We start from the raw sequence: 57,339 nt of genomic DNA, 5'->3' as shown, positions 1-57,339 counted from the left end.
GCTTAATTGATGCGCAAATTCCAGGAATCGGAGAACCGTTATTAATGGCGTTTGGAATTCAGGGCGATCGCCTCGATCCGACAGGATTACTTGCAGTTGGTAGTCGTTATGAAACCGAAATTGCCGCAGCAGCTTATATTGCTGAAACAGGGCGGGGGTGGTTAGACTCACGCGCGATCGCGCACAATGCGTTTATGGAAGCCGATCAAGTGATTGGGACAACACCTTCACCCTTATTTGTCGGTTCGTTGGAAGTCTTACAGGATCTATCGCAAGCAGGTTTGAAACTAGGAATTCTTTCAGCAGCTTCTACACAGCGCGTAAAAGCTTTTGTCGAACGCCATCAGTTGCAAGACTACGTACAATTGCAAATGGGAGTTGAGGAATTTGGACCTAGTAAACCCGATCCGGCGTTGTTTATTCAAGCTTGCCAAAAGCTAGAAGTCGCACCCCAAAATACCTTAATGGTAGGAGATTCGGTAGGTGATATCGAAATGGCGCGTAACGCTGGTGCAGCAGGGTGTATTGGTATTTCCTGGAGAAGTGCGGCTGCACATTTACATTCAGCCGATGTGGCGATCGCGCAACTCAATGAAATTCAGATCTGCCAATCCAACTAAATTTTCCCCGACTTTTGGGATCATCCTTTATTCTTAACTTATCCGTATATTGGAAATGTTGCTATGATGGCAGACTAACATCATACAACCATCAACACTTATACATTATGAGTTAAGGAGATGCCCTTGTCTCGTCGTTATTTTTTTACTTCTGAATCAGTCACAGAAGGACATCCAGACAAAATCTGCGATCAAATTTCTGATACCATTTTAGATACGTTGCTAGCACAAGATCCTGCTAGCCGCGTTGCCGCAGAAGTTGTCGTCAATACTGGGTTAGTCCTGATTACCGGAGAAATCAGCACCAAAGCCCATGTTAACTACGTTGATATTGCGCGCAAGAAAATTGCTGATATTGGCTATACCGATGCGAATAATGGCTTTTCTGACAATAGTTGTGCGGTTTTAGTTGCTTTAGACGAACAATCGCCCGATATTGCCCAAGGTGTGAATACAGCGCACGAAAGTCGCGAACAAGATAGCGAAGAACAATTCGATGCGATCGGTGCTGGCGACCAAGGTATCATGTTTGGCTTTGCTTGCAACGAAACACCCGAGTTGATGCCATTACCAATCAGTTTGGCACACCGAATTTCCCGCCGCTTAGCTGCTGTACGCAAAACAGGAGATTTACCTTACCTTCGTCCTGATGGTAAAACTCAAGTCACCGTTGCTTACGAAGATGGACGTCCAGTCGGAATTGACACCATCCTCATTTCCACTCAGCATACAGCAACAATTGGTGATATTACCAATACCGAAGCGGTACAAGCCAAAATCAAAGCGGATTTATGGACAGCAGTAGTTGAACCTGTGTTTGCCGATATTGCGATTAAACCAGATGATAGTACGCGCTTTTTAGTAAATCCTACTGGTAAGTTTGTCATTGGTGGTCCGCAAGGAGATTCAGGACTCACTGGACGTAAGATCATTGTGGATACCTACGGTGGTTATTCGCGCCACGGTGGTGGGGCTTTTTCTGGTAAAGATCCCACAAAAGTAGACCGCAGTGCGGCTTATGCGTGTCGTTATGTCGCTAAAAATATTGTTGCTGCTGGGTTGGCAGAAAAGTGTGAAGTACAACTGAGTTATGCGATCGGTGTCGCGCGACCTGTCAGTATCTTAGTGGAAACCTTTGGTACGGGCAAAGTTGAAGAAGATCGCTTACTAGAGTTAGTCAAACAGCACTTTGAACTTCGTCCTGCGGGCATTATCCATGCTTTTAATTTGCAAAAGCTGCCATCTGAACGAGGCGGACGTTTTTATCAGGACGTCGCGGCTTACGGTCATTTTGGTCGCACTGATTTGGATTTGCCATGGGAACGTACCGATAAAGCCGATGCGTTGAAAGCAGCGTCTCAACCACTTTCAGCAACTGTTGGATAAGTAAAACTGATGAGTGGCTGGCGTGTAGTAACTAGAATAAAGCCAGCCACTTACCGCTGTACAGAGTTGTGAATGATGACTTGGTAATTTGCAGTTACGACAAAATTCCAACTACACCGTAATAAACGCAAACACCAGCACCAACTAAATACACGAACCAAGTCAGAAAAAATCTAACAGCACGACCTGGGGACAGTCCATACGTTGTAATTAATCCCCAAGCATGGGTAATTCGTTTTATAATTAATGCGCTTCCCAGCAGCCATACTAACACAGTCGGCAATTTCATTAACTCCAACGCCACAAGAAACAGTAATCCCACCGGTACATACTCGCTAAAATTGCCAAAAGCACGAACTTTTCGCTGCAATACTCCGTCCATCATCACTCGTTTTGGTTGCAACTCACTTTTGCGTGTAGTTCTCGACAAAGGCTGCCCATTTACTAGGCTTATCGAGGTAATTAGGCTGCGTTGCTACCTCTTCTTTCGATCCGCCATGCCAAACCCTAGTACTAATTCGCTCCATATAAGACAGCGCAAAAGCGATGAAACCACTAAGTCCGATAAACAGCGTTGAAATGGGAATAGGATTAGTCATTGATACTTGCTTTGCAACTTCTGCCCTTCATTGTGCCAGCTTAATAATTAGAAAGTATCTCGGCTGTTTGTTGCGGTGTGACTAAAGTATTGGCACACAAAATGCCCGAAGCTGCAACCGCAGGAACGCCAATTCCTGGCATCGTGCTATCGCCAACGCGGTATAATCCTGGTATCGGTGTCGTAGTTCCAAGGAACATCCCTTGACCTGCGGCGATCGCAGGTCCGTATGTACCTTGATATCGTCGGAGATAATAGGCATGGGTTAATGGCGTACCAATAAGTTCTATGACAACTCGTTGCCTAATATCAGGAATTATGCATTCTAAAGCTTTGTATAAGGATTGCGATCGCGCTTTTTTCTTCTCTTCATACCGATCATCGCGCTGCCAATTGCTGTAAGGTTCTAATGTATAAGCATGAACGACATGATGACCCGATGGTGCAAGCGTCGCATCCCATACGGAAGGAATTGAAATCATGCACGTGTTACCTGGTTCGGTAATATCCTGTTGTGTATCATGAACGACAACATGATGACCTGTCAAATGCTCTAAACCCTCAGCTTTGATACCGAGATGAAGATGCATAAAGCTATCTACCGCTGGTGTCTTTAATGAGGCTTGGCGATAGGATGCGGGTAAGTTTTCAGGACGCAACAAATTATTACATGTATCCCAAATTGAAGCATTGGAAATCACTACAGGGGCTTTGAGGATTTCACCGTTGCGTAAGCGCACCCCAGCGACTTTACTAGACTCTACCAAGATTTGCTCGACATGAGTTCCCAAGCGCAACTCACCACCCCAACGTTTTAAACCGCGTACTAAAGCATCAACGATCACACCACTACCACCAATAGGATAATCGACTCCGATGTGCGATCGCTCACCTAACATAAACGCAACTTCTGGAGCAATTGTGCCATGTGCCTTTAAGCCTGATAAGAGAAAACACTCTAAATCAATTAATCGTCGTACCCAAGGGTCTTGTACTTCCCGATCCATTACTTGCCCTACAGAACTTTGGATCGTTCCTAAATGAGGTAGCATTTTGAGCAATGATGGTAAGTATTTTAATAGAGTCGGAATAAGTTGCCAATCTGCTCTTAAAGCGAGTGTGGGAATTCCTTGTAAAGATTCATACAGTGGAAGCAATCGTTGGATAAATCGCTGTAGTTCCCTTGCACCTAGGGGAGTAATTTTGGCTACTGTCTCAAGATACTGCTCAATTGAGCTATAAACTGCAAAAGTACCTTCAGGAAAGTGGTAGTGTCCTGGCGGGTCATAAGAGATCGATTTTATTGATTCTCCTAACACTTCTAGAACTTGCCGTAAGGGGTTATAACTATGTGGGTTACTCAAACCACAGTAAAACGAAGGACCCGAATCAAAGATAAATCTGCGTCGCGTGAAACTGTGTGCTGCACCACCAGCAATGTTGTGACTTTCACAAACAATAACTCGTTTGCCATAACGCGATAATAAACCACCAGCGGTTAAACCACCGATACCACTACCAATGATGATGACATCGCTATCTTGCATGGATATACTGACATAAAATTTGAAGATCAATAGCCTGGCGACTGAAGTCGCGGCTTAACAAACGAAGTCCACCTCCGTGGACTAATGCAAAACTCTATCTTACAGAAAGCTACGAAGAACGGTTGTATGATTACATTTGCGGGGGTCATGCGCTAAGCTTTTATTCTATTATCAATACAACCAGCTACGATATTCTGCGTTGGTGTCTTTCATGTCTTCGTACAGCCAAACTATACGATCTATAAACCACAGTTTACCAAGATAAACAACGACATTGCCTAGAAGTGTAGACCAAACATTAACAGCAACCAATGTTGTGTATCAATATTCATCTCCCGCCAGAATTATTTCAGTCATATATTGTAGAATCACCCGAAGATATTCCCCCAGAGTTACTTCATCTATTTAAGCAACCGCATCAGCAATACTTTTTTCCTTTTTTTTACTCAGAGGAAGTTCAACAAAAACATCCCGCGACATTTCTGCACCGTAGCCGATACAAGCAAGCACGTCTTCTCGTTCTATGCTTGGATAAGCTTCAAGAACGTTCTCAATTGTTGCACTACCTGCTAAGTAGTCCAAAATCAGGGAAACCCATATACGATGTCCGCGAATGCAAGGTTTGCCAACACAGATATTTGGGTCGATAGAAATTATCGACAGTAAATCGTCCTGGGTCATAACAGTTGACCTGTTGTAGGTGATGGGATGGTTTTTCATTCGGGTTTTTTAGAATCGGTGCAGATGCGTGTTCATTTTGCATTTAGATCCTCAATTACCCGCTAATATATTTACATTAGCTCTTTATTTCAAGTTTTGTCAATATTGTAATTACAAAGTAGGATGCCAAGAAAAAAAGAGACAATTACACTGTCAATTCCACCAGGAACGAAAGAACAACTCGAAGCGATCGCCTGCCGATTCAACATTTTGTGGGGCAAAGACCCTAGTATTTCTGGGTTAATCGTGGCGATCGCCCAACACGCCCTAGAGCTAGGAAAGCCCTTTGAGCTTGATTCCAATCAAATTAATGCCTTGCAGCAAGCAATTAAAGCTTTAAATGATGCAGGTCGTATTGGGGAAGCTCAAACTATACTTACACTTTTGTTAGATAGAGGCAATCTAGAAACTCCCTTGCGGCAATCGTTGCTTAAACAACTCAGCCAACCCGCTCAAGCATGGCGGATTTTAGTCGATGAATATCGGGAGAAAAAACAACCTTTTTACATCCTCTATCATGACTCGCAAGACAAAGACCGAGAATACACCGTTCGCCACGCTGAGATTAAATTCTTCGATAAACGCTTTTATCTTCTTGTTTGGTGTGAAGAAACCGCAGATGTAGAAGACGATTCGCAGCAATTACCCGAACTTTGGCACAATCGCTGTTTGCGGTTAGAGCGAATCAGGTCAATTGTACCAATTAATGGTGATTGGCGAGGTGAATTAGATTACATCGAAGTGCAATTACACTTCTTGGGCTGGATGGTAAAAGCCTATGAACGTAAAAATGACGATATCGAAGATATAACGATTAGAGATGTCCGTAAAGTAGTGCGGCGAGTTGCGCTACCTTTTTGGTTAATCCGAGAAGTGCTGCGGTATGAGGAAAATTGCGTAATTGTGTCTCCTGAAGCAATGCGCGATCTCCTCGCTGCAAAGCTACGTACTTTGTGCCAGTTGTACGATATTCAAACCAATAGTTAGATCATAAAGCAGACTTTTCACCAATTCCCAATTACCACTTATTAGTATGAGCTAGCTCAAAGACGAAACCATAAATTCCTGACAAATTGAGGATAGTTGAGTTGAGAGGGTCAATCGAGATGACCAAGGCTACCCTCATGCAAACCGCACCTGGACACGAAGTGCTTGCAGCCGCAGGTAAAAAATATCTACGTCCTGGCGGGAGAATAGCGACAGAACAACTACTTGAGTGGGCGAATTTTCAACCAGGTGAAACAGTTTTAGAACTCGCTGCGAGTTTTGGCTATAGTGCTATATCGCTTGCACAACGCTATGGTGTCAAAGTTGTTGGTGTCGAGAAAAAACCTGAAAGTGTCCGCCAAGCGCGTGACAATATTCGGGCTGCAAACTTAGAAAATCAAATTGAAATCATCGAGGGTGACATTTTCCATCTCGACGCGATACCAGGACAGTTTGATTATGTTTTAGCCGAAGCCATCCTGACAATGCAATCTCCACCAGGGAAGGCTAAGATTTTGCAAGGAATTCGCGATTGCCTCAAACCTGGCGGTAAGTTTCTCTCGCATGAATTATTAGCCCGTGACAACGAAGAACAAATTCGCGCTCTCTTGAAAACTCCCCTCAACGCGGGGAACCCGCGCACGGGGGTTTTCGCTGAACTTGCACAAGTTATTCGCGTTAATGCAACACCACTTTCCGAAGCGAACTGGATTAACATCTATGAAGCCGCAGGATTACACATCGAAAAAGTTCAAACTGGAGCAATGAGTCTCTTAAATTTTAGACAGATGTTTCAGGATGAAGGTATTGTTAATACGCTGCGAATTTTAGGAAATATTCTAACTCGCGAACCGATCCGTAAACGAGTTTTAGAGATGCGACGTGTTTTTAATAAATACCATGAAGAATTAGGTTATATCCTCATCTGTGCCACTACTCAGTAATTTGTAATGCCAACGACACTTTCAAGTAGAAATCATGACTTCTACCATAAATACTAATGTGTCTTCAAAAATCCAACTGCGAGAACAAATTGAATATCCTAGTGCTGGAGTTCTCAGTAAAGTATTAATTAAAGACAACGCTTGTCAACATGTGCTATTTTGTCTTGCAGCTAACACAGAAATAACCGAACACACTTCTACTTACAACGCCACAATTAATGTGATTGAAGGTGAAGGAATATTAACCCTTCAAGGGCAAGAAATCTCTTTGCAGCCAGGTATTTTTGTTTTTATGCCTGCTCATGCACCTCATGCACTAAAAGCAACAGAGAATTTAGCATTTCTTCTCACGCTATCTGAAAAGATCGCACAAAGCTAGGAATAATTTTGTTTGAAGTTACATTTTTTCAGCCAATTATTGATGATTTGAGGCAAAAATATGCAATCAGCAACATTGTACGAGAAACTCGGCGGAGAACAGGCTATTAAACAGGTTGTCGATGATTTTTACACTCGTGTTTTAGCAGACAATACTGTTAATTCTTTTTTTGCACATACAGATATGGGAAAACAGCGTCGTCACCAAACTGCTTTCATCTCATTTGCACTTGGTAGCCCTACTCCTTACAAAGGACGCTCGATGGAAAAAGCACACGCAGGTTTAAATTTACAACCAGAACACTTTGATGCAATTGTTAAACACCTAAGTGAAGCGCTTGAGGTGCATCATGTACCATCAGATGAAATTAATATAATTCTCGAGCACATCGCAAATTTAAAAGAAGCTGTCTTGTACAAGTGACAACGGTGGTTCTAAGGCATCTATGAGCTAGCTCATAAAAGTAGTTAAGAATTTTTGTCAGGCTAGAGATAGTACAGATGCAACTCAAATAGTCTGACACTTCAGGAGGTGACTTTGATGGCACCTAAAACCGAAAAACTTGCCAAAATCTATCTAGAAAGTTCTCCTGCTGAGATTTCTGAAGAGACTACAGATGAGCTTATTGACTTCATCATGAGTCAATTTAAAGCGCTTCCTTTTGCAGTTCAAGCCTCAGAGTATATGTGCTATGACACGGTAGAAGAACTGTACGCAGACATTGAAAAAGGACATCTATGGGTATCAATGGAAACCTACGGCGCAGATTTCTACCCTAATCCCTTTTACGGATTTGCATTTCTAGCGATTCATGACTACGATCACTACCAGACGCATTCTGACTTTAGTCTTGAGGGTGAGATTACAGCATATCGAGCGATCGCAAAGCGTTCTCCTAGCTTAGAAATTCAAAAGATTCTTTACTCTGAGATTGTTCTCAAGTCTGCTGCACATATTTATCTCGGACACGCGCCAGAACCGAAACTTGTTTTTGCTTAATTATCAGAGGTATTCGATACGATGGATAACTTTGATTATGACGTAGTCATTGTAGGCGGCGGTCCCGCAGGTTGTACTTGTGCCCTCTATACTTCCTTCCCGCTATCAGTTAAAAACAGTGATTTTAGACAAAAATCCCTCAGCAGGTGCGCTTGCGATTACGCATAAAATTGCTAACTATCCAGGAGTACGCGGTGAAGTCACAGGAAGTGAATTACTCGAGGTGATGCGTCAGCAAGCGATGGAATTTGGCACTGACTACAAACGCGCTCAAGTTTTTGGGATTGATGCTAAAGATCCTCAGAAAAAAGTTTACACACCCGAAGGGACTTTTATTGGAAGAGCACACTAGTACTAGCAACTGGCGCAATGGGACGTACGCCTTCAATCCCTGGTGAAGCTGAGTTTTTAGGTCGAGGTGTAAGCTACTGTGCAACGTGTGATGCCGCTTTTTATCATAACCGCGAGGTTGTTGTTGTAGGAATGAGCCATGAGGCGATCGCCGAAGCGCAAGTGTTGACAAAATTTGCGGCAACTGTTCATTGGGTAACTGCTAAAGAGCCTGCCAGAAGCAACGAATACGCGCAAGAACTACTATCGCATCCTCAAGTTAAACTTTGGAAAAAAGCCCGCTTATCCGCGATTGAAGGTGACGACAGTGGCGTTACAGGCGCTAATTTGTACTTGATGAGTGATAAGAAAACTCAACATATTTCTGCCGAGGGCGTCTTTGTTTACTTACAAGGAGCCAAGCCCATTGTTGATTTTGTTGGCGATCAGATTGAACTCAAACCTGATGGCGGCGTTAAAGTTGGTGAAATGATGCAAACCAGTATTCCAGGAGTTTGGGCGATCGGAGACATTCGTAACACGCCATTTAAGCAAGCAGTTGTAGCCGCTGGAGATGGTTGCATCGCCGCGATGGATATTGATCGCTATCTCAAGCAGCGCAAGAACGTCAAACCTGATTGGGGTTAACAGCAATGAATGCTAGCAACATTGAGTGTCGTTATTTAGGTTGGGGTGACTTACAGAAATTTCGTCAAACCTCTCTAGCTGATAACGAAGCTTTAATTTACACTCCTCCTACAGGAGATATTCCAGTGTTAATTCGTGGTTTTCTCAATTGCATTCGCTCGAATGAACTCAAAGCAAAATTACCTGCACAACTTTCTGAAAATGATCTTGTAGGAGCAATTGTAGCAATGGTAAGAAATTTGCCAGACAATCTATTAGCAGAATTTGATGAGTGGCTACGTAGTACACAAACGAAATCTACAAATACAGTTGTATATGCTGCCTTAAGTTAGTAACTAAAATAGCATTCTTAGTCAGTGCGTTCAATTAAAGATATACCATCAGTCAAAGCAATCCACAATTCATTTACGCTCATCTTTCTAAATTGCTATTAGCAACTCTAAATTGCTATAAAAAAAGCCCTCACAATCTCTCCTCAGTGTCCTCTGTGGTTCGTTTCAAAAAATATTGACCCCTCAGAGCAAATTCATATAAAACTTGAAGCTTCAGACTACACCATTATTAGTCTTGCAAAAAATTGACCTAATCTCAATCTATCCACACATTTTTGAGATTTTACTATGGCATCAACACTGGTAGATTCACACTCTAAAACGCCACATAAAACACGTCAACTCAGCTTACCTGTGTGGCTAGTTTTAATCTGCATTATTGCCTTCTCTGTTTTATTAGGAACTGGGGCAATTATTTGGAAAAATGCTCCGCCCGTACCAGCAACAATTCGTTCTCCTCAGCAAGAAATCTTACTCACCCAACCAGAAATTCAAGCTGGACAAGAAATTTATCTAGCGCGTGGTGGACAACATATTGGTAGCATCTGGGGACACGGAAGCTATTTAGCACCCGATTGGACAGCCGATGTTCTTCATCGTTGGGGTTTAGCCACTGCGGGAGTTCTATTCAACGAAAATCCTGAGTTCTCGCAAGCTGATTTAGAAGTTTTACCAGTACCAGAACGTGCTAGCTTACAAGCACAAGTCAGCGAGCACTTTAAAACTAATCGATACGATCCGCAAACGCATGAATTAATTCTCACAAATGCTCAAACCGAAGGGTTGAAACAGGTTTTTCAAGATTACCAAAAACTGTTAGCACACGGTTCTGCAATTCACTCAATTCCTGATGGATGGTTTAAGGACGATACGCAAATTCATAATGTTACCGCCTTCTTTTCTTGGACTGCATGGGCTGCTGCAGCAAATCGACCAAATGCACCATTTTCTTACACAGCAAATTGGCCGCATGACGACTTAATTGGTAATCAACCACCAGGACAATTTCTGATTTGGTCAATCGTGTCAATTGTCGTACTTATTGCAGGAATTGGTATATTTTTATTAGTTTATTTGGCTCAAGAAGAATCTGACGAAATACAGCCAGTACCAGCCCGCCCCGCAGTCCGAATTCCTACTCCCAGCCAAAAAGTTACCTCGCTATATTTTGGTGTAGCTATGGTGTTGTTTTTGGTGCAAATTCTCATGGGAATGTTTACTGCACACTACGCTGTAGAAGGAGAAGGTTTTTATGGAATTCCGTTAAATCAATTTCTTCCTTATGCTGCATCTCGCACTTGGCACTTGCAATTAGCTATATTTTGGATTGCAACGTGTTGGCTAGCAGCAGGATTATACTTTGCTCCGCGTTTTGGTGGTTTTGAGCCTAAATATCAAGCACTGGGTAACACAATTCTTCTGATTGCACTTACTGTCATTGTCGGTGGTTCGATGATTGGTACTTGGGAAGCCGTAACAGGAGTTTTGGATGTAAAAAGTAGCTTTTTATGGGGACACCAAGGCTATGAATACATCGAATTGGGAAGAGTTTGGCAAGTGCTACTAATTGGTGGTATGACCTTTTGGTTGTGGTTAATGTACCGTGCATTTAAACCTGCTTTGCAAAAAGAGAAAAACCCCACTGGTTTAAGTCACTTTTTCCTTTATAGTGCAATTACAATTCCTTTATTTTATTCGGTTGGTTTGATGTATACCAATCATACGCCTTTAAGTATTGCTGAGTATTGGCGGTGGTGGGTGATTCACCTTTGGGTCGAGGGATTTTTTGAAGTATTTGCTACAGTTGTTATCGCCTATCTTTGTAGTGAATTAGGTTTTTTGAAGCGTTCTTCGGCTTTAAGAGCAACTTATCTAACGACAATTTTGTATCTAGGTAGCGGCGTCATTGGAACTTTACATCACTTATATTTTTCTGGGACGCCATCGTTTATTGCGGCAATGGGAGCAGTCTTTTCTGCGTTAGAAGTTGTCCCGTTATCGTTGATTGGTTTTGAGGTATTGAAAACACTAAAACTTTCGCAAGAAGCTGAAGGATTTTATCGTTGGCCTTTGTGCTTTTTTATTGCTACTTGTTTTTGGAATTTAGTCGGTGCAGGTGTGTTTGGTTTCTTAATTAATCCTCCCATTATTCTTTACTATTCTCAAGGATTAAATACAACTCCAATTCATGCTCATGCTGCTTTATTTGGTGTTTACGGTTGTCTTGCTTTGGCACTCATGCTATTTGCTTTTCGCGAATTTGTACCAGAAGATGCTTGGAATGAAAAGTTGCTGCGTTTTGCATTTTGGGCAATTAATGGTGGTTTGGTTGTGATGTTAGTTTTTGGTTTAATTCCCAATGGATTTTATCAACTTGTTGAATCGGTAAATCATGGTACTTGGTTTGCGCGGAGTGCAGAAGTCATTACTAGCCCGTGGATGCGATGGACGGTTTGGCTGCGAATTCCAGGGGATATTATTTTTGCGGTGGGTACACTGGCAATGTTTGCGTTTACTGTAAGAGCAATTTTTGCGGTCTTCCGCTTTCCAGTACAGACTAGTATTGCAGAATTAAAGGCTACCGAAGGTTAATTGATTGTTGAATAATTTTTAGTCTCCAAGTTTGATCTTGGAGATTTTTTTGTGCTAAAGCGATCGCTACTTTATCTTGACATTAATCGCATTCTATGCTCCTAGAACTTGTGGGATTTCCGTTACCTTCTGAAAAAAATAGCCCGTACCTCGGTCTGTATGAATAAATTCTGGGTTTTTGGGGTCTTCTTTCAGCTTGACTCGTAGCCGCGAGATGTGAACATCGACAACTCGGACATCGGCTTGCTGGCGCGGGCCATAGCCCCAAATCTGTTGCAATATTTCAGCACGAGATATGACTTCTCCAGCACGCAGAACCAGTAGTTTTAGTAAGTTAAATTCTAAATTAGTTAACCGAATTCGCTCTTCACTAAGCGTGACTTGTCGCTTATTAAAATCAATTTGCAACCTACCTGCGCATACGACTCCCGAACCGGATACGTTAGCGCGATCGACTCGGCGTAAAATTGCTTCAATTCTGACTTCCAATTCCTTAGGAGAAAAAGGCTTGACAAGATAGTCATCCGCACCTAGCTTCAGTCCCGTAATGCGATCTGCAACGTCACCCAAGGCAGTTAGCATGATAATCGGAATATCAGAAGTCTCACGAATTTCTTGACAAACACCATATCCATCTAGCTTTGGTAACATCACATCCAAGACTACGAGATCAGGGTCTTCGGCTGTGAAGACCTCTAAAGCTTCTTTTCCGTCAGCAGCTGCTACAACTTTGTACCCCACCATAGAAAGCCTTGTGGTGAGAATGCGACGGATCATTGCTTCATCGTCTACCACCAAAATTTTCTTCTTATCGCTCGCCACTATCGAGTACTCCTTGCTTGTGTTCAGCAACTCGCTAGCAATTCTTGTCATGGCTAAATTGACCCATCATTAAGATTGCCTCGCGTTTCGAACCTGAAGCGTTTTGAGATGAGTTATTACGGTCTTGATAACAAATGATAACAAATGTTTTCATAAAACGGTGGGCTTAGCCGAAGCGAAGCTGTTTCAAAGAAATGTTTTTTAGCTTGAGGCGTATGTTCATGCCGGTTAAGGGTTGAGTAAGATAGATAGCGATCTAGCAGTTGAGATATCACAATGTTACACAAGCGTGAGTGACTACTTCAAGCTCTTATAATTCATCGTTACAACTTCTGTGACTCACTGGCAAACTGTTATCATCAAAGGTCAAAGCTTACACTCACAAGACTGACATGGCAAATCCCTTCCTTGGTGTTAGGATTCCTCCTGAGTTAGAACAGGCGATTCTTGCCAGGATGAAAGAAACAGGGCAGTCTAAATCAGAAATCGTGATTAGCGCCCTTAGGTCTTATTTGGGCATGATGTCTTGCCATGAAAGGCTAGATAATGTCGATCAAAGGTTGTCAGCACTAGAAAAAGGCGTTAAAGAAGCTCTAGAATTGATGGTTTTGTATAGGCAAAAGCATAGCGTTTATCCTACAAACCATAGTTTTGATCGTCATTCAGATGTATAATTTAATAGCAGTAGTGCAGAAGTACGGTGAATTTACTCGGTACTTTCTAATTCTCCACGCGCGATCGCTTCTAACTTTTCCATATCCAAAATCGCGATCTTTCCACCTCGACTATAAGCAAGGCAGTTAAGACTTTTAATTAATCTTACGCATTCTTCATAAGTAATACCAATACTCCGTGCAATGCGATAGTAAGGTAACTTAACCTGTAAAAAATCGCCATCTTTAGTACTTTTAGTGCCGTATTCTATCGCAGAATAATGAATTACTCTTGCTAAGCGCACGATCGCGCGTTCGGAAACTAAACCATGAACTGTTTCATGCAGTTGTTGCAGGCGCGAATTAAACACCATTAGCATCTGTAAGGCAACATCAGGATTTTGCTGAATTGCGCTGAGTAATGCATCGCGCTCGACAGTTAGAATTTGACAATCCGTTTCTGCTGTTACAGTTGCTGGGGCAATTCCGTTACCCAAAAGTGCTGGCGCGGCAAAAATTTCTCCTGCACGTAATGCCCGTAAAATCGTTTCTTTGCCTGTAGTTGCGGTTTTAGTAACTTGTAATGCTCCATCGATGAGAGCATACAATTTAGCTGGCAAGCGATCGCCTTCATGAAATACAATTTCTCCTTGCAAATATTGGCGGACTTGCGTATGAGGTTGTAACTTCAACTTGTCTGGGGTTTCTAACCCTACCAATATGTTTACTTGCGAAATTTGCTCAATAGTTGCCTGCATATATTTATCATGCAATACGATTTGAGCAACTAGGGAAAAATAAATTTAACTTCAAAGTTGGTAATTGGTAATTAACAAGAATATCTAACTATTACTCATTCCTCTTATGACAATTTTAGTGATGAGGTTCTAGCAATTTCCATAATCTTGAGTCGGTATAATCAGAGATCACTAAGGCTGCACCTAGTTCATACAGTTCACCAGGTTCTTGAGTCGTAGCAATACCGACAGTTTTAATACCGGCTGCAACAGCTGATCGCATTCCTGACGGTGAATCTTCAAACGCTAAAGCTTCGCCTGGCGTGATGCCAAACTCCTTAAGAATATACTCATAAGGCGCGGGGTCAGGCTTAGGGATACCAACCTCAGCAGAGATGACAACGCGGTCAAATGCAGTGGAAAGTTGTAACACCTCTAGCATATATTCCGCATTCGCACGCGGCGCGTTTGTAACTAATGCTTGTTTAAGTCCGCGTTCGGTTCCCCAGGTGATCGCATCATAAACACCAGGAAGTGGCTTGAGATGACCCGCAACTTCGCGGAAACGGGCTTCTTTGCGATCGCTAAACTCATAAATAGCTTCGGTTGACCACTCTGGCATAAAATCGCGCACGATTTGGGGATTGAGTCGCCCACTCATGTGATTTTTGTAGAACTCTTCATCAATCTCAATACCGTATTTCTGCAACATTTCGCGCCAAACTTGGTAATGGAGAGGATCGGTGTTGACGATAGTTCCATCAAGGTCGTACAAAATTGCTGCCAGCATGATTCCTCAAGGTAAAAGCTTATTGCTGACATTAACATAATTAACTGCTGCACCTGCGCGTATTGGTTTGTGTTGTTTTTCACCCTAGTGCTGATTTATCAGTGTCAGGGTAGATGCGTTGGACGGAGGTAATCGGGAAAATACGAACCACAGAAGAGGACACATGGAAGGTGGGTGTAGAGGTGTCCTCTGTTGAGCACAAAGTGTCCGTCCGTACACAGAGTTCGCACAGAAGACTGTATTAGATGGTGTTATGGCCACAGTTATTTGCAGGAAAATAATAATGTTTGTACAAGATAAATTTCTTTGGGGTGTTGCGAGTGCTGCTTATCAGGTTGAAGGCGGTTATCAAGCTGATGGTAAAGGTAGGTCAAATTGGGATGCTTATACGAATGACTATCAGGTAACTAAGGCGTTTATTGACAAACAGCATACAGGTAATGTTGCGATTAATTTTTACGAGCGATCGCAGTATTTGCGAGATATGGCATTGATGAAACAACTGGGTGTCAATGCTTATCGCTTCTCAATTACCTGGTCGCGTATTCTTCCTAATGGGACGGGTGAAGTCAACTCGCAGGGTATGGCTTATTACAATCAGTTAATCGACGATCTTTTAGCCAATGACATTGAACCTGTCATCACTAATTTTCATTGGGATTTGCCATATAAATTACAAGAAAGAGGTGGTTGGAGTCATTCTGATTCGGTTCATTGGTATGTAGAATATACTAACGTTCTGTTTACAAATTACGGCGATCGCGTTAAGAAATTTATCACATTTAACGAACCTTTTATTTATCTATTTTTCATTGAACTTTTAGCACACAATGCGATCGCGAAAAAGGCAAATCCTTATGCGATCAGTAATGAAACTTACGGCAAACAAGCGGAAGCGGTACATCATTTGTTATTAGCCAGTGCGATCGCCACTCAAAATTATTATCAGTTAAATTTAGGTGGAGTCATTGGCATTACTTTAAGCTTTACGCCGACTATTCCGCTGGATGCAAATAATATAAAAGACGTCCAAGCAGCTACGGTGTTTGATGGTTTGCATAATCGCTGGTTTTTGGATGCAATATATAAAGGTAAATATCCAGATGATATTGTGAAATTGCACCAGAAATATAATCCTGCTTTTCAAGTATCAGCAAAGGATATGCAGTTAATCGCTGCGCATAAACCAGATTTTATTGGTGTTAATTTCTATGCGCCAGCCTATATCAAAGCTGATGCTTCCGCACCTTACGGGGCAGAGTGGTTCTCAACGAACCCAGATGAGGTGAAAATGTTTAATGGTCCTGTTCGACCAGAGCATCTTTATCAGCTGCTTGTGTGGATCAAAAATGAGTATGGCAATCCGACGATATATATTACCGAAAACGGTGCAGGTTTTGGAGCGGCTGACGAACAGCTAAACGGAAATATTGTTAAAGATCCTTTACGTACTGACTACATCAAACGTCATATTGATAGTGCTTTACAAGCAAAACGCGATGGTGTAGATTTGCGCGGATATTTTCTATGGAGTTTTTGCGATAACTTTGAGTGGCTGTTTGGGTACGACAAGCGCTTTGGCATTGTGTACGTTGATTTTGATTCGCAGCAAAGAACGCCGAAACAAAGTTTTTACGCATATCAGCAGATTATTAATGAATCGCCTGGCGAATGAATTCGCGGCTGCATAAACAACGTTCACCTGCGTGGACTTTTGAATCAAAATAGTATGCGCAGACACGCTTGGTTTCGTTAGCCTCGACTGCAACCGGAGGCTTCATCACATCGCGATCGCTGGACGATGTTGACTCAATCCTACAACGGCTTCGAGTTGCGCGGCTAATGCGATTAAAGTCGATTCTGCGGCAGGACGACCGACAAGTTGTATACCAATTGGTAAGCCATTATTATCAAAACCCGTGGGAAGTGCGATCGCGGGTTGACCGCTAGCATTAAATGGCGGACATGGTGCAATCCAGTTAACCATTTTTTGCAATGTTGCTTCTGGATTTAAATTAGCCCATTCACCAACAGTAATTGGCGGGTGCATATACGTTGGCGTAACTAGCACATCTACAGAATCAAAGAAGGCGACAATTCGACGGGCGATCACTTGCATTTGTGATACAGCCCTTAAATAATCTCCCGCAGTTCCGCTTTGTGCGAGTAGCCACTGGTTGAGTGGTTGCAAAACTTCTTGCGGAATCCCGCTAGCACCTACTGCGGATTGCCAAATGCGCGTAAAAGGTTCAATTAAGCCGCTAAAATCAGGGCAACCTGGTTCGACAATATGTCCCATGGTTTGTAGTTTTTTGACGGTATCGTGTACCGTTTGTTGACACACCGCATCAGCTTCCCCGATTGGTGGTATTGCTGTTGTAAATGCAATGCGTAAACGTCCTAATTGTTGCGTCGTTGCTGCCAGAAAACTTGGTTCGGGATCGGGTAGCCAATACGGATCGCCCGTGGTATAACCAGACATGACATCAAGTAACGCTGCTGCATCTGTAACTGTACGCGCAATCGGACCATTAGAAGAAAGACCACTCAAGCGATCGCCGACAGGTGCCCATGATACTCTACCGCGTGAGGGCTTAATTCCAACTAAACCACAACAAAATGCAGGACCGCGAATTGAACCGCCGGCGTCCGAACCTTGCGCGATCGCACACAACCCAGCAGCGACGGCTGCGGCTGCACCTCCACTCGAACCTCCTGCGGTATGATTTAAGTTCCAAGGATTGCGCGTTGGTGGAAATCCTGTGGGTTCGGTATAGGGAAAAGAACCGAGTTCGGATGTTGCGGTTTTTCCTAAGATTGTGAATCCTGCATGGCGAAGGCGGGTAACGACTCCATCATCGTAAGTGGCGATTTCGTTTTTTAAGACTGGAACGCCATAAGTACAGGGAAAACCCGCAACAGGATTAAGATCTTTAATTGCGATCGGTACGCCAAAAAATGGTGGGAATTTGTCGCTTCTAGTCAATAACTCTGCTTTGGCTTTCGCATCGGCGATCGCACTTTCTGCCATTACAGTAAAATAACTACCGATTTGACCATCGAGTTGCTGAATGCGTTCTAAGTAAAGTTCGACTAATTCGACGGGCGATACTTCACCGCTGCGGATTAACTGCGCTTGTTCAAGCGCGGAGGTAAAGGCTAAATCAGTTTTATTCATATTCGCTAGCTAGCACATTGCAGGCGAGTCTAGCAAGAAATTCTTCTGTTTTATCTTCTTTCCCTAAAATTAGATTCTCACTTAGGAGTAAATCGATTGACTCAATATGGACCCGATCCCAACCAACCTTATCCGATGGTCGATCATCGTCGTGTTTGCTTGATCAAAAATTTTATTAAAGCGGCAAATATCATTGTTGGTGATTATTCATACTACGACGATCCTGTCGATCCTGAAGGGTTTGAGAGAAATGTATTGTACAACTACGGTAGCGATCGCTTAATTATTGGCAAGTTCTGTGCCATTGCAACGAATGTCAAATTCATCATGAATGGCGCGAATCACAAACTTGATGGAGTATCTACGTATCCTTTTCCGATGTTTGGACACGGTTGGGAAACTGCGATTGATCAGGTGATGAATTTACCCAGCAAGGGCGATACTATCATTGGTAACGATGTTTGGATTGGCTACGAATCGCTGATTATGCCAGGAGTGACAATTGGTGACGGTGCGATCGTTGCTGCAAGATCTGTCGTCGTTAAAGATGTTCCTCCTTACACTGTTGCTGGCGGTAATCCTGCACAATTACTCAAACAGCGATTTAGCGATTCGGTGGTGGAATTGGGATATTGATAAAATCACCCGCAATATCGATTTGATTATGGGTAGCGATGTGAATAGGCTATGCAATGCTTTATAAAATACAATTTCCAAAGATAGAAAAGAACCAAACTACTTTATTAAAGTTCTTATCTGCAATTATGGCAGCACTGCTGTGTAAGAAACTTGTTTCAATAACCTTTACTAAAGTATCGCGAGAAACAAGTTATCGCTTTCATAATTATGCAAAAAAAGAGGTAATTTGTTGTAAATGACATCCTACCTCTCTAAAAAAGAAATGCTTTTAGAACTGGTCTAAACTTTTGTTCGATCTGTCAAAATTTCGTAACCACTATCGGTGACTAACACGGTATGCTCGAACTGTGCCGAAAGCGAATTATCTACTGTTACTGCTGTCCAGCGATCGCTTAGTGTCCGCGTCAATTTAGAACCAGCGTTTAAAATCGGTTCGATGGCAAGGGTCATTCCCGTCCTTAACTTGACATTTGGCATTTCGCGCGTGCGGAAGTTAAACACTGAGGGTTCTTCATGAAGGTTACGACCGACACCATGACCTGTAAAATCTTCGACAATCACAAAGCCATTTGCTTCTACATGGTCTTGAATTGCGCCAGCAATATCCATTAGATAGTTTCCGGCTTTGACTTGTGCAATACCTTTGTATAATGCTTCTTCGGCTACTTGAATCAACTTTGCAGCTTCAGGAGTCACATCACCAACTGCAATTGTAATGCACGAGTCACCGTGAAAGCCTTGATGGTATGCACCTGTATCGACTTTTAAAACGTCGCCGTTACGAATGACTTTTTTGGGATTGGGAATACCGTGAACAACTTCGTTATTGATACTCGCGCAAATCGAACCAGGGAAGCCGTGATAGCCTTTGAAGCTAGGAGTTGCGTCCATTTCGCGGATGCGCTTTTCTGCATAAGCATCTAAGTCAGCTGTCGTCATTCCTGGCTGTACCATCTCAGAAATTTCTTTGAGCACCGTAGCTACAATCTTTGCCGATTGACGCATGATCTCAATTTCACGCGCTGATTTAATTTCGATACCTCTGCGTTGCTTTTTCTGACGCGGGGCTTGAGTTGGTTGATATAGTAAGTTGCTAAGAATGTTCATGAGATATCGATGTGATAACAGAGGGGATTAAGAATGACGACAGCAGAACATCGCTGTAAATCAATTGTGCAATAGCTGCGCTCTGGGCATTTTAATAAAGTATTACTTTCTATTCTAAAGTAATTTATCTTTTTGCCACAGGCGATCGCAATTCTCATTGGTTAGCCGTACTACTTCCTGGTCCTGCGGTAACGACGACAATGTTGTTTGGTTGCAACAACTCTTTTGCTGTTTGATTGACTTGGGTAAGTGTCACTGAATCGATTTTTTGAGGAAAGGCGCGTAATTCGGCTGCACTAAGTTCATGCACTGCATTCATTAAAATTTGAGTTGCAATGCTATCAGGATTTGCCAAGGATACGGTATAACCGCTTGTGAGCGATCGCTTCGCGGTATCTAGTTCGTTTTGACTGACACCTTGATTGTGAACTTGTTGTAACAATCGAGTGGTACTAGCAATTGCCCGCGCTGCATCTTCTGGAGAGGTTTGCATTTGAATTAAGAATGGACCTGCGTTTCTACCTGCTTGGAAATAGCTATAAATGCCATAAGTTAAACCTTGGCGATCGCGAATTTCGGTTCCTAGGCGACTGGATAGCGTATCTCCACCCAAGATTTGATTCAATACCAAAGCGCTGTAGTAGCGCGGATCGCGTCGTTCAATTCCGCGATAACCCATCAACGTAATTGCTTGGGTTTTGCCAGGTAGAACAGGGTTACGCCGGACTACAGAATTGGGTAACGACACTTGCGGGTAATTCACCGCAGGCGGTTTACCTGAAGATCGCCAGTTTTTAAATTGTTGTTCGAGAAGCGATCGCACTTGTTGCGGTTCAAAATCTCCGACTAACGCCAAAGTAACTTGGTCGGGACGATAATGCTGCTGATAGAAGCGCATCACATCTGCGCGGTTAATTTGCTGCAAGCTTTCTGCGGTGGGGAAGCTATGGTAAGGATGGTTTGGCGGATAAATTGTTTGTTGAAATTGGCGTCGCGCTACCTGCGCAGGTGAATCTAACTCTAGCTTTAAATTCGTCAAAGCACGTTTTCGTGCGAGTTCCAATTCATTCGCAGGAAAGTTCGCATTTTGCATCACATCCGCAAACGTCTCAATTAAAACGGGTAAATCTGTGGCTAAGCTGTAGCCAGTCGCGTCAACTCCTTCACGAAAAGCCGCGAATTCTAACCTCGCGCCGCGATTTTCTAGCGATGCAGCTAATGTTTGTGCATCTTTCGTCTTAGTGCCATTCATCAAATTATCTGCGGTGAGTGCAGCTAGTCCAGCTTTCGCATTAATATCGTATTCTGAACCTGCTTTGATGTAGCCACTGAGTGTCACTGTCGGCGTACTTTTATCGGGTAAAAGTAAGACTTCTAGCCCATTTGTTAGTTTAAATTGCTCAGGTAACTGACGCGCGGTTGGTGTTGCTGATTCGATTGGTGGTAGGTATTTGGCTACTTCTGCGGGGTCAACGGGTGGTCCTGCGGTGAAGCTTTCGTGCGTTTGCGTTGCACCTGCTGCGCCAACAGACTGATCTGCGGCGATCGCTGTTGGTTCAAAAAAGCCGACCCTGCGTTTTTCTGGTTGTAGATAAGTATTCGCGACGCGTTGGACATCTGCTGGTGTAACTTGTTCGATGGCGGCTAAGTAGCGGTCTGTAAAACGGTAATTACCTGCTGTTGTTTGGTTATAACCAAGTTGCATTGCTTGCGAGGTAATATCGCGATTACTTAAAATGACTGTCGCTTTGACTAAGGCCTTTGCGCGGTTAACTTCTGCTTGGGTAACGCCTTTTGTTTGCAGTTGCGCGATCGCCTGTTGCATCACACTATCGATTTTTGGCAACGCTTGACCTGGCGCGGCGGTTGCTGCAAGATTATACCAACCAGATGATTTCATGCTAGCGACATAACCGCCAGCATCGCTTGCTAACCCTGATTCGATTAATGCTTGATACAGCCGTGAATTTCTACCTTCGCTGAGAATGTAATCCATCACATCAAGTGCTGGTACATCGGGATGATTAACATTCGGTAATGGATAAACTGTCTGTAATGAAGCTGCTGCGCCTGGTTCGCGCAAGACAATTGGCGTATTAGCTCTTTTTGGCTCGTTGTTTGTGTTAGATTCTGGTCTACGACTTTGAACGAGTAGCGATCGCAACTTCTGTGTTCCACTCACGCTAGGCGTGGACTCTTGATTCGGGATTTTGCCGAAAGTTTCATTAATTGTTGCTAAAGTTGTATCCGTATCAAAATCCCCCACAACAACTAAAGTTGCATTTTCTGGGCTGTAATAATTACGGTAGTATTCGCGGACTTGCTCGACTGTAAACTTTTGCACGTCGGATCTTGTACCACCTATGGGTAATCCGTAAGGACTTTTAGGAAACACCGCCCGCATGACAGCGCGACTGAGGCGGTAGCCTGGATCATTTTCATATCCTTGTAACTCAGAGATGACAACACGTTTTTCGCTTTCGAGTTCCTCTGCATCTATTAACGCATTTTGCATCCGATCTGCTTCTAGTGTCAGCAATGCTTGCAACTTGTTGCGTTCTACTGTCCCAAAGTAAGCCGTTTGGTCGTAGCTGGTAAACGCATTCGAGTCACTTCCTAAAGCATTAAATAAGCGTCCAAACTGAATCGGGCGATCAGTTGTTCCTTTGAATAACATATGTTCTAATTGGTGCGCAATGCCATTCACTCCTGGGGCTTCATCCCGCGAACCAATTTGATACCACACTTGTACGCTCACGACGGGCGCAGTACGAACTTCTTTTGTCAATACTGTTAGCCCATTTTCTAGTACTGTCTTGCGGACATTTTCTGTTACTGAGAGCGGTTGATTGACTACTGATGCATTCGTCTCAGCCTGTACAGGTGCTGGTTGTGTTGCAGCCCAACTACTATTTAGTAGTAAAACTCCACTTAGGCAAAAGCTAAATAATAAAATGGCTAGCCGCTGGCGGCGTTTGGAGAAGAACACGAGTATTTATTCCTTGTAACTCAGACTTTTTTATATTTTCGATCGACCTTCGCGGACTATTTTTGTTTCCTTTTCGCTTCGCAGTCAACAAAGGAGATTGACTACGGCAAGCGTATGTATAATATGTAACCTTAATTATATGTTATGTCATACACTATTATCAGCTGGAAAAAGCCTAAAAAAAAGTCGAAAATGCCAACTTTGGGAAGAAAAATTTGACTACAAAATCTTTCTTCCGAGGTAAGTCTGAGTTAGCTATCAAGACTAACATTTTAATAAAGATTACAAACCCGTCTGAAATTAAATTGAAGTTGGTTAATTGCAGCAATTTTACTACAAATTATCCAACTGAATTTAATACACCGCAGTCAAAGAGAGGGAGAATACTGTGTTTTTTCACAAAAAAGAACCAATTCACGTTGTCAATATTGATGAAGCAAACCCCCGTTTTGCCCAGCTACTGCTAGAGCAGTTTGGGGGAGCAACAGGCGAACTTTCTGCTGCTTTACAATACTGGGTACAGTCATTTCATGTTGAGAATCCTGGCATCAAAGATATGCTTCAGGATATTGCAATTGAGGAATTCGGTCATTTAGAAATGGTCGGTAAGCTGATTGAAGCGCATACTAAAAATGTAGACCAGACAGAAGCATACAAAAGTACATTGTTTGCCGTACGCGGTATGGGACCTCATTTCTTGGACAGCCAGGGTAACGCTTGGACGGCTAGCTATCTCAATGAAGGTGGTAATGTAGTCCGCGACCTACGCGCCAATATCGCGGCTGAAGCGGGTGCGCGTCAAACCTATGAGGATCTTATCAAATTAGCCCCTGATGAGGGTACTAAGAAAACTTTAGTACATCTACTCACCAGAGAAATTTCTCACACTCAGATGTTTATGAAGGCTTTGGAGTCTCTGGGTAAGCTCACCGATCCATTCTTCGGTGCAATTCAGCCGGATGAAACCGTAGATATCTATTACAATCTATCTACAAACGGCAAGCAAGACGAGCGCGGTCCTTGGAACTCTGAACCAACCTTCCGCTATATTGCAGACCCAGTTGCAGATAAGCAATAAGATACCTAGTTTTCGAGTGTAAGAAATAGATTCGAAAAGGTCAGTAGGAATTTAACCCGCTGACCTTTCATATTTTTATGAAATATAGATTCTTAATTGCTAAAATCAGAGTTGTCCAAAATTTTGACTGAGTTATGGTCGTAAGAAACAGACAAGAATGATACAGAATAAATCAAGAATACGGTTTTAATTATAATAGCTAAGAGATAACAATATTGATATTACTTGGTTGATGCCATCTGCTTATTTGCTAGTATCACATGGAAGTCGCGACCCGCGACCTGAATTTGCTATGGAGCAGTTGGTAAGATTGCTTGCGGACTCGTCAGCCAATCAACAGCAGTGTAGAGATCGTTTCTATCGCGCGTCTACATTCAGTGTCAGTTCCATTAAGCCGCCACTTGTTGATAAAGCCTGTTTAGAGTTAGGTTCGCTATCATTAGCGCAGCAAATTAAGGAATTTAGCGATCGCGCGCTGACTCAAGGTTACAAAAAAATACAGATCGTCCCAGTCTTTTTACTACCAGGAACGCACGTTAAAGAAGATATTCCCGCGCAAGTCGTGATCGCTCAACAAACTTTAGGAAACGAAATCACAATTAATTTGCGACCGCATCTCGGTACGCATCCAGGTTTAGTACGTCTGTTAGCCGCAACGATGACTCATAACGACATGGCCAGTTGGATTTTATTATCGCACGGTAGCCGCCGCCCTGGTGCGAAAGACCCCGTGAAAGCCATAGCCAAGCAGTTGAATGCCATAGATGCTTATTGGGCAGTTGCACCGAGTTTAGAGGCACGCATACAAGCATTAGTTACCGCAGGTCATCAGCAAATCGGGATTTTACCCTACTTTCTGTTTGCTGGAGGGATTACTGATGCGATCACGCAACTCGTAGCACAATTACAAGCGTCTTTTGGCGCAAAGTTACATTTAACTGAACCAATCGGCGCGAGTGCAAAGTTAGCAGGTTTAATTTGGGACTTGGTTGAAAAATGAACGACAATGCACGCAGAGAAAGAAGAATTGGGTAAGGTTTATTTAGTGGGTGCGGGACCTGGAGATCCAGGATTAATGACGCTTAAAGGGAAAGGATTGTTAGAGTGTGCAGATGTTGTCATCTACGATGCATTAGTGAGTCCGGCAATTTTAATGATGATTAACCCGCAAGCGGAAAAGATTCATGCGGGAAAACGTCGTGGGCGTCATTCGTTGATTCAGGATGAGATTACGCAACTTTTAATTGAAAAAGCCCAAGACAACGCGATCGTAGTACGGCTAAAAGGCGGCGATCCGTTTGTTTTTGGTCGCGGTGGTGAGGAAATGGCAGACTTGATTCAGGCAGGAATCCCCGTTGAGGTTGTGCCTGGAATTACTTCAGGTATTGCTGCACCTGCTTATGCTGGAATTCCATTAACGCATCGTAGCTATAGTTCTTCAGTAACATTCGTAACAGGTCACGAAGCCGCAGGCAAGTACAGCCCAATCGTCAATTGGCACGCGATCGCGCATGGTTCCGAAACGATCGTCGTCTACATGGGAATTCACAATCTCCCGCATATTATCGAACAGTTACACGCCGCCGGATTAAGTTTAGATACACCCATTGCTTTAGTCCGCTGGGGTACGCGCCCCGAACAAGAAGAGTTGATTGGGACAATAGAAACAATTGTGGCGCAGATGGAAGCGAAACAATTTAGCGCACCGGCGATCGCGGTGATTGGCAATGTCGTCAATCTGCATGAGGTTTTGTCTACTTGTCGTCCAGGGTAAAAATAAATTTTGCATGATGAGTTAACTGCATTGCTAAATCTAAAATATAAAGTCATCTGTAATGAACTCAATACTTAATCTTCGTCTGAACCATTAATCAACTCGCGTCACAATAGAAATTGATGAGTTCGGTAGAGTCAATATTTCTCACTCAAGCGTAGATATTCAAGTTCAAACTCCTAGCGATCGCCTTGACCGTTATTTGGCACAAGCATTACCCGATTTGTCGCGATCGCGCATTCAAAACCTGATCGAACAAGGACAAGTACAACTTAACGATCAAGTTTGTACCTCCAAAAAAATTACGGTAAAACTAGGCGATCGCATTACAGTTGAAATTCCCGATGCACAACCGCTTGATTTACAACCAGAAGATATTCCCTTAGATATTCTTTACGAAGATGACTCGCTGTTAATTATTAATAAACCAGCAGGGTTAGTTGTTCATCCTGCACCTGGTCATGCTGGTGGTACACTCGTCAATGCTTTACTTGCGCACTGTCCTAATTTACCTGGAATTGGCGGCGTACAGCGTCCTGGAATTGTGCATCGTTTAGATAAAGATACGACAGGGGCGATCGCGATTGCCAAAACCGACTTTGCACAACAACATCTGCAAGCACAACTCAAAGCAAAAACTGCGCGTAGAGAATATCTCGGTGTTGTTTATGGTGTTCCGAAATCAGAGAGTGGTACCGTTGACTTTCCCATCGGTCGTCATCCGGTAGATCGCAAGAAAATGGCGGTTGTCTCTGTAGAGAAAGGAGGACGTTCTGCGGTTACGCACTGGCAGACTTTGGAGCGATTAGGTAATTATACGTTGATGCACTTTCAGCTAGAAACAGGACGTACGCATCAAATTCGCGTTCATTGTGCTGCGCTGGGTCATCCGATTGTGGGCGATCCTGTTTACAGTTCGGGTCATTCGGTTGGGGTGAATCTTCCAGGACAAGCACTACACGCCTGGAAACTTAAGTTACAGCATCCTATGAGTGGTGAATTTATTGAAGCGATCGCGCCTTTGCCTGCTAGTTTCACTACGCTTTTGCAAGTTTTGCGTCGTCGGATGGCGATCGCTTGATTGGGGTGCTGGTTGTGTGTTTAACGAGTCGCGATCGCAGCTAAACTTCACCGACTGATTAGCTAAAGAATTGCAACAACTAATAGAAATATTTAGATACAACTCATTTGTATTTCTTAATATTTTGTATTTAGATTCAATGACTATGAATAGGGTGAAAGTCTTACTCCACAGACTATAGAGAAAACATAAAGAAAAAATAAAGAAAAAATATCGAGCTTGAATAAGTATAATTACGTGAAGTTTTATTACTGTTAGAAATGCTTTTTAGGGAGTGCAATGAACGTGCAGAAAGGGTTTGAGCTTTTATTTAGCAAGTACGGGAAAAACTTAACAACTTGTAAAAAACAATGACACGAGGGCATTGTATAAAGATTACCTGGAGGGGTTAAGTAACAGGCAAAAGCAACAAAAACACTCATCCATCAAGTGAACGACTTTCTCATAAAAGTCACACACCTTCTCAGATTTCTCGCTTGTACCGTTTGATCCCCAACTAACGACCAAGAGCAACTGAGAATAGCTTGAAAAAGTGTTTTGAGTAAAGTCTGTTGCGGTCAATTCCAACCGCATACAACAACATTCCTGATTTTAAAAACAGCACTCTACTTTTCGCTCATTTAGGAGAATAAAGTCGATGTTAGATGCATTCGCCAAAGTAGTATCCCAAGCTGACTCAAGAGGTGAGTTCTTAAGCAGCGAGCAATTAGACGCACTCACCAACATGGTAAAAGACGGCAACAAGCGCTTGGATACAGTGAACCGCATCACCAGCAACGCTTCGAGCATTGTTACCGATGCAGCCCGTGCGTTGTTTGAAGAGCAGCCTCAGTTGATCCAACCAGGTGGAAATGCTTACACCAACCGTCGTATGGCTGCTTGCTTACGCGACATGGAAATCATCTTACGTTATGTAACCTATGCCATGATGGCTGGTGATGCTAGCGTACTTGATGATCGCTGCTTGAATGGTCTGCGCGAAACTTACCAAGCATTGGGCGTACCTGGCGGTTCTGTTGCTGCTGGCGTGCAAAAAATGAAAGATGCTGCAATTAAGATCGCCAACGACCCTAATGGGATTACCCAAGGTGATTGCAGCCAATTAATGTCTGAACTAGCAAGCTACTTTGACCGCGCTGCTTCTGCTGTTGCCTAATATTTTCAAAGCTTATATAGCTGAATTAAACTTCGAGAAAACAAAAAGGAGATATTGCAACAATGAAAACCCCAATTACAGAAGCAATCGGCGCTGCGGATACCCAAGGTCGTTTTTTAAGCAACACCGAATTACAAGCTATTAATGGTCGCTTTGACCGTGCAGCAGCTAGTATGGAAGCTGCAAGAGCATTGACTCAAAAGTCACAGCAACTTATTGACGGAGCCGCACAAGCAGTTTATCAGAAGTTTCCTTACACCACCCAAATGCAAGGACCTCAGTATGCTTCTGATTCGCGTGGTAAATCCAAGTGTGCGCGTGATATTGGTCACTACCTGCGCATGGTAACTTACTGCCTCGTTGCTGGTGGTACAGGTCCAATGGACGAGTACTTAATTGCTGGTTTGGATGAAATCAACCGCTCTTTCGACCTATCGCCTAGCTGGTATGTCGAAGCATTGAAGCACATCAAGTCTAACCATGGCTTGCAAGGTCAAGCAGCTAACGAAGCCAACACATACATTGACTACGCTATCAACGCCCTGAGTTAGTATTCAGGTGCGATGCCCGGAAGAGTAAGCGAGTGTTGGCGCAAAAAGCTAGCAGTTGCTAATTTTTCCGGGCATTGTTTTTCCAATTTTGCAGAATCAAAAATTTATTGCATTGGGAGAACCGTTGATGAGCGCTTTAATGGTAAACAACTTAGCAGCTGCAGGGCGTTTAGGGCTTTCGGCATTTGATGCTTCATCAAGAGTTGAGTTGCGGCCTGATTGGACTGAAGATGACATTCAGACCGTTATTCGTGCTGTTTATCGTCAGGTATTAGGCAACGACTATGTGATGCAAGCAGAACGTCTAACATCTGCGGAATCGCTTCTACGGCAAGGAAATATCACAGTTCGCGATTTTGTCCGCGCCGTTGCTAAATCAGATTTATACAAAAACAAGTTTTTCTATCCCAATTCAAATCAACGCTTTGTTGAACTCAATTTCAAGCATCTTTTAGGTCGCGCACCATATAGCGAAGAAGAACTAGCTTATCATACACAACTGTGTGAGGAGCAAGGTTACGATGCTGAGATTGATTCGCATATCGATAGCATTGAATACGAAAACAGCTTTGGTAATAACGTCGTTCCGTATTATCGCGGCTTTATGGTCGAGCCAGGCGTGCAAACCACTGGTTTTACACGGATGTTCCGGCTTTATCGCGGATATGCGACAAGCGATCGCGGCACTGTAGGCGGCAAATCGCCTCGGTTAATGCGCGAACTCGGACGCAACCAAGCTTCCAACATTGTGCAACCTGCTGGTAGTAGTTCCACCTGGAAACACGCGGCAATTCCTGCGGATGCTGCACCCCGAAAAGCCCTGGGTGGCACTCCTGAAGAAAGCGGACGGATGTACCGCATCGAAGTCACGGGAATTCTGCAACCTGGATATCCCAAAGTCCGCCGGAGTAGTACTGCATTTTTAGTGCCTTACGAACGGCTGTCGCAGAAGTACCAAGAAATCACCAAAAAAGGTGGCAGGATCGTCAGCGTCACCCCCGCATAAAGAGGAGCGAGGAGCGAGGAGCGAGGAAATTAACCTTGTGCTTCGTGCCTCGTAACCTAAATTTAAAGTCTAAATACTACAGGGAAAGACAAATAAAAATGTTTGGTCAAACTGGACTTGGCAGTGGCAGACTCAGCAATGCCGAAAATCGGATGTTTCGCTACGAAGTCAGAGGGATGCGTCAGACATACGAAAACGATCAACTCAGTTATCCGATTCGCAGTAGCGGCAGTTTCTTCATTAGCGTTCCCTACAATCGGATGAATGAAGAAATGCAGCGCATTCACCGCATGGGTGGCACCATTGTGAGTATTGAACCGCTGACGATTGATGGTAACAGCCAAGCTAAAAGCGAAGCAACCGCAGTGACGCAAAACCTAGAAGCTGAAGGCAAGAACAAAGCGGCAGGCGCAGATAAGGATTAGACCTTACTACAGGAGAGACAAAGCAGTCATGTTTGGTCAAACAACCGTTGGAAACGGAGGCGTATCCTCTAACGCCAGTCGCGTATTTCGTTATGAAGTTGTTGGCTTGCGTCAGAACCAAGAAACTGACAAAAATAATTACGATATCCGCCGTAGTGGCAGTGTATTTGTTACAGTTCCCTACAACCGCATGAACGAGGAAATGCAGCGGATTACTCGCTTAGGAGGTAAGATTGTCAGTATTCAACCGTTAAGCGTTGCTGCTAATGATTCTTAAGAGCTAATGCAGGATTCTAATTGGTCAGAAGACTCCGTAGCAGAAACACAAGGACTTACCGTAGAACAGGCGATCGCCAACCTTCGATCGCCTGATTTGAGCTTGCGCTACTATGCGGCTTGGTGGTTGGGTAAATTTCGTGTCAACACACCTAGTGCAGTAGCAGCTTTAATTGTAGCGTTAGAAGACGAAGATGATCGCACCGAATTAGGAGGATACCCACTGCGGCGCAACGCGGCTAGAGCCTTAGGGAAACTTGGTGACACGCAAGCCGTGCCTGGATTGATTCGCTGTCTAGCGTGTGAAGATTATTACGTGCGCGAAGCAGCCGCGCAATCACTAGGAATGCTAGACGCGCCGACGGCAATTCCCGCGTTGATGGAATTATTAATAGGTGGTGTAGAGGTCGCTATGCCAGTTCCAGGACGCCCGCACTTGACTCAACCTTATGACTCGGTAATTGAAGCTTTAGGTGCGTTACAAGCAAAGCAAGCAGTATCGCTCATTCAACCTTTCTTAGAACATCCACAAGCAAAAGTTCAGTACGCGGCGACGCGAGCAATGTATCAACTGACGCAGGAAGATCGCTACGGTCAACGCTTGATGCAAGCTTTAGAAGGTGACGATCTACAACTGCGCCGTACCGCACTCAGCGATTTAGGCGCAATTGGTTATTTCCCAGCACGCGAAGCGATCGCTCGTTGTGCCGCCGAAAACAGTTTCAAACTGCTAGCGCTGAAAGGGCTGCTAGAACATCAAGCCAAACAGCACGAAACACCAACTCAAGACGCGATCCAAGTCATGAACCTGATGGACTTTCTCTTATAAACCCTGACCTCCGAACCCCATAATGACCGAAGCACAAGCCCTCATCCGCGCCGTCGAACAAGCCGACTCTGCCCCGCGCTTAGTCGCAGCAGTCAGGGATTTGGCAGCCGCTGAAGTCGAAGCAGGGATATCGACGCTGATTGCCGTCCTGGGTTACAACAATCCTACCGCCGCTGCCGCAGCAGTACAGGGATTAATTCAAATCGGTAGTCCAGCGGTACAACCGTTAATTGAAAAACTTGACGATTACAACTACGGCGCAAGAGCGTATGCAATTCGAGCCTTAGCAGCGATTGCTGACCCGCGTGCTTTGGATATTCTACTCGCTTCGGCAGCGACCGATTTTGCTCCAAGTGTCCGGCGTGCGGCTGCTAAAGGGCTTGGGAATTTACGCTGGAGTGAATTATCTACACAACAGCAAACTGCTGCTCAAGCAAAAGCATTAGAGACTTTAGCATTCATTGTCCAAGATGCAGACTGGTCGATTCGCTACGCTGCGGTTGTTGGCTTGCAAGGGCTAGCAACAACGTCCGAACTGACACCGCAAATTCAGGGCAAGTTTGCGCAAATTTTAGAAACCGAAAAAGATGCCGCAGTGCGATCGCGCGTGCAATTAGCTCAATCGCAATTATTCAGTACAACTTTTTAAAACAAATTTTACTGTTTTCATTCGGTACTATAAGGCTGTCAAAATGTCAATACCTCTACTTGAAATCACCCCGACTACCCAAAATCAACGCGTTGCTGGCTACGAAGTTCCAGACGAAGACGACCCAAGAATGTATCGCATGATCGATGTGACATCAGATACAGATGTTAACGAACTCATCTGGGCAGCGTATCGACAAATTTTTAGCGAACACTTGATTTTAGAAACGTATCGTCAACCGTTTCTAGAATCACAACTACGCAATCGAGCGATCACAGTCCGCGACTTTGTGCGCGGGTTAGGGAAATCGGAAGTTTACCGTGAATTGGTAGGCGAAACAAATTCTAACTATCGTTTAGTAGATATCACCTTCAAGCGATTTTTAGGACGCGCGACTTACGGGAAAGACGAACAGATTTCTTGGTCAATTGTGATTGCAACACGAGGCTTGAACGGGTTTATCGACGCGATCGTAGATGGTGAAGAGTATCGGCAAAATTTTGGCGATGATGTTGTACCGTATCAGCGGCGTCGCTTTAACGAACGTCCATTTAATTTAGTCAATCCGCGTTATGGAGCGTACTGGCGCGATCGCCAGACATTACAATCCATATCAGGACGTTCTTATTATCAAGTACGACGGACACAAAATATGCCCAAACAAGAAGCTGCGCGTCGAGCAATTCCCAATACTTTTTTCGCAATGGCAGGAAGCTTATTACCAAACGAGCGTAACTATCAGCGAACCATTGCTAGTGTCACCTCGCAAGTCAAAAATCTAGAAATTCCTGATATGACTCGCGGAGAAAATTCCTTACAGCGTGCCGTTAAACCCACCGAAGTTGCTTTGCCTTATCGCTATATTCCCTCGGCTAATCCCAAAGTAGATTGATGCGCGGCTAAGTAAATGGGTGTAAATGGGTGTAAACGCAACTTGGCAATTGGTAATTGGTTAGAGCGACATAAATCTATACAATTACCCATGACCTGTTACCCGTCACCAATTGAGCTAACACTTAACCTAAAGATCCAATTAAATCTATGCCAATTCCTTTACTTGAATATCAACCGAGTTCCCAAAATCAGCGGGTATCGGGTTATGAAGTACCAAACGAGGATACTCCTTGGATTTATCGTTTAGAAGATTGTGCTTCGGATGGCGAAATCCAAGAATTAATTTGGGCAGCGTATCGCCAAGTCTTCAGCGAACATGAAACACTGAAGTTTTACCGCCAAGCGCAGCTAGAATCGCAACTGAAAAATCGTGCAATTACTGTTCGCGATTTCATTCGCGGGTTAGCAAAATCAGAAAGCTTTCGTCGCTTGGTTGTAGAAACAAATTCTAACTACCGATTGGTAGAAGTTGGCTTGAAACGACTTCTAGGCCGCGCCCCGTACAATCGAGACGAAGAAATTGCTTGGTCGATTAAAATAGCTAGCCTCGGCTGGAACGGTTTTGTAGACGCTTTGCTCGATAGCGAAGAATACCAAACCAATTTTGGCGATACAACAGTACCGTATCAGCGGCGTCGCTATAAAGATCGTCCGTTTAATTTGGTTACACCGCGTTACGGCGATTACTGGCGTGATAAGGAAGAAAAAGAGCGCTACAAGTGGGGCGATATTAATAACTTCATGAAAATGGCAAGTTCAATTAATATTCGACAAGTACAATTTACACCTGTCAATACTGCCAACATTCAAATTCCGGACATGACACGGGATAATAAACAAGGGGTACCAGTTTCAGTCAATCCTTCAGCTAGCTTCCCTGTCCGGTTGTAACAGCTGGAGCAATTGAATTTCCCCTTAATTTGACGACTCAACTTATCGTTTGAAACGGAGATACCAGCATGGCGTTGCCGTTGCTTCAGTACAAACCTACAACACAAAATCACCGCGTCCGCAGCTTTGGCGTTGCTGACCTCGACGACGAAACTCCATATATCTACCGTATAGAAGACGCGAACTCGCCCGCAGAGATTCAAGACTTGATCTGGGCTGCTTATCGCCAGGTTTTCAGCGAGCATGAAATTCTCAAAGCCAACCGTCAAGTACAGCTAGAGTCTCAACTCAAGAATCGCGCAATTTCGGTACGCGATTTTATTCGCGGACTTGCCAAGTCGGAGCGATTTTATCAAATGGTGGTTGCAGTGAATAACAACTACCGCCTGGTTGATATCTGCTTGAAGCGCTTTCTCGGTCGCTCATCTTACAACAAAGATGAGCAAATCGCTTGGTCAATCAAAATTGGCACGCTAGGCTTTCATGGCTTTGTTGATGCCTTGCTTGATAGTGAAGAGTACACCGATAACTTTGGTGATTATACTGTACCTTATCAGCGCAAGCGGATGGAAGGTCGCCCCTTCAACTTAGTGACTCCCCGCTATGGTGAAGACTTCCGCGAAACAGCTGGCACTGTCACCACCGATTGGCGTTTTGCGCTGGAGCAATTCTACAGCCGCAAGTACGAACAGCGACAGCTACGCGAAGGCGATCCCCGCAAGTATCGCGATATGGCAGCGGCGATCGCACCCAAGCAAAACTACGCTCAAGGTGTTTCTGCCTACAACATCGACTACATGAAAATGGTTCCGGTGCGTAACGCTTCGGGTAGTAAGCGCTAAGCTAGCTGTGAACTGGGGTTTGATTTCTTAATTTTGTCATCTAATCAACTGGGTCTGGTTTCCGCACTGTTTGTGGCGATCGCATAACATTGATTGTTAGCTATTCGTCAAGGCAAGTGGTAACTGGACCCAGTAGTTTATATAAGGTTTATGGATATTACAACAATCGTTTTATTAATTATCGGTCTAGTGCTACTTGTTGTTGGCGCGGAAATATTGGTACGTGGAGCATCGCGCCTCGCGGCTAGTGCTGGAGTCTCACCCCTAATCATCGGTTTAACGATAGTTGCTTATGGCACCAGTTCACCCGAACTTGCGGTTAGCATGCAATCTGCTTTTGCCGGACAAGCTGATATTGCATTGGGTAATGTCGTTGGCAGTAATATTTTTAATGTTTTATTTATATTGGGTGTTTCTTCGTTGGTTGCTCCTCTAATCGTCTCGCAGCAATTAGTCAAGTTTGATGTCCCGATTATGATCGGTGTTTCATTTTTGACTCATCTGCTTGGCTATGATGGTAGAATTGACAGAGTTGATGGAATTTTACTATTTGTTGGTGGTGTTGCTTATACGCTTTTTTTGATTTACCAAAGCCGTCAAGAAAAAGATACTGCGGTTCAAGAAGAATACGCTAGAGAGTATGGCAACTACGAAAGAACAGCTTGGTTAGTTAATTTAGGTTTTATCCTTGGTGGTTTAGTATTACTCGTCATCGGTTCTCGTTGGTTAGTAAGTGGCGCGATCGCGATCGCCCAAGCGATTGGCGTCAGCCAGCTAATCATCGGATTAACAATTGTTGCCGCTGGAACATCTTTACCCGAAGTTGCTACTTCAGTTGTTGCGAGTATGCGTGGAGAACGCGACATTGCGGTGGGAAACGTTGTCGGCAGTAATATTTTTAATATTCTCGCAGTTTTGGGGCTAGCGAGTATTTTCTCGCCTGATGGTGTTGCTGTTTCGGCTGCGGCGCTACGCTTTGATATTCCTGTAATGATTGCAACGGCGATCGCCTGTTTGCCAATTTTCTTTACAGATAACGTGATTTCCCGTTGGGAAGGAATTCTCTTTCTCGGTTATTACGTTGCTTATACAACCTACTTAATTTTGTATTCGACGCAACACGCCAGCTTGCCGATATTTAGCTTGGTGTTTCAAGCCTTTGTTATCCCTATCACACTCGTTACACTAGTTATTGTTACGTTGCGTTATATTCGCGCTCATCACAGTCGTAGCTAATGAAACTCACCTCTAGATGATAGGTAACTGGTAATAAATTATCCTATTACCAATTACTCATTACCATCATTCGATTTGTTTTTGCTGTTACCTAAGAACCAAAAGAAGCCTTGTCTTGCGACGAACCAGGCGCTTGCGACGGATCCTCAGCATCAGGAGTAGTCACTGCAATTCCTTTATCTGGAGTTTGTTGCTGACGTTTCTTACGGTCAGCGGAAAGTATATCTGCAATTGTTGCTAATGCTTGTTCCATTTTGTCTACATTAGCGCGGTACAATTCTAGATCTTTGTTGAGTTTGTCTTCTGAGATGTTCAACGTAGCAGCAATACTCTTAAGCGCATCAACTCGCTGCTTTTCGTCTTTGACTAAAGCAGGATCTGACAGTTCTAATAACCCAAAGACTCCAATCGCAAACAAGCGGCTGTACTTAAAGTTAGGATTAGAGGCGATCGCTTGAATTTGCTGCTGCAAATCACCCACTTCTTCTTTGTGAGTTTCCCCACGTAGCCACGCTATCAACTCAGGAGTTGATGTGTTCTTAGCAAATAGACCTAAACGTTCAGCATCCTGGCGATAGCGTTGTGGATCGCTTTCTACAGCTTGACACAAAGCATTAAAAATCGACTCCTTATCTCTTTCAGGTTGATACCCCTGCATAAACCGCTCAAAAGCAGTGACTACGCCCAGGGCATAAATTGGGTTGTAGCTAAAATCGACATTCACTGACAGCAAGTGCATTTCTACCATCAGTTCTTCGACCACCCGACGATAAATCGTGTTGATTGGACGGGTGTGAGATGTGTAGAAAGCTCGCTTGGTATCGGAAACTGTACGGACGTTATTCACTGGACGACTTCAAGGGCGACGTAAACTCATTGTCGCGCTTAACCGCCACTTTGCCAAGTTGCGCTTTGATCCCTATACAGGTTAAATGAATCATATTTGTTGGGAGCAGGTAAGGGGTAAGCAGCTAGCAAGAGGAAAAAACTGCCAATGACTTAATTACCAGTTACCAACTTTTCAATGAGTTTTCACCGATATTTACAAGCTTTTGGATGACACTTGGGTGGATTTGCCGCCGGTTCATAATCTAAACAATTGATCGCGTCTTCGGTAAGTGCTTTGCAAGGATGAACAGTACATTTGAGTCGATAATCTCCGGTGAAGTAGGCGCAGCGGCTACAAGGAACTTGGTGCAATTGCTTGAGTCGAGCGATACCATCTCGCGTTGCGATCGCGATACTCCACAGAAACACAGCTAGCAACGATGAAACCGAAACCATACATAGTGGAGTTGTAATCGGCTGAACAACTTGAAGAAATAAATTGAACATATGCGTTATGCCAAGTGGGTGTAAGTTGTAGCGAATTCTTTACGTTTTTGTTGCTGCTGAAACAGCGTGCAGCAATACAGTGTTTCCCCTAAAAATCGCGCTGGCAGTTGCGCTTGTAAAAAGTTGCAGAAAATTAATGAAAAGGATTGTCAATAACTAACGTTATAGTGTAAGCTATCTTGCAAGTTTTTGAAAAATATTTTCAACAATTAGGAGGTAAAAGACGGTGACAAATGTCGCTAAGAGTCCACTTTCAGTGGAGCAAGATCTCGCAGAGTCTCCCTGGTGGGCAGGTAATGCACGCCTCACGAATTTATCGGGTAAATTACTCGGCGCTCATGTTGCTCATTCTGGTTTGATTGTGCTGTGGGCAGGCGCTATGACTTTATTTGAACTGGGTCATTTTAATCCTGCAAAACCGATGTACGAGCAAGGATTAATTTTGCTACCGCATCTAGCCGCCCAAGGTTGGGGAGTTGGTGCCAATGGTACTGTGGTAGATACGCAGCCGTACTTTGCGATCGGTGTCATTCACCTCATTTCGTCCGCGTTTCTGGGTTTTGGTGGTATCTTTCATTCGCTACGCGGTCCAGAAAGGTTGGAAGGAAGGTTTTCCTTTTTTGGCTATGACTGGGCAGATACCAACAAAATGACGACGATTTTGGGCATTCACCTTGTTTTACTCGGCGTAGGTGCTTTTCTTTTAGTCACGAAGGCAATGTACTTTGGTGGTTTGTATGACCCGAATGTCGAAGATGTCAGAGTTATTACAAATCCAACGCTCGATCCGACAGTGATTTATGGCTATCTCTTCGGTGCGATGGGTAGGTTCTGGATTGCTGGCGTTGACAACCTAGAAGATGTTGTCGGCGGTCATATCTGGGTTGGTGGAATGCTAATTTTTGGTGGAATATTTCACATCCTAACCAAGCCTTTTCGCTGGACATATCCGTTCTTTGTTTGGTCGGGAGAAGCTTATCTTTCTTACAGCTTGGGCGCTTTGGCATTGATGGGATTCGTTGCAACGCTGTTCGTCTCCGTCAATACCACTGTTTATCCTGAAGTGTTTTACGGTCCTGCGCTGGTGGTACGGCAGAATATTGTGCCTTACTTTTCATCGCCCGATCCTGATTTAGTCACCTCGCGGACTTGGCTAGCGAATGCTCATTTTTGGTTAGCGTTTTTCTTTCTGCAAGGACATATCTGGCACGCTTTGCGATCGCGTGGTTTAGATTTTCGTAAAGGTCGCATCAGTGAAGATGCAGTGATTCCGCAACCAAGTTAATGCTACTTAGCAAATTTACTCAATAGATTTCTGTACTTGACACTGCAATAACGCAAATTATTCGCAAGGAGTTCTCATGACCGCAGTGATCTCAGATAGCCCTTACAAAAACCAAATTCCTGACGTAGGTTGGTGGGCTGGTAATTTTCGCTTAACAAACTTATCGGGTAAGTTGTTGGGCGCGCACGTTGCGCATTCAGGGTTGATTTTGCTATGGGCTGGAGGAATGACACTATTCGAGTTGTCACGTTTTCATCCCGATCAACCGATGTACGAACAAGGGTTAATTTTACTGCCGCATTTAGCAACGCTGGGCTTGGGTGTTGGGGCTGGCGGACAAGTGATTAGCACCTATCCTTACTTTGTTGTTGCCGTTTTGCATTTGATACCGTCAGTTATTCTGGCAGCCGGAGGACTTTATCACGCTTTATTAGGTCCCGAAGTTTTAGAAGACAACCCTACCCTAGCTGGGTTCTTCGGTTATGACTGGAAAGATAAAGATAAAATCACGTCTATTTTAGGCATTCACCTCGTACTTTTAGGTTTAGGCGCGTTGCTACTTGTTGCCAAAGCGATGTTTTGGGGTGGATTATTCGACCCTTGGGCAGCGGGTGGTGGTGATGTGCGCGTTATCAGTCATCCTACACTCAATCCTATCCGCATTTTTGGCTATCTATTCGGGGCTTGGGGTTCAGAAGGAATGGCTGCGGTCGATAACTTAGAAGATGTTGTCGGCGGTCACATCTGGGTTGGCTTGATGTTGATTGGCGGTGGAATCTTCCACATCTTGACGCAACCTTTTGCTTGGGCGCGACGCATTTTAATTTACTCAGGCGAAGCTTATCTTTCGTATAGCATTGGCGCTGTTGCCTACATGGGCTTCTTTGCTGCGTACTTCGCGTGGGTCAATAACACCGCTTACCCCGAAGTATTTTATGGTCCGGTACGCACTTTAGAATCTGCGCCTGGGTTAGTTTCTGTGCGTGGTTGGCTGGTGACATTCCATCTTGTCCTCGCTTTGATTTTCCTCATCGGTCATATTTGGCACGCTTTACGCGCGCGCGCAACTGCGGCTGGATTTGATTTCAAAAAAGGTGACATGGTTCAGCCACCGCAAGTTAATCCGCAAATGGCAGCTGCAAACAATGCGATCAATTCCCAAGATGTGACGTTGAATTTTCTCAAATACCTACCAATTTACCGCCCAGGAATTAATCCTTTAGCACGGGGATTAGAAATTGGTATGGCACACGGTTATTGGCTAGTAGGACCTTTTGCTGTACTAGGTTCTATTGGAATATTACGCGATGCGAACATTGGTGCTTTAGTTGGTTTACTCGCAGCTGGTGGTTTGATTGTCCTGCTGACCATCGGTTTTTCAATTTATGGTAGTACCAAACTAGAAAAACGCCTAGAAACTTTACCCCGACCAGCGTTTGCTGCAACAGTTCCCAACGTGCCAGAGGCTTTGCAGAATGTTGACGAGTGGAGTCAGTTTACAACCGGCTTTTTCATTGGTGGGATTGGTGGCGCAATTTTTGCGTACTTAATTTTGAATAGCTGGAGTGCATTTCAAGCGATCGCAAATTAATCAATGAGGAATGCGGGGCTTGTAATAAGTAAAATTGCCCCTTTCTTCATATTGATGTTCAATGTTTTAGGTGAAATAAATGTCAAGTATTGGTTTATTCTACGGTTCAACCACAGGCAAAACTGAAATTGTTGCCGAAATGATTCAAAAAGAATTGGGTGAAGATGTTGTCACGCTGCACAATATGGCAGATGTTGATGGTAGTGAGTTTAATGATTACGAAAATTTGATTATTGCGTGTCCTACCTGGAACATTGGGGAATTACAAAGTGATTGGGATGGCTTTTTCCCTGATTTAGACGATATTGATTTTAGTGGTAAAAAAGTCGCTTATTTTGGTACAGGCGATCAAGTTGGCTATACCGATAACTTTATGGATGCTTTGGGAATTTTGGAAGAAAAAATTTCTGAACTTGGTGGAACAACAGTCGGCTACTGGTCAACTGATGGCTATGATTTTAATGAATCGAAAGCTGTTAGAGATGGTAAGTTTGTCGGTTTAGCGCTGGATGAAGATAATCAATCAGATTTGACAGAACAGCGCGTTAAAACTTGGATTTCTCAACTGAAGAAAGAATTTGGCGTGTAGTTACTAAGAGATAACGACCACAATGCACAGGTATCTTGCCTGTGCTACTTGGCAATACATATTTGTTTGTGAAAGATTTTGTATGTCTATAGTTCCAGATGTTTTGTGGATTAATACTAGCCCTAGTTTGCAATGCTTTCATCGCCCACTTTTATGCTATTTGTCGCATCACTTAACTGTGGCGCAGTGGGAATATTGCCAAACGCAAGATGAGCCATGTTCGCTTGATGTTGCTTTAGAATTACTCCACGACTATTTACAATCGTGCGATCACCCAGTTCACTTAATCGGTCATAGTACGAGTGGCTTACTGGGATTACTCTATGCACGTCGCTATCCTGATAAAGTTAAATCGCTAACTCTCCTTGCTGTCGGGGCTGATCCGGCGCTTGATTGGCAAGCTCATTATTATAATCATCGTAAAATTATGAGTTGTCAAAGAGTCCTTACTTCGATGGCTTATAACTTGTTCGGTTCGCAAGATAAATGTACAATTAATAGTTTGATTAAACGCTTACAAAAAGACTTATATTGCTCGATATCACCGCATTCATTTTTACAACGAGTGAGTTTACCTGCAAGTGGCGTACCAGTACCATTAATGGTTTGTGGTGGCACTGATGATATCATTATCGAAAGCGCAGATTTACAAGGTTGGAAAGATTATTTGAAAGCAGGCGATCGCTTGTGGTTATGTCCTCAAGGAAAGCATTTTTTTCACTACTTTCAACATCAACTTGTTGGTGAACAAATAACCGATTTTTGGCAATTTACTCATCAATCCGCTTTACTCCATGCTAGTTTGTTGCTTTGAAAGGTTTCAACTATGCAATTAAAACTGGTAGAAATCTTGTATGGACACCTCTACCAGATGATAAATTTAATACAGATGCCTTCCGACTGAAGTCGGGGCTATGGGAATGAAGTGTGCAAGGCAGCACACTAGAAATTGACAACTGGGATCTTGTCTGAACGCATGAACCAAGTCAGGAAACTTGATGAGGTCGCGAATAAAAAAGATTTTCAAGTTGTTTCCAACTAAATCCCAGTTGCCATCCTCGGTATAGGTATAAAACTTGACGGCAAAACCACGCGGGTTGCGGAGCGTTTCCGGTCAATGTCCGCCATGAATCATCGTGGAAAACGGACAAAAACAGGCGTAATCTTACCTGTTTATTAAAAAAGATTGGCCGCCTATACTTGTTAATAGGTTCGTCGCCTACGGTGCCATACGCTTCAAAATAACCATGCGCCCCAGCACCACGTGCATGAACAACACATTCAGGAATTCGTTCGCGGTCAAAGTGCGTCATCTTTTCTGAACTGACTACTCATTACTCTATATTGCTTGACCTGTAGCGATCGCTACGCCGATTTTCTCTAGTTGAGCTAATATGAACATCTGTAAAGAAATTATCTAAAAGTCAGTTTTATATGATTAACGCTGTCGATAATCAATCTCTGCATCGTGTTGTCATTGTTGGTGGTGGGTTTGGCGGTTTGTATGCAGCGAAATCGCTCGGCAGTGTTCCTGTAGAGGTAACATTAATCGATAAGCGTAACTTTCATTTATTCCAACCCTTACTTTATCAAGTTGCGACAGGAACTTTATCGCCTGCCGATATTTCTTCTCCGCTAAGGTCAGTCCTAAACCGCAATAAAAACACCAAAGTGCTGATGGGAGAAGTTGTCGATATTGACCCAGAACAGCACAAAGTAACGCTGCAAAATCAAGAACTACACTACGATAGTTTAATCGTCGCTACAGGTGTTAAGCATTCGTATTTTGGCAAAGATGAATGGTCAGAATTTGCCCCAGGATTAAAAACCGTTGAAGATGCGCTAGAAATGCGGCGGCGAATTTTTGTCGCGTTTGAAACCGCCGAGAAAGAAACCGATCCAGAAAAACGTCGGGCTTGGTTAACGTTTGTGATTGTTGGTGGTGGACCGACAGGGGTAGAGTTAGCAGGTGCGATCGCCGAACTTGCGTACAGTACGCTGAAAAAAGATTTTCGCAATATTGATACCGCTGAAGCCAAAATCTTACTACTTGAAGGGATGGATCGCCTACTTCCGCCTTATGCACCCGAATTATCTGCCAAAGCTGCAAAATCCCTTCAGCAATTGGGTGTAACAGTGCAAACGAAAACATTAGTTACCAATATTGCCGATGATATCGTAACAATCAAGCAAGGCGATGAAGTAGCACAAATTGCTGCCAAAACCATTCTTTGGGCGGCGGGTGTCAAAGCGTCACCAATAGGAGAAACCTTGGCTAAGCGTACTGGCGCACAACTCGACCGTGCAGGACGCGTTATTGTCGAACCAGATTTGAGCATTCCAGGACATCCCAATATATTTGTTGTAGGTGACTTAGCAAATTTCTCGCACCAAAACGGTAAACCTCTACCTGGTGTTGCACCCGTGGCAATGCAGGAAGGACAGTATGTCGCCGCACTCATTAAACAACGACTACAAGAAAAAACATTACCACCCTTTAGTTACTTGGATCGTGGAAGTTTAGCCGTTATCGGACGTAATGCAGCGGTTGTAGACTTTGGTTTTGTCAAATTCTCCGGTTTCTTGGCGTGGCTAACGTGGGTATTTGTCCATATCTACTTCTTGATCGAATTCGACAACAAACTTGTTGTTCTTCTGCAATGGGGTTGGAATTATTGGACGCGCAAACGCGGTGCAAGATTAATTACAGGTGCAGAATCTTTACTAACAGTAGGAGTTAACGATCAAGGTGATTTCTACGCGCCAACTAATAGTAATTCAGCAGTTAAAGTTTAATATTGGTAACAGGTAATAAATAGTAAGAAAGCAGTGAGTATTTAGTAATCATCTATAAGCTAAAAGCCAATTGCTCACAGCTAACTGCTATTCCTCACCACTGAGGGTTGCTTTTTAGCAGAGTTTCTACTTGATCGCTACTGAGTGATCGCGAGATAAAAAATCCTTGAGCATATTCGCATTGCAATGTTTTTAAATAAGCAAGTTGTGCGGATGTTTCTACGCCTTCAGCGGTGACATCAATATTTAGTTTATGGGCAAGAGTAATAATTGTTTCAACAATTTCCGATCTCGCTTGCTCAATTCCAATACGCGAAACACAAGAGCGATCAATTTTTAAGCCATTGATGGGAAAATGGTATAAACGTGCTAATGATGAATAACCTGTACCAAAATCATCAATTGATAGCTGAACGCCTAAATTTCTGAGTTGCAGCAGTTTTGTTGAAATTGAATTGTTATCTTCCATAATCACGCCTTCAACAATTTCAAGTCTTAAGTTTGATGCGGCTAAATTGGTTTGCTGCAAGATTTGCTGAATTTGCTCGACAATATTAGGCTGAGAAAACTGCTTTCCAGAAAGATTAATGCTGATAATTACATTTTTTCCTTCTGGAATTTGTAGTTGCCATTGATAAAATTGATGACACGCAGTACGAATAACCCATTGACACAAGCGAGTGATTAACCCAGTTTCTTCGGCGGTGGCAATAAATTGATTTGGGTATTGTAAACCGTGTTGAGGATGTTGCCAGCGTACTAAGGCTTCAAACCCAGTAATTTTTCCTGTGTGTAAAGATATGATGGGTTGATATTGCAGAATAAACTCTTGTCTTTCAATCGCACGACGCAGGGCAGGTCAGTTTCTAGTTGTAAGCGTGCCACTGCTTTGGCATACATGGCAAGATTGAATATTTCGTAGCGTCCCACGCCTTGATTTTTAGCACGATACATCGCAATATCAGCGTTGCGTAGTAGTGCTTCGGGCTGGTCATAATTGGTGCTACTCAAAGCAATGCCAATACTTGCAGAGGTAAAGATTTGTTGCTCTTCTATTTCAAAAGGCAACATCAGTGCTTGTTCGATTCTTTCGGCGACACGAATTGTATCACTCGCATCTTGAATGCCATCGAGTAAGATTGTAAACTCATCGCCACCAAGACGGGCTACAGTATCACTTGGGCGAACGCATCCTTGCAGTCGAGTCGCGATCGCAATGAGTAACTTATCGCCGAGAAGATGACCTAAGCTGTCATTAATCACTTTAAAGCGATCTAAATCAAGAAAAAGAACCGCGAATAAATACTTTGGATATCTTTTAGCGTGTTGAATCACTTGTTCTAGACGATCTAGAAATAATGCGCGGTTAGGTAAACCTGTAAGTGCATCGTGAAAAGCATTTTGTAGCAATTCCTCTTCGGCTTGTTTGCGTTCGGTAATGTCGCGACAGATTGCATGTAATTCGATTGGTTCACCTTCGTTATCAATTACTAGCTGATTGTGTTCGCGTACCCAAAGTACTGAACCATCTTTACGAACTTTGCGAAGTTCGACTTCACTACTACTAATCTTTTCGCGGAAGATACTTGCCATCCACTCTTGCATCCAATCGCGATCACCTTCATACACTGTCACTAATGCAGGCTGACCGATTAACTCTTGTTTGTCGTAGCCTAAATACTCAGCAGCAAAATTATTAACCGATTTGAGCGTACCATCAGCGGCGATCGCAAAATAAGCATCAGGCGCAAAATCAAATAACTTTTGATACCGTTCTTCGCTTTCCCGCAACGCTTCCGCATTGGCAATCTTAGCACTGAGGCGCTGACCAAAATACGAACCCACTGATGCTAACAACAAAATACTTAAACCCGCAGTACCAGTAGAAATAGCAAGGATAAACCTATCCATTCCAGTACTCTGACGCAGAAGTTTGATTGATGGGTAATAGTCAACCGCCATCATCCCTAGGTAATGCAGTGCATCGATTGCGACTCCTGTAAAAATCGCGCTACCAACTTTACCCAAACTTTCCGACGACACAATTTTTTCAGCACTTGCATGAAACGCCAACCACAACGCGTTGGTAGACATAAAAATAGTAAAAACTCCCGCACCAATGACAAATAATTGGTTGTACACTGGCATCGCCGCAAGTCGCATTTCCCACATTGCGGTAAAATGCATACCAACAATGCCTAATCCGACAAACATTCCTCCTGCGAATAAACGCAACCAACCGAGTGGTCTTCTACTAGCAATTGATAATCCAACACCACACAAGGTGATCGCGACTAATAAGGAATTGACAGATGATCGTACATCATGTACAAAGTTTTTAGTTTATGAGCAAAAATAATCCGTAGGTCGCGCTCGTCCTGTTTAGCTGATCGCTAATTGCTTCGCATTACAGATATCAAATACTGCGTCAAAGTAAAGGCATCTACGCCCATTTCGGTACGATCGCGCGCTGCTAAAATACCCGCTTGAGAATGCCACCACGCAGCGCTGGCGACAATTTCTAGTAAAGGTATATGTTTAGTAGTCGCTTGCGCAATCAATCCACCTAATAAACCTGTCAAGACATCACCACTACCACCACGCGCCAAAGCTGGCGTACTTTCAGGGTTAATCCACACATAATCAATATCGGCGATCGCGGTTCTTGCGCCTTTTAGTAACACCACAGCCCCACTTTGTGCAGCGGCTGCACGTACGGCGGCGATCCGGTCGCTTGTCGGATCAACAGTATCAGGAAACAATCGCTTAAATTCACCTGCGTGCGGTGTTAATACAGTTGGTGCTTGTCGGCGTTGTAATGTGGGGATTGTTCCCATTTGAGCAAGAATATTTAAACCATCCGCATCTAAAATCAAAGGGCGATCGCTGTTCATAACTTCTTGTAAAATTGGCTTGGCGTCTACAGTTAAGCCAGGACCACAGGCGATCGCATCAAACGACCTCAAATCAGTTTTTTCGGGTAATTGCAACTGCGCGATCGCACCGCTTGCGGTTTCTGGGCAACCGACGATGAGGGCTTCGGGTAATTGTGCAGATAATAGCGGTTTAATCGACTCAGGAACCGCTATTGAAAGCATTCCGACACCACTTGCTCTTGCCCCTAAACCTGTTAAAATTGCCCCGCCTGTGTAACGTCGCGAACCGCAGATGAGTAATAAGTGTCCCTGTTTGTATTTGTGCGTCACGGGCGATCGCTTGAGTGGTAAAGTTGCGATCGCACTTTGCGGGGTAATGCGTTGTATCTTGGGCGATTCCAATACCGCTTGGATATCTGCAATTGGAATATCAAAATCAATTAATTCAGCTTGACCAACATAATCTAACGCTTGGTCTTGCAACAATCCTATTTTCCACAATCCTAAGCAAAATGTCTGCGTTGCTTGTACGGCGGTTTCTAGCACTTCCCCTGTATCGGTGTGTATCCCAGAGGGTAAATCAATACTCACCACTGGCTGTGACCATTCATTCAACTGATCGACAATGCGATCTACAGGCGAAGCCAGGGATCGCTCTAACCCAAACCCAAATAAACCATCAACAAATACAGCACACTTTGCTAGAGGTTCCAAAGCTTCATAAACCGGAATACCTAAACTTTTGACATATTGTGCGTTTTGTGCAGTTAAGTCTTTTAACTTAGAAAAAGGGCAGCAAACCACAATGTCATATCCTTGAAAGTGTAATTCGCGTGCCACCACTAAGGCATCACCGCCATTATGCCCAGGCCCTACTAAAATACCAATACACGGGAAATGCGATCGCGGATAAAGCTCGATAATCCGACGCGCAATCAGCCCTGCTACCTTCTCCATCAAAGCGGCGACTGGCATTCCTCCTGCAAAAATTCGCGCTTCAATATCCCGCATCTGCTGCGCAGTAACCACAACGCGGGAAATTTGTTCGTGTCGTGTTGTCGTATTCGGCAAAGGAGATTCTAAGTTGAACATTTTAGTAAGAGCTACACTCACTGCTTACTCTTATTGTTCCTGAATTGATGCATACGCCACCTACAGCAAGAGAGAAATCCAGTACTGTTTTACTTTCTTTTTACTACAACGTACGTTCAGCTACTCATCGCGTATTGCCAAGCATAACGAAAAAATCGTATTTCTAGATAGTATTTCTATTAATTCTTGCCATAGTGAAAGTTAATTTACAGAAGTAAACTAACCTTTGTATCAATCAGTATTAATTCACCCAAACAGCCTAATGTAAGTCCATCAAAAACAACAAATTCGAGTTCCCATTATTGTTGCCTTAATGTTGGGTGTAGCGTACGCCAATTGAAAGCACTAGTTTTCTCATACACTATGCTTTCAATTTCGCGAATGAAAACATGATTACTATTATATAGTGGTATTAGCTATTTGTAGCCTTTTTATTATTTTCCAACATAGCTTTGCAGTACAAGATTTTTGGTGCTATAAGCGTCAAACTGCAGAAATGTGATCGCATTCACTTTGTCGGCATTTATAGCATAAGTCAGTAACTTTGTGCGTTGTCTTTGCTAAAAATAGGCTCCCTCGCTCAATAGGTAGACTTTCTTTGTAAAATAGTCAAAGCTTATGGATACAAAGAACTTGATCGTGACTGAGTTAATACGTTGCTTAAATGCAGAACATCTCAGTGTAATACAGCCAGCAATGAGAAACTTGGTACGAGAACTGCGGCAAGAGTCGTTTGCTTTTTACGCCAGAAGACAATCTGCAAAATCAAGCTGATCGGGAAATGCACATCGCCCTACACGCAGGGCAAGGTGAAAACGAACGCTGGCACGTCCGCAAAGATGGCAGTCGCTTTTGGGCAAGTGGGTGAGTGATGCCGCTACGCGATGAAGCTGATAATGTGCAAGGTGTCAAGTGACCAAGTAGCAGTGGCGCTGGAACGGGCAAATTTGACAACTTCATTGCAGCAAGCTGTGAGCCGTTGCAACAAGCTAACCGCATTAAAGACGAGTTTTTGGCAGTATTATCGCACGAGTTGCGATCGCCACTGAATCCGATTCTTGGTTGGTCAAAGCTACTGCAAACCCGCAAGCTTGATGAGGCAAAGACTGCACAAGCCTTAGCAACGATTGAAACCGTGCGTCTAGCAGTAGAAGCCAAATCAATCGAGTTAACGGTAAACCTTGACTTTAATGTAGAAGTTTCCGGTGATGCAACGCGCTTACAGCAAGTGATGTGGAACCCGCTTTCTAACGCGGTCAAATTTATGCCTACAGGCGGTCGCGTTACGGTAGAGTTAACACAGGTTCGCAATCAGGCTCAAATCAGAGTCAGCGACACAGGAAAAGGCATTCAACCTGATTTCTTGCCTCTTGTATTCGACTACTTTCGCCAAGAAGATGATGGCAAAACGACGCGCAAGTTTGGCGGATTGGGTTTGGGACTCGCGATCGTACGGCACTTGGTTGAACTGCATGGCAGCACAGTCGAGGTAGAAAGTCGCGGTGAAAATCAGGGAGCAACTTTTACAGTACAACTTCCCCTCATACGCAGTGAACCAACAGTCGATCAGAATCACCAATCGTCGGAACTCCCACCCAATTTAAACAACGTTCAAGTTTTAGTGGTTGATGACGATACTGATACTAGAGACTTTGTTGTTTTTGTGTTAGAACAGGCAGGAGCAGCGGTAATCTCAGCAACTTCCACAAACGAGGCGGTAGTAGCTTTAACGAACTCTCAACCGGATGTATTAGTCAGTGATATTGGGATGCCAGAGATGGATGGCTATATGCTAATGCAACATATTCGCTCACAGCAACGCGATATTCCAGCGATCGCACTGACTGCCTACGCCAGTGATTGCAATCAGCAACAAGCTTTACGCGCCAGATTTCAACAACATATCACAAAACCTGTCGAGCTAGAGACGTTAGTCAAAGCGATCGCAACACTGATCAAATACAACGAAAGCAGCATCTAACCTTTGCTCTCGCCTGACACTCACTGCATGAATTTAATCTTGTCTCTCAGCATTGGCGGCTACCGCGTACACAAGTGGTCGGTTCTAGCAAAATCCCTGGCAAACCGCCCCCAAGCTACGCCAGTTCCTACAGCGGAGGTTCTTCCCGCGCGTGAGCGCAAGTAGTGTGGATTTATACCACTTCACTTTAAATTTGCTACAAATGGGTAGCAGAGAAAGCAGGGGTGCAGAGGGAGAAATTAACTGTAGTTCTTATTTAGTGAAATAGTATTAGGGGGGCGAAAAAGCTTGGAGCGCCAGAGGGGGCGGGAGACTTCTAAATTACTTAAAGTTCCTGACTTGTGCGGGATTTAGAGGCGAGTTATAATTCGTGTCAGAGGTCTACTGTATATTTACTGAAATTTTAGTATCAATAAAAATCAATAATACTAAATTTATCAGCAAAACCTCGCTTGGAAATATACCCAAACTAACGCTAATTTGCTTTTGTAACATTTATTCACTTAAATGCGCTAAGCAACCAATTTTGGCTGTAAAGTGTCTAATTTAACATCATTTAAATTAATTTTCTATTTGCCATCTCAGCATTGTTAGCCTAACTAAAGATGAACAAGCCTCATCAATCGCGCAATATCAGTTTGTTTGCTCAACTTGCTACCTCATTACTCGCGGTACCTGTTCCCACAATATTGGGAGGGTGGTTCGTTGCAACGACTACAGCCGCACTAGCGGATATTGCAGTCGTCGATCGCTTACCACCACCACCATCAGTCCCACTGGCAAAAGAGCCGTTACCACCGCAATCAGTTTTTGTTCCCCGCGAATTTGATTTTCAAGCACCATCATCGAATACACCACCAGCGCTTAGCAATCCCGATAGTACAAATTTGAACTATTTAGTTTATGTTGATGATGTGACTTCTCCAACGCTAGAGCAAGTCAAACAACTTGAACCACAAGCTTTTGTGCGGCAGTACAATGGACGTCGTGTTGTTCAAGCTGGAGCATTTGCGCAAAACTCGAATGCCCAGCAACGCGCTCAGGAACTTAAATCGGTTGGAGTAACAGCGCGGATTGTCGATTTAAGTACGGGTACTGACACGGCGTTTGTTGGTGATGCGCGGTCATATTTTGTCGTCATTCCTGATCGCCAAGAAAGTTTACCAGCGATCGCTGACCAAATTAGACAACTACAACAAAATGTTGTCATTGACGTCAGCCAGCAACAGCAACCAAGAGGACCACACGTCCGCGTCGGACCCTTTTCCAGTCGTGCTTTAGCCGAACAATGGAACCAATTTTTCCTCAACTCTGGCTTAAGAAACGCCCGCGTTTACTATGGGCGCTGATGTGATGCTAACTCGCTAGGGAAAAGTCAGCGACGAGAATCCAACCAAAGAACAAAGCACTCGCCAGCGCAGAACTCCACGCTTCGTCAACCAGCGCCACTACAAATGAGAGAACAGCAATTAATAGCGGGAATAAGGGTAACAAAAGAAACATAAAACCCAATTGTGGCAGGAAGTTCAGCGTTAACAAAAAGCCACCAATCAAAATCACGCTTTGGGCAAACCACCAACCAACTCGCGCTTTTTTAGCACTAATTCCTTGCTGCGCAATACCTGACGCTAAAAACCAAGGAAGACAGGCAGACAGGCAATACTTAAGGGCAACCACAGTTGTGGGCGCATAGGAATCAACCACTATTGCAACCAAACAACTTGTGCCATCGCACCAAATGCAACCCACAACAAGGCAAACAACACTAATCCCAATCCCGCCATTCGCCATGTAGGACGCGGTAAATAAGCAAGTCACACCAAATCGACAGAAAAAAGTCAAGTGATAAGCTAAGCTGGAAAAATGACAAGAAAAGCCCATCGAGAACGCCATCTTTCCAGTGAAGACCTGAAAGCTCGTTATAGCTCAACACTAGATAAAGTAGAATGTCGTCGTTGGCATTGAGGCTGGTTAGTCGCCAAGAAAGGGACGCTCAAAGCAGCCGCTGCCGCACTAGGATTGAGTGACGATGACGCTGTTGCGCTGGTCAAAAAAGACAATCAAGGAGGGCAACAGACCCTCAAGAATAAACACAGCGGGAGAAAGCAAAGCTACAATTGTTCGCCTTGTTCTGCTTCCTTAACCGTTAAAGCTGTACGGTGGTTGAGAAGACTTGCCATCTGGCTAGGATGATAGGGGTACAAGTGTTGTATACGGTAATTGCTGCGGGAAAGTCTGTGCTTAACGAGGATAAAACTTCGCTAAGCGCTTTCAGTCCACCTGCGGAAGCACCGATCGCGACGACGGGAGACGTAGTAGAAGCCAAGTTCAGAGTTGCTTGATTACGGCTAAACTTGCTGTCCCATCGTTGAGTATGCCTGACAAAACGACTCCCACAACCCTTTGTCCGTAAACTCTTGCGGCTGTACGAAACAAGGGATCAACTGCGGAACGATGGCTGTTTTCTCTAGGACCGCGTGCTAGATGAATGTATCCATTTTTAACGAGTAGGTGATAATCAGGTGGCGCGACATAAATGTGATTGTGTTGAATTTCTGCACCGTCTTGAGGATGAACGGCTTTGAGCAAAGATTTGTTTTTGTGTTTTCTCTGAATACAACGGTTAAGGATACTTGGTAGTACACTTGTGCTGTGTGCTGGTATATGCAGCACAACGAATATTGCAGCAGGTAGGTTGGTAGGCAAATGACGAATAAGTTGCTCTAGCGCTTCAACGCCTCCCGCCGATGCTCCAACGACGATAATGTCGCATCCAGACATTTTTTAGTTTGTCAAGAAAACTTGGTTGGCGCTCAGAAGTAATTTTTAATTGCTCTATTAATTCCAGCCTATCAGAAACTATGCAGATTTACCCTATCTCCTTAGAGATGACTTGTCGGGGCAGGGTAATCTGAAATGTAGAGCCTTGACCTAATTTGCTTTCCACAGAAATTGTTCCTTGCATCATTTGTACTAAAGATTTTGTAATGGCGAGTCCTAAACCAGTACCGCCATGCTTACGCGTTGTTGTCTGGTCAATTTGCCGGAATTCCTCAAAAATGCACGGTAAATCTGCTTCAGCAATGCCAATACCCGTGTCTTTAACGCTGAGGAGTAGTTGCATTGGCGCAGGTTCGCAAACGCTAATTTCGACTGAGCCAGTTTCAGTAAATTTAATCGCATTCGATAGCAGGTTAACAAGTACTTGCCGCAAGCGAACGCTGTCATTCACGATCTGAGAGTCGTCAATATTAATCATAGTGTTCAACTTTAACTGTTTTTGTTCGGCAAGCGGTTGTAATTCAGCGACAGTTGAGTTAATTAATTGCGCCAGGTCAAATTCTTCTGGGACAAGTTCTAAGCGTCCAGCTTCAATTTTAGATAAATCAAGAATATCGTTAATCAGCGCGAGTAAATTTTTACCGTTATTGAGGATGCGCTCGACCATTTCGACTTGCGTAGTACTCAGCGATGCAGTACGTTGTCGCAGTAAAACTTGAGCAAAACCGATAATGGCATTCATCGGCGTGCGCAATTCGTGTGACATTGTTGCCAAAAATTGCGATTTAAGTCGTGCAGCTTCGATGAGTTGCAGATTTTGTTGTTCAATGCGCTGGCGGTTGAGTTCGAGTTCGCGGTTTTGCCGTGCTAAGATTTGGTTTTGAATTGCTAAGCGTTCTTCGCGTTCTTCTAAAACGCCAATCATCCGCGCATTATTGATGGCGATCGCGGCTTGTTCGCCGACAGCCATGAGTAAATTTTGGTCTTCTGCGTCAAAAGCTTCTGGATTTTCCCAGTTACCAATTGCTAAAACGCCTAATCGTCCGGCTGATGCTGATTCGATCGCCACCGCATGAATTGCAGCAGGTAACTCGACCGCTTGGGGTTCTTCTGCACCAGAGGTTTTGAGTTGGCGATCTCTTGGTTTTGTTGCTTGAAATAGTTGCGCTTCACCTGTTTGGAAGACGTGATTAAGAAATCCGTCACCACTATCAAACAACTCCATCAACAACAACCTTTCGCGACCGACACCTGCTGTCGCAGTTAATTCAAGTTGCGAGGTTTCGGAATTATACAATAAAATTAAGGCAAATTGTGCATCGCTAATGCCGTCATAGATTGCTCGCACCATAACTTGTAGCAATCCTGGTAAATTCGTGAGACGCTGATTCAGGAGATTTGTAATGCGCTGCAATACGCGCAACTGTTGCTGCTGTTCGCCTAAAATAATTAGCGCTTGACGCAAGTTTTCGCCAATGTCATTCGCCTGCTGAAATAATTTCGCGTTATCAACTGCTAACCCTGCACGACGTCCAATATCTTCAGCAAAAACAAGATCGGCTTGGGTATAGGTACGTCCTGATTCTGCTGAGAAAAAGGTAATTGTCCCTAACATGCGATCGCGGGCTTTCATCGGAACGCATATGAGCGACTTTAAACCGACTTGACGCAAGATTTCTAAATGTTCTGTATCGCGCGCAAGTCCTGCTAATAGAAAGTCAGAAATTTCTGAGTATAACTCTGACTTGCCACTACGAATAACTTGGGGTGTTCCTATGAGCGCATCAGGGTTAAGCGGATAACGACTGATGATTTCTTTTGCCCACTTAACTTTTTCTGGGTCAGCGTGCGTTAGTGCAGCTAGACTTAGCGTACCGTCTTCGTCTACTAAGTAGATAGTACACCAATCTGCTAGCTGTGGAACAATTAGATTAGCTAAATTTTCTAGGGTTGTTTGGTAGTCTAGCGAAAGTCCGAGTAAAGCGCTTGCTTCGGCTAAAAAGCGTTCTTGTTCTTCTACGCGCTTGCGTTCGGTAATATCGAGAAATGCACCAATACTACCTCTACATTGCCCTTGCTCGTCGAATAATGGTGCCGCATAAGAAAGAAGCTTAATTGCAGAATTGTTATCTGTAATAACGTCTATTTCTTGCTCTAAAACATCGACGCCGTTTGCAGCAGCGTATTGCATGGGTAACTCGGCGGCGGTAATTTCTCGACCATCCGCATAGATTTTGAAAGCTGGTTGTTCCTCCGGAGGCGCGCTTTTAGAAGCGTTAGCGTCAATGGGGTGATGAAGGAGTTTGGCAAGTGCGGGGTTAAGTCGAATATAATGACATTCTGGATCTTGCGCGATCGCAATTCCCACTGGAATGACATCAAACAACGTTTGTAATTCGTTGACGCGTAGTTCTAAGTCGCGGTTAAGTTTGACGATTTCAGCTTCGGAACGCTTGCGATCGCTTAAATCTAATACGTAACAAATGCCAATTTCCTTAACACTATCAATCAACGCCCCGCCTATTAGAATCGAGACGCGACTACCGTCTTTGCGGATAAATTCTTTCTCAAACGGTGTGAGAATGCGCGACGATCGCATTTCGGCTGCGGCTTGGCGATCAATTTCTGCGTATTCTGGTGGTGTTATGGCTTTCCAAGACAAATTTTCTGCAACGATATCTTGCTTAGAGTAACCTACCATTTGCAAAAAAGCATCATTCGCATCGAGGATTTTGCCTTGCATATCTGCCACAATAATCCCCAGCACGTTTGATTCGGCGAGATAGCGAAATCGCGATTCGCTCTCGCGTAGGGCGTTTTCGAGTTGCTTGCGTTCGGTAATGTCGCTAATGACCCCTGACATACGAATCGGACAGTTATTAGCATCGCGCTGTGCTTTACCTCGTGCTAAACAGTAACGATATTCTCCTGAACTGCGAACAAATCGTAATTCTGTCTCACAATTTTCATTATTTGTCAAGTGGTTGCGGATAACTTCGCGGACTCGCGGTAAATCTTCTGGATGTATCCGTTGCAGAAATGCGGTGGTGGTGCAGTCAAATTCTGAGCGCGACACGCCTAAAATTTCGAGCAGGCGATCATTACAATACACTTCATCGGTCGCACAATGCCAATCCCAAATTCCATCATTTGCACCTTCTAAAACTAGGCGGTAACGTTCCTCACTTTCTCTTAAACGTTCGTTGGCGATCGCTGCTGCTTGTTCAGCACGGTAGACGCGAATTGCTTGGCGCAGAACTTGAGCTAAATTTTCTGGTGAGATCTTGGCTTTAGAAAGATAGTCGTGTGCGCCTGCTTTAATCAGTTGTACGGCGATTTGTTCGTCGCCTTGTCCTGTGAGTACGATTAAAGGAACTGTAATTTCCAACGCGCGTAGCTGCTGTACTAAATTTAGACCGTTACCGTCGGGCAAACAATAATCAAGGAAGACACAATCAAAATCTTGCGTTTGCAGCGTCGCGATCGCTTCTGCACAATCACTGACTTCTAATATTTCAGTTTGCATCCCAGCGGCTCTAAGCGCTCGGCGTACTGCCATCCGATCGACTTCATCGTCATCAACTATTAGAATTTTTACAGTTTCTTCCATAGTTATTATCGGAGATTGAGCGGGGATGAGCAGTGCAGAGCTTTGGTTCAAGTGTTGAGATTGACAATCGTCACGCTTGTTGAACCCTGCTTCGTTAAAACAAATTTTTCTGTCTTTGGTATAGCGTGTATTCAGACGCATTTCTTTGTTTTTAGATTCGGGTTTTCACAACTTTCCTCGATTTTTACCAACCGTGCTGGCTACACTACTTAGGGTATTTCACTCAGTGTCCAATACTTATTTAAGGTGGCGACGGCTTCGACAAAATTGGCAAACGTTACAGGCTTGAGGATGTATCCCGCTACATTTAGGTTGTAAGCTTCTACTTTGTCGCGGTCTTCATTCGATGTTGTCAGAACAATCACCGGAGTAAAACGCAGTTCGGGATCAGCACGTAACTCGTGTAAAAATTCGATGCCATTCATTTTTGGCATATTTAAGTCAAGAAGCACAAGCCGCCATTCGCGAGGAATCGGCGCATCGCCTTCCCCACGCAGAAGCGCTAACGCCTCTAAACCATTAGCCGCCATATAAAGTGGATCGGTAATGTTATTCTTTTTAAACGCACGCTTGACATTCATTACATCCACTTCGTCATCTTCAACAAGTAGGATGTTTGTCATTTTGTTATTCATTATTGAGTACAATTTAATTTAATTTTTGCTGCTAATTTGTTAATCTGCCTCAATCATTAGCCAGATTTCTGTTATTGACAATAAAGACTTAATGCTTTAGAGATATTTCTTATTACTTAGTTTTGCTCTTTTACCCAAGTCAAGTGAAACGTTGCGCCTTGTCCTACTTGAGATTCTACCCAAATACTACCTCCTTGACCTTCAACAATTTTCTTGACAATTGCTAATCCGATACCTGTATTTGCTTGGCGATCGCTAGTAAAACCAGTGTAGCAATACCAATCAAGACAGCAAGCGTAGAGTTATCGATTTGAGTCAATGCGTCACCTCCTTGCGGCGTTAACGTATGTTGCTAAATCAAGTGCGGTGCAAGAAGCAATGATCGCTACTGATGTTGTGCGTACCGGCGATCGCGTTTGGGTTGGTCATAACAGAGGAATAGTTCGGTGTAGAAATTGAGAAGTCGTCGCTACTTTAGCCAAGTAAAGTGAAAAGTGGCTCCTTGACCTGCTTGCGAAGTAATATAAATTCGTCCTCCTTGACTTTCAATGATTTTTTTGACAATCGCAAGCCCAACACCCGTGTTTTCGACTTTATCGCGAGCTTCTAAGGTTTGAAAGATGCCAAACACTTTTTCGTGGTACTCAGGTGCGATTCCTGGACCATCATCAGCTACGGTAAATTCATAACAATCTTCTTTGTCTGTTGCCGCGATTGTGATGTTACCGTTGAGTCGGTTGTGATGTTTGATTGCATTACTAATGAGATTGCTGAATACTTGAAATAAGGGTAACTTTTGTGCGTGCAGTGTCGGCATTTCTGTGGTGATCGCAATTGTAAATTCTGGTGGAGGTGCGAGCATTGTTAGTACTTCATTGAGCAACGCTTGAACGTTCACTAATTCAGATTTGGTTGCTGTGCGTCCGACACGCGAGTACTGTAACAAGCCGTCAATTAAGGCTTCTAGCCGATGGACGCGCCCGCGCAACAATTCCATTTGACGGCGGTTTTCGGCACTGAGTTGATCGGCGATATCTTCTTCGATCCACTGCGACAGATTGGCGATCGCTCTTAAGGGTGCTT

The 57,339-nt window shown here is 43.8% G+C and carries 60 protein-coding genes and 3 pseudogenes (2 of these 63 only partly in view); 39 read left to right on the top strand and 24 right to left on the bottom strand.

The genetic code is table 11. From position 1 onward, the window contains the following. A protein-coding gene (locus NIES1031_RS09190) for an HAD family hydrolase (RefSeq protein WP_073549113.1) crosses the window boundary here: on the top strand, positions 1 to 620 show its 3' portion. The gene continues 121 nt to the left of window position 1, outside the view; only the last 620 of its 741 coding nucleotides appear in the window; the start codon falls outside the window, past its left edge; it ends in the stop codon at positions 618 to 620. Positions 621 to 746: 126 nt separating this feature from the next. After that, positions 747 to 2,006, top strand: a complete 1,260-nt coding sequence (metK, locus tag NIES1031_RS09185; RefSeq protein WP_073549173.1) for a methionine adenosyltransferase — start codon at positions 747 to 749, stop codon at positions 2,004 to 2,006. A 94-nt stretch (positions 2,007 to 2,100) separates the two neighbouring features. Here the strand turns inward: metK and NIES1031_RS25555 are convergent, their stop codons facing one another. The 5 genes from NIES1031_RS25555 to NIES1031_RS09170 form a co-directional block, all read right to left on the bottom strand. Beyond that, positions 2,101 to 2,409: an MAPEG family protein gene (locus NIES1031_RS25555; protein ID WP_236738770.1), complete on the bottom strand. Its 309-nt coding sequence runs from the start codon at positions 2,407 to 2,409 to the stop codon at positions 2,101 to 2,103. Between the two features lies 1 nt (position 2,410). Further along, on the bottom strand, positions 2,411 to 2,605 hold the full coding sequence (locus tag NIES1031_RS25550) for a hypothetical protein (protein WP_236738769.1): 195 nt from the start codon (positions 2,603 to 2,605) through the stop codon (positions 2,411 to 2,413). Between the two features lie 40 nt (positions 2,606 to 2,645). Next, the gene (locus tag NIES1031_RS09175; RefSeq protein WP_073549112.1) at positions 2,646 to 4,151 is read right to left on the bottom strand and encodes a phytoene desaturase family protein; all 1,506 of its coding nucleotides are present in this window, start codon (positions 4,149 to 4,151) and stop codon (positions 2,646 to 2,648) included. 171 nt (positions 4,152 to 4,322) lie between these two features. Next, positions 4,323 to 4,463: a DUF6653 family protein gene (locus NIES1031_RS24280; protein WP_178378092.1), complete on the bottom strand. Its 141-nt coding sequence runs from the start codon at positions 4,461 to 4,463 to the stop codon at positions 4,323 to 4,325. Positions 4,464 to 4,556: 93 nt separating this feature from the next. Further along, the gene (locus NIES1031_RS09170; protein ID WP_073549172.1) at positions 4,557 to 4,832 is read right to left on the bottom strand and encodes a DUF433 domain-containing protein; all 276 of its coding nucleotides are present in this window, start codon (positions 4,830 to 4,832) and stop codon (positions 4,557 to 4,559) included. 162 nt (positions 4,833 to 4,994) lie between these two features. On the opposite strand from NIES1031_RS09170, the gene NIES1031_RS09165 reads away from it, so the two are divergent. The 9 genes from NIES1031_RS09165 (at position 4,995) to NIES1031_RS09130 (ending at position 12,082) form a co-directional block, all read left to right on the top strand. Next, positions 4,995 to 5,858 carry a WYL domain-containing protein gene (locus tag NIES1031_RS09165; RefSeq protein ID WP_073549111.1) on the top strand — a complete coding sequence of 288 codons (864 nt, stop codon included), beginning with the start codon at positions 4,995 to 4,997 and terminating at the stop codon, positions 5,856 to 5,858. 119 nt (positions 5,859 to 5,977) lie between these two features. Beyond that, on the top strand, positions 5,978 to 6,802 hold the full coding sequence (locus tag NIES1031_RS09160; RefSeq protein WP_073549110.1) for an SAM-dependent methyltransferase: 825 nt from the start codon (positions 5,978 to 5,980) through the stop codon (positions 6,800 to 6,802). Positions 6,803 to 6,836: 34 nt separating this feature from the next. Next, positions 6,837 to 7,181, top strand: coding sequence for a cupin domain-containing protein (locus NIES1031_RS09155; RefSeq protein ID WP_073549109.1), 345 nt, complete (start codon positions 6,837 to 6,839; stop codon positions 7,179 to 7,181). Positions 7,182 to 7,241: 60 nt separating this feature from the next. Continuing rightward, positions 7,242 to 7,604: a group I truncated hemoglobin gene (locus NIES1031_RS09150; RefSeq protein ID WP_073549108.1), complete on the top strand. Its 363-nt coding sequence runs from the start codon at positions 7,242 to 7,244 to the stop codon at positions 7,602 to 7,604. 117 nt (positions 7,605 to 7,721) lie between these two features. Beyond that, positions 7,722 to 8,180 carry a transposase gene (locus tag NIES1031_RS09145; protein WP_073549107.1) on the top strand — a complete coding sequence of 153 codons (459 nt, stop codon included), beginning with the start codon at positions 7,722 to 7,724 and terminating at the stop codon, positions 8,178 to 8,180. A 79-nt stretch (positions 8,181 to 8,259) separates the two neighbouring features. Further along, positions 8,260 to 8,532 carry an NAD(P)/FAD-dependent oxidoreductase gene (locus NIES1031_RS25545; protein ID WP_236738768.1) on the top strand — a complete coding sequence of 91 codons (273 nt, stop codon included), beginning with the start codon at positions 8,260 to 8,262 and terminating at the stop codon, positions 8,530 to 8,532. 17 nt (positions 8,533 to 8,549) lie between these two features. Further along, complete coding sequence (locus NIES1031_RS25540) at positions 8,550 to 9,158, top strand: NAD(P)/FAD-dependent oxidoreductase (protein ID WP_236738767.1); 609 nt, start codon at positions 8,550 to 8,552, stop codon at positions 9,156 to 9,158. A gap of 5 nt (positions 9,159 to 9,163) precedes the next feature. Next, positions 9,164 to 9,490, top strand: coding sequence for a hypothetical protein (locus NIES1031_RS09135; protein WP_073549106.1), 327 nt, complete (start codon positions 9,164 to 9,166; stop codon positions 9,488 to 9,490). A 288-nt stretch (positions 9,491 to 9,778) separates the two neighbouring features. Continuing rightward, on the top strand, positions 9,779 to 12,082 hold the full coding sequence (locus tag NIES1031_RS09130; protein ID WP_073549105.1) for a nitric-oxide reductase large subunit: 2,304 nt from the start codon (positions 9,779 to 9,781) through the stop codon (positions 12,080 to 12,082). Between the two features lie 93 nt (positions 12,083 to 12,175). Here NIES1031_RS09130 and rpaB read toward each other — a convergent pair whose 3' ends face one another. Beyond that, a complete protein-coding gene (gene rpaB / locus NIES1031_RS09125) occupies positions 12,176 to 12,904 on the bottom strand; it encodes a response regulator transcription factor RpaB (RefSeq protein ID WP_073549104.1) in 729 nt (242 codons plus the stop codon). A 392-nt stretch (positions 12,905 to 13,296) separates the two neighbouring features. On the opposite strand from rpaB, the gene NIES1031_RS24825 reads away from it, so the two are divergent. Beyond that, complete coding sequence (locus tag NIES1031_RS24825; RefSeq protein WP_015190923.1) at positions 13,297 to 13,578, top strand: hypothetical protein; 282 nt, start codon at positions 13,297 to 13,299, stop codon at positions 13,576 to 13,578. Positions 13,579 to 13,610: 32 nt separating this feature from the next. On the opposite strand, the gene NIES1031_RS09115 is transcribed toward NIES1031_RS24825, so the two are convergent. Next, positions 13,611 to 14,315, bottom strand: a complete 705-nt coding sequence (locus NIES1031_RS09115) for a Crp/Fnr family transcriptional regulator (protein ID WP_073549103.1) — start codon at positions 14,313 to 14,315, stop codon at positions 13,611 to 13,613. A 115-nt stretch (positions 14,316 to 14,430) separates the two neighbouring features. Further along, on the bottom strand, positions 14,431 to 15,084 hold the full coding sequence (locus tag NIES1031_RS09110; RefSeq protein ID WP_073549102.1) for an HAD family hydrolase: 654 nt from the start codon (positions 15,082 to 15,084) through the stop codon (positions 14,431 to 14,433). A gap of 283 nt (positions 15,085 to 15,367) precedes the next feature. Between NIES1031_RS09110 and NIES1031_RS09105 the strand changes: the two genes are divergently transcribed. After that, on the top strand, positions 15,368 to 16,759 hold the full coding sequence (locus NIES1031_RS09105; RefSeq protein WP_084544290.1) for a glycoside hydrolase family 1 protein: 1,392 nt from the start codon (positions 15,368 to 15,370) through the stop codon (positions 16,757 to 16,759). 105 nt (positions 16,760 to 16,864) lie between these two features. Here the strand turns inward: NIES1031_RS09105 and NIES1031_RS09100 are convergent, their stop codons facing one another. Then, a complete protein-coding gene (locus NIES1031_RS09100; protein ID WP_073549100.1) occupies positions 16,865 to 18,262 on the bottom strand; it encodes an amidase in 1,398 nt (465 codons plus the stop codon). A 135-nt stretch (positions 18,263 to 18,397) separates the two neighbouring features. Between NIES1031_RS09100 and NIES1031_RS09095 the strand changes: the two are divergent. Then, a pseudogene (locus NIES1031_RS09095) lies at positions 18,398 to 18,965 on the top strand (CatB-related O-acetyltransferase). Positions 18,966 to 19,180: 215 nt separating this feature from the next. Here NIES1031_RS09095 and map read toward each other — a convergent pair. Next, entirely contained in the window at positions 19,181 to 20,008 is an 828-nt protein-coding gene (gene map, locus NIES1031_RS09090) for a type I methionyl aminopeptidase (RefSeq protein ID WP_073549099.1), read from the bottom strand. 154 nt (positions 20,009 to 20,162) lie between these two features. Continuing rightward, positions 20,163 to 22,997, bottom strand: coding sequence for a M16 family metallopeptidase (locus tag NIES1031_RS09085; protein WP_073549098.1), 2,835 nt, complete (start codon positions 22,995 to 22,997; stop codon positions 20,163 to 20,165). Between the two features lie 388 nt (positions 22,998 to 23,385). On the opposite strand from NIES1031_RS09085, the gene NIES1031_RS09080 reads away from it, so the two are divergent. From NIES1031_RS09080 to NIES1031_RS09010, 15 genes are all read left to right on the top strand, one after another. Then, a complete protein-coding gene (locus NIES1031_RS09080; protein ID WP_073549097.1) occupies positions 23,386 to 24,075 on the top strand; it encodes a manganese catalase family protein in 690 nt (229 codons plus the stop codon). Positions 24,076 to 24,307: 232 nt separating this feature from the next. Further along, positions 24,308 to 25,075, top strand: coding sequence for a sirohydrochlorin chelatase (locus NIES1031_RS09075; RefSeq protein WP_073549096.1), 768 nt, complete (start codon positions 24,308 to 24,310; stop codon positions 25,073 to 25,075). Between the two features lie 6 nt (positions 25,076 to 25,081). Then, on the top strand, positions 25,082 to 25,849 hold the full coding sequence (gene cobA / locus NIES1031_RS09070) for a uroporphyrinogen-III C-methyltransferase (protein WP_073549095.1): 768 nt from the start codon (positions 25,082 to 25,084) through the stop codon (positions 25,847 to 25,849). Positions 25,850 to 25,991: 142 nt separating this feature from the next. Continuing rightward, complete coding sequence (locus tag NIES1031_RS09065) at positions 25,992 to 26,930, top strand: RluA family pseudouridine synthase (RefSeq protein WP_084544289.1); 939 nt, start codon at positions 25,992 to 25,994, stop codon at positions 26,928 to 26,930. Positions 26,931 to 27,567: 637 nt separating this feature from the next. Next, on the top strand, positions 27,568 to 28,086 hold the full coding sequence (locus NIES1031_RS09060; protein ID WP_073549093.1) for a C-phycocyanin subunit beta: 519 nt from the start codon (positions 27,568 to 27,570) through the stop codon (positions 28,084 to 28,086). A gap of 62 nt (positions 28,087 to 28,148) precedes the next feature. Beyond that, positions 28,149 to 28,637, top strand: coding sequence for a C-phycocyanin subunit alpha (cpcA, locus tag NIES1031_RS09055; RefSeq protein WP_073549092.1), 489 nt, complete (start codon positions 28,149 to 28,151; stop codon positions 28,635 to 28,637). Positions 28,638 to 28,764: 127 nt separating this feature from the next. Further along, complete coding sequence (locus NIES1031_RS09050) at positions 28,765 to 29,643, top strand: phycobilisome linker polypeptide (RefSeq protein WP_073549171.1); 879 nt, start codon at positions 28,765 to 28,767, stop codon at positions 29,641 to 29,643. Between the two features lie 98 nt (positions 29,644 to 29,741). Next, complete coding sequence (locus NIES1031_RS09045; RefSeq protein ID WP_015190907.1) at positions 29,742 to 30,068, top strand: rod-capping linker protein CpcD; 327 nt, start codon at positions 29,742 to 29,744, stop codon at positions 30,066 to 30,068. Positions 30,069 to 30,096: 28 nt separating this feature from the next. Continuing rightward, entirely contained in the window at positions 30,097 to 30,345 is a 249-nt protein-coding gene (locus NIES1031_RS09040; RefSeq protein WP_073549091.1) for a rod-capping linker protein CpcD, read from the top strand. Between the two features lie 6 nt (positions 30,346 to 30,351). Beyond that, positions 30,352 to 31,173 (top strand): C-phycocyanin alpha-cysteine-84 phycocyanobilin lyase subunit CpcE, encoded by an 822-nt coding sequence (locus NIES1031_RS09035; RefSeq protein ID WP_073549090.1) that lies wholly within the window; start codon positions 30,352 to 30,354, stop codon positions 31,171 to 31,173. 22 nt (positions 31,174 to 31,195) lie between these two features. After that, on the top strand, positions 31,196 to 31,822 hold the full coding sequence (locus NIES1031_RS09030) for a C-phycocyanin alpha-cysteine-84 phycocyanobilin lyase subunit CpcF (RefSeq protein WP_073549089.1): 627 nt from the start codon (positions 31,196 to 31,198) through the stop codon (positions 31,820 to 31,822). A gap of 43 nt (positions 31,823 to 31,865) precedes the next feature. Continuing rightward, the gene (locus tag NIES1031_RS09025; RefSeq protein WP_073549088.1) at positions 31,866 to 32,714 is read left to right on the top strand and encodes a phycobilisome rod-core linker protein CpcG1; all 849 of its coding nucleotides are present in this window, start codon (positions 31,866 to 31,868) and stop codon (positions 32,712 to 32,714) included. A 149-nt stretch (positions 32,715 to 32,863) separates the two neighbouring features. Beyond that, a complete protein-coding gene (locus NIES1031_RS09020) occupies positions 32,864 to 33,607 on the top strand; it encodes a phycobilisome rod-core linker protein CpcG2 (RefSeq protein ID WP_073549087.1) in 744 nt (247 codons plus the stop codon). 68 nt (positions 33,608 to 33,675) lie between these two features. After that, on the top strand, positions 33,676 to 34,449 hold the full coding sequence (locus NIES1031_RS09015) for a phycobilisome rod-core linker protein CpcG4 (protein ID WP_073549086.1): 774 nt from the start codon (positions 33,676 to 33,678) through the stop codon (positions 34,447 to 34,449). Between the two features lie 150 nt (positions 34,450 to 34,599). Then, positions 34,600 to 35,685, top strand: a complete 1,086-nt coding sequence (locus NIES1031_RS09010) for a calcium/sodium antiporter (RefSeq protein WP_073549085.1) — start codon at positions 34,600 to 34,602, stop codon at positions 35,683 to 35,685. 91 nt (positions 35,686 to 35,776) lie between these two features. Here NIES1031_RS09010 and psb29 read toward each other — a convergent pair whose 3' ends face one another. Next, positions 35,777 to 36,532: a photosystem II biogenesis protein Psp29 gene (psb29, locus tag NIES1031_RS09005; RefSeq protein ID WP_073549084.1), complete on the bottom strand. Its 756-nt coding sequence runs from the start codon at positions 36,530 to 36,532 to the stop codon at positions 35,777 to 35,779. Positions 36,533 to 36,717: 185 nt separating this feature from the next. After that, the gene (locus NIES1031_RS09000) at positions 36,718 to 37,020 is read right to left on the bottom strand and encodes a hypothetical protein (protein WP_073549083.1); all 303 of its coding nucleotides are present in this window, start codon (positions 37,018 to 37,020) and stop codon (positions 36,718 to 36,720) included. A gap of 226 nt (positions 37,021 to 37,246) precedes the next feature. On the opposite strand from NIES1031_RS09000, the gene NIES1031_RS08995 reads away from it, so the two are divergent. From NIES1031_RS08995 to NIES1031_RS08980, 4 genes are all read left to right on the top strand, one after another. Continuing rightward, positions 37,247 to 38,305: a chlorophyll a/b binding light-harvesting protein gene (locus NIES1031_RS08995; protein WP_073549082.1), complete on the top strand. Its 1,059-nt coding sequence runs from the start codon at positions 37,247 to 37,249 to the stop codon at positions 38,303 to 38,305. 76 nt (positions 38,306 to 38,381) lie between these two features. After that, positions 38,382 to 39,896: a chlorophyll a/b binding light-harvesting protein gene (locus tag NIES1031_RS08990; RefSeq protein ID WP_073549081.1), complete on the top strand. Its 1,515-nt coding sequence runs from the start codon at positions 38,382 to 38,384 to the stop codon at positions 39,894 to 39,896. 79 nt (positions 39,897 to 39,975) lie between these two features. Continuing rightward, on the top strand, positions 39,976 to 40,485 hold the full coding sequence (gene fldA / locus NIES1031_RS08985) for a flavodoxin FldA (protein ID WP_073549080.1): 510 nt from the start codon (positions 39,976 to 39,978) through the stop codon (positions 40,483 to 40,485). An 82-nt stretch (positions 40,486 to 40,567) separates the two neighbouring features. Then, a complete protein-coding gene (locus NIES1031_RS08980; RefSeq protein WP_073549079.1) occupies positions 40,568 to 41,299 on the top strand; it encodes an alpha/beta fold hydrolase in 732 nt (243 codons plus the stop codon). Positions 41,300 to 41,443: 144 nt separating this feature from the next. Here the strand turns inward: NIES1031_RS08980 and NIES1031_RS08975 are convergent. Further along, positions 41,444 to 41,804: pseudogene (locus NIES1031_RS08975) on the bottom strand (catalase); the annotation flags it as partial. Positions 41,805 to 41,919: 115 nt separating this feature from the next. On the opposite strand from NIES1031_RS08975, the gene NIES1031_RS08970 reads away from it, so the two are divergent. Continuing rightward, a complete protein-coding gene (locus NIES1031_RS08970; protein ID WP_073549078.1) occupies positions 41,920 to 43,281 on the top strand; it encodes an NAD(P)/FAD-dependent oxidoreductase in 1,362 nt (453 codons plus the stop codon). Positions 43,282 to 43,375: 94 nt separating this feature from the next. On the opposite strand, the gene NIES1031_RS24820 is transcribed toward NIES1031_RS08970, so the two are convergent. From NIES1031_RS24820 to NIES1031_RS08955, 3 genes are all read right to left on the bottom strand, one after another. Beyond that, entirely contained in the window at positions 43,376 to 44,083 is a 708-nt protein-coding gene (locus NIES1031_RS24820) for a putative bifunctional diguanylate cyclase/phosphodiesterase (protein WP_236738780.1), read from the bottom strand. After that, on the bottom strand, positions 44,041 to 45,564 hold the full coding sequence (locus NIES1031_RS08965; RefSeq protein ID WP_218596712.1) for a bifunctional diguanylate cyclase/phosphodiesterase: 1,524 nt from the start codon (positions 45,562 to 45,564) through the stop codon (positions 44,041 to 44,043). Before NIES1031_RS08965 ends, NIES1031_RS24820 begins: the two co-directional genes overlap by 43 nt. A gap of 110 nt (positions 45,565 to 45,674) precedes the next feature. After that, complete coding sequence (locus NIES1031_RS08955; RefSeq protein WP_073549077.1) at positions 45,675 to 47,249, bottom strand: bifunctional ADP-dependent NAD(P)H-hydrate dehydratase/NAD(P)H-hydrate epimerase; 1,575 nt, start codon at positions 47,247 to 47,249, stop codon at positions 45,675 to 45,677. A 733-nt stretch (positions 47,250 to 47,982) separates the two neighbouring features. On the opposite strand from NIES1031_RS08955, the gene NIES1031_RS25975 reads away from it, so the two are divergent. The 4 genes from NIES1031_RS25975 to NIES1031_RS08945 all read left to right on the top strand — a co-directional run bounded on the left by NIES1031_RS25975 (position 47,983) and on the right by NIES1031_RS08945 (position 50,579). Next, the gene (locus NIES1031_RS25975) at positions 47,983 to 48,117 is read left to right on the top strand and encodes a hypothetical protein (protein WP_269085997.1); all 135 of its coding nucleotides are present in this window, start codon (positions 47,983 to 47,985) and stop codon (positions 48,115 to 48,117) included. Between the two features lie 111 nt (positions 48,118 to 48,228). Then, on the top strand, positions 48,229 to 49,230 hold the full coding sequence (locus NIES1031_RS08950; protein ID WP_073549076.1) for a hybrid sensor histidine kinase/response regulator: 1,002 nt from the start codon (positions 48,229 to 48,231) through the stop codon (positions 49,228 to 49,230). A gap of 27 nt (positions 49,231 to 49,257) precedes the next feature. Then, the gene (locus NIES1031_RS24275; protein WP_178378091.1) at positions 49,258 to 49,395 is read left to right on the top strand and encodes a hypothetical protein; all 138 of its coding nucleotides are present in this window, start codon (positions 49,258 to 49,260) and stop codon (positions 49,393 to 49,395) included. 440 nt (positions 49,396 to 49,835) lie between these two features. Further along, positions 49,836 to 50,579, top strand: coding sequence for an SPOR domain-containing protein (locus tag NIES1031_RS08945; RefSeq protein ID WP_084544288.1), 744 nt, complete (start codon positions 49,836 to 49,838; stop codon positions 50,577 to 50,579). A 7-nt stretch (positions 50,580 to 50,586) separates the two neighbouring features. On the opposite strand, the gene NIES1031_RS08940 is transcribed toward NIES1031_RS08945, so the two are convergent. The 6 genes and pseudogenes from NIES1031_RS08940 to NIES1031_RS08915 form a co-directional block, all read right to left on the bottom strand. Continuing rightward, the gene (locus NIES1031_RS08940) at positions 50,587 to 51,123 is read right to left on the bottom strand and encodes a hypothetical protein (protein ID WP_218596711.1); all 537 of its coding nucleotides are present in this window, start codon (positions 51,121 to 51,123) and stop codon (positions 50,587 to 50,589) included. 218 nt (positions 51,124 to 51,341) lie between these two features. Next, positions 51,342 to 51,556: pseudogene (locus NIES1031_RS23730) on the bottom strand (chemotaxis protein CheB). A 2-nt stretch (positions 51,557 to 51,558) separates the two neighbouring features. Next, positions 51,559 to 52,011, bottom strand: a complete 453-nt coding sequence (locus NIES1031_RS08930; RefSeq protein ID WP_073549074.1) for a chemotaxis protein CheB — start codon at positions 52,009 to 52,011, stop codon at positions 51,559 to 51,561. Between the two features lie 88 nt (positions 52,012 to 52,099). Next, positions 52,100 to 55,621, bottom strand: coding sequence for a PAS domain S-box protein (locus NIES1031_RS08925; protein ID WP_073549073.1), 3,522 nt, complete (start codon positions 55,619 to 55,621; stop codon positions 52,100 to 52,102). A gap of 209 nt (positions 55,622 to 55,830) precedes the next feature. Beyond that, positions 55,831 to 56,244: a response regulator gene (locus NIES1031_RS08920; RefSeq protein WP_330219957.1), complete on the bottom strand. Its 414-nt coding sequence runs from the start codon at positions 56,242 to 56,244 to the stop codon at positions 55,831 to 55,833. A 128-nt stretch (positions 56,245 to 56,372) separates the two neighbouring features. Then, entirely contained in the window at positions 56,373 to 56,465 is a 93-nt protein-coding gene (locus NIES1031_RS08915) for a hypothetical protein (RefSeq protein WP_236738779.1), read from the bottom strand. Between the two features lie 109 nt (positions 56,466 to 56,574). On the opposite strand from NIES1031_RS08915, the gene NIES1031_RS24270 reads away from it, so the two are divergent. Next, a complete protein-coding gene (locus tag NIES1031_RS24270) occupies positions 56,575 to 56,715 on the top strand; it encodes a hypothetical protein (RefSeq protein ID WP_178378090.1) in 141 nt (46 codons plus the stop codon). 10 nt (positions 56,716 to 56,725) lie between these two features. Here NIES1031_RS24270 and NIES1031_RS08910 read toward each other — a convergent pair whose 3' ends face one another. After that, a protein-coding gene (locus tag NIES1031_RS08910) for a PAS domain-containing sensor histidine kinase (RefSeq protein WP_084544285.1) crosses the window boundary here: on the bottom strand, positions 56,726 to 57,339 show its final stretch. It continues 1,561 nt past the right edge of the window; 614 of the gene's 2,175 nt are visible here — the last part of the coding sequence; the start codon falls outside the window, past its right edge; its stop codon occupies positions 56,726 to 56,728.

Source organism: Chroogloeocystis siderophila 5.2 s.c.1, from assembly GCF_001904655.1.
GTDB lineage: Bacteria > Cyanobacteriota > Cyanobacteriia > Cyanobacteriales > Chroococcidiopsidaceae > Chroogloeocystis > Chroogloeocystis siderophila.
The sequence above is the reverse complement of the archived record's forward strand: the minus strand, read 5'-3'. Positions and strand labels throughout refer to the sequence as shown.

Excerpts from the sequence above, each read along its gene's own strand:
- NIES1031_RS25550 (WP_236738769.1), bottom strand. The coding sequence starts at position 2,605 with ATGACTAATCCTATTCCCATTTCAACGCTGTTTATCGGACTTAGTGGT.
- NIES1031_RS09175 (WP_073549112.1), bottom strand. The coding sequence starts at position 4,151 with ATGCAAGATAGCGATGTCATCATCATTGGTAGTGGTATCGGTGGTTTA.
- NIES1031_RS09170 (WP_073549172.1), bottom strand. The coding sequence starts at position 4,832 with ATGACCCAGGACGATTTACTGTCGATAATTTCTATCGACCCAAATATC.
- NIES1031_RS09165 (WP_073549111.1), top strand. The coding sequence starts at position 4,995 with ATGCCAAGAAAAAAAGAGACAATTACACTGTCAATTCCACCAGGAACG.
- NIES1031_RS09160 (WP_073549110.1), top strand. The coding sequence starts at position 5,978 with ATGACCAAGGCTACCCTCATGCAAACCGCACCTGGACACGAAGTGCTT.
- NIES1031_RS09155 (WP_073549109.1), top strand. The coding sequence starts at position 6,837 with ATGACTTCTACCATAAATACTAATGTGTCTTCAAAAATCCAACTGCGA.
- NIES1031_RS09150 (WP_073549108.1), top strand. The coding sequence starts at position 7,242 with ATGCAATCAGCAACATTGTACGAGAAACTCGGCGGAGAACAGGCTATT.
- NIES1031_RS09145 (WP_073549107.1), top strand. The coding sequence starts at position 7,722 with ATGGCACCTAAAACCGAAAAACTTGCCAAAATCTATCTAGAAAGTTCT.
- NIES1031_RS25540 (WP_236738767.1), top strand. The coding sequence starts at position 8,550 with ATGGGACGTACGCCTTCAATCCCTGGTGAAGCTGAGTTTTTAGGTCGA.
- NIES1031_RS09135 (WP_073549106.1), top strand. The coding sequence starts at position 9,164 with ATGAATGCTAGCAACATTGAGTGTCGTTATTTAGGTTGGGGTGACTTA.
- NIES1031_RS09130 (WP_073549105.1), top strand. The coding sequence starts at position 9,779 with ATGGCATCAACACTGGTAGATTCACACTCTAAAACGCCACATAAAACA.
- NIES1031_RS24825 (WP_015190923.1), top strand. The coding sequence starts at position 13,297 with ATGGCAAATCCCTTCCTTGGTGTTAGGATTCCTCCTGAGTTAGAACAG.
- NIES1031_RS09115 (WP_073549103.1), bottom strand. The coding sequence starts at position 14,315 with ATGCAGGCAACTATTGAGCAAATTTCGCAAGTAAACATATTGGTAGGG.
- NIES1031_RS09110 (WP_073549102.1), bottom strand. The coding sequence starts at position 15,084 with ATGCTGGCAGCAATTTTGTACGACCTTGATGGAACTATCGTCAACACC.
- NIES1031_RS09105 (WP_084544290.1), top strand. The coding sequence starts at position 15,368 with ATGTTTGTACAAGATAAATTTCTTTGGGGTGTTGCGAGTGCTGCTTAT.
- NIES1031_RS09100 (WP_073549100.1), bottom strand. The coding sequence starts at position 18,262 with ATGAATAAAACTGATTTAGCCTTTACCTCCGCGCTTGAACAAGCGCAG.
- map (WP_073549099.1), bottom strand. The coding sequence starts at position 20,008 with ATGAACATTCTTAGCAACTTACTATATCAACCAACTCAAGCCCCGCGT.
- NIES1031_RS09075 (WP_073549096.1), top strand. The coding sequence starts at position 24,308 with ATGCCATCTGCTTATTTGCTAGTATCACATGGAAGTCGCGACCCGCGA.
- cobA (WP_073549095.1), top strand. The coding sequence starts at position 25,082 with ATGCACGCAGAGAAAGAAGAATTGGGTAAGGTTTATTTAGTGGGTGCG.
- NIES1031_RS09060 (WP_073549093.1), top strand. The coding sequence starts at position 27,568 with ATGTTAGATGCATTCGCCAAAGTAGTATCCCAAGCTGACTCAAGAGGT.
- cpcA (WP_073549092.1), top strand. The coding sequence starts at position 28,149 with ATGAAAACCCCAATTACAGAAGCAATCGGCGCTGCGGATACCCAAGGT.
- NIES1031_RS09050 (WP_073549171.1), top strand. The coding sequence starts at position 28,765 with ATGAGCGCTTTAATGGTAAACAACTTAGCAGCTGCAGGGCGTTTAGGG.
- NIES1031_RS09045 (WP_015190907.1), top strand. The coding sequence starts at position 29,742 with ATGTTTGGTCAAACTGGACTTGGCAGTGGCAGACTCAGCAATGCCGAA.
- NIES1031_RS09040 (WP_073549091.1), top strand. The coding sequence starts at position 30,097 with ATGTTTGGTCAAACAACCGTTGGAAACGGAGGCGTATCCTCTAACGCC.
- NIES1031_RS09035 (WP_073549090.1), top strand. The coding sequence starts at position 30,352 with ATGCAGGATTCTAATTGGTCAGAAGACTCCGTAGCAGAAACACAAGGA.
- NIES1031_RS09030 (WP_073549089.1), top strand. The coding sequence starts at position 31,196 with ATGACCGAAGCACAAGCCCTCATCCGCGCCGTCGAACAAGCCGACTCT.
- NIES1031_RS09025 (WP_073549088.1), top strand. The coding sequence starts at position 31,866 with ATGTCAATACCTCTACTTGAAATCACCCCGACTACCCAAAATCAACGC.
- NIES1031_RS09020 (WP_073549087.1), top strand. The coding sequence starts at position 32,864 with ATGCCAATTCCTTTACTTGAATATCAACCGAGTTCCCAAAATCAGCGG.
- NIES1031_RS09015 (WP_073549086.1), top strand. The coding sequence starts at position 33,676 with ATGGCGTTGCCGTTGCTTCAGTACAAACCTACAACACAAAATCACCGC.
- NIES1031_RS09010 (WP_073549085.1), top strand. The coding sequence starts at position 34,600 with ATGGATATTACAACAATCGTTTTATTAATTATCGGTCTAGTGCTACTT.
- NIES1031_RS09000 (WP_073549083.1), bottom strand. The coding sequence starts at position 37,020 with ATGTTCAATTTATTTCTTCAAGTTGTTCAGCCGATTACAACTCCACTA.
- NIES1031_RS08990 (WP_073549081.1), top strand. The coding sequence starts at position 38,382 with ATGACCGCAGTGATCTCAGATAGCCCTTACAAAAACCAAATTCCTGAC.
- fldA (WP_073549080.1), top strand. The coding sequence starts at position 39,976 with ATGTCAAGTATTGGTTTATTCTACGGTTCAACCACAGGCAAAACTGAA.
- NIES1031_RS08980 (WP_073549079.1), top strand. The coding sequence starts at position 40,568 with ATGTCTATAGTTCCAGATGTTTTGTGGATTAATACTAGCCCTAGTTTG.
- NIES1031_RS08970 (WP_073549078.1), top strand. The coding sequence starts at position 41,920 with ATGATTAACGCTGTCGATAATCAATCTCTGCATCGTGTTGTCATTGTT.
- NIES1031_RS08955 (WP_073549077.1), bottom strand. The coding sequence starts at position 47,249 with ATGTTCAACTTAGAATCTCCTTTGCCGAATACGACAACACGACACGAA.
- NIES1031_RS24275 (WP_178378091.1), top strand. The coding sequence starts at position 49,258 with ATGAATTTAATCTTGTCTCTCAGCATTGGCGGCTACCGCGTACACAAG.
- NIES1031_RS08945 (WP_084544288.1), top strand. The coding sequence starts at position 49,836 with ATGAACAAGCCTCATCAATCGCGCAATATCAGTTTGTTTGCTCAACTT.
- NIES1031_RS08940 (WP_218596711.1), bottom strand. The coding sequence starts at position 51,123 with ATGGCGTTCTCGATGGGCTTTTCTTGTCATTTTTCCAGCTTAGCTTAT.
- NIES1031_RS08930 (WP_073549074.1), bottom strand. The coding sequence starts at position 52,011 with ATGTCTGGATGCGACATTATCGTCGTTGGAGCATCGGCGGGAGGCGTT.
- NIES1031_RS08925 (WP_073549073.1), bottom strand. The coding sequence starts at position 55,621 with ATGGAAGAAACTGTAAAAATTCTAATAGTTGATGACGATGAAGTCGAT.
- NIES1031_RS08920 (WP_330219957.1), bottom strand. The coding sequence starts at position 56,244 with ATGACAAACATCCTACTTGTTGAAGATGACGAAGTGGATGTAATGAAT.
- NIES1031_RS24270 (WP_178378090.1), top strand. The coding sequence starts at position 56,575 with ATGCGTCACCTCCTTGCGGCGTTAACGTATGTTGCTAAATCAAGTGCG.